48 protein-coding genes and 1 riboswitch (1 of these 49 running past the window's edge) are annotated in these 57,671 nt (G+C 36.1%); of the genes, 30 read left to right on the top strand and 18 right to left on the bottom strand.

The annotated features are described in order from the left end of the window. Window positions 1-23: 23 nt before the first annotated feature. On the bottom strand, window positions 24-1,691 hold the full coding sequence (gldJ, locus tag EXIGUO8A_RS03610) for a gliding motility lipoprotein GldJ (RefSeq protein ID WP_116772423.1): 1,668 nt from the start codon (window positions 1,689-1,691) through the stop codon (window positions 24-26). 440 nt (window positions 1,692-2,131) lie between these two features. On the opposite strand from gldJ, the gene porV reads away from it, so the two are divergent. The 9 genes from porV to EXIGUO8A_RS03565 all read left to right on the top strand — a co-directional run bounded on the left by porV (window position 2,132) and on the right by EXIGUO8A_RS03565 (window position 11,668). Then, a complete protein-coding gene (porV, locus tag EXIGUO8A_RS03605; protein WP_159301957.1) occupies window positions 2,132-3,280 on the top strand; it encodes a type IX secretion system outer membrane channel protein PorV in 1,149 nt (382 codons plus the stop codon). Window positions 3,281-3,384: 104 nt separating this feature from the next. Then, a complete protein-coding gene (gene cdd, locus EXIGUO8A_RS03600) occupies window positions 3,385-3,873 on the top strand; it encodes a cytidine deaminase (RefSeq protein ID WP_159301956.1) in 489 nt (162 codons plus the stop codon). A gap of 188 nt (window positions 3,874-4,061) precedes the next feature. Continuing rightward, the gene (gene pdhA / locus EXIGUO8A_RS03595; protein ID WP_159301955.1) at window positions 4,062-5,060 is read left to right on the top strand and encodes a pyruvate dehydrogenase (acetyl-transferring) E1 component subunit alpha; all 999 of its coding nucleotides are present in this window, start codon (window positions 4,062-4,064) and stop codon (window positions 5,058-5,060) included. Between the two features lie 4 nt (window positions 5,061-5,064). Continuing rightward, complete coding sequence (locus EXIGUO8A_RS03590) at window positions 5,065-6,696, top strand: pyruvate dehydrogenase complex dihydrolipoamide acetyltransferase (RefSeq protein ID WP_159301954.1); 1,632 nt, start codon at window positions 5,065-5,067, stop codon at window positions 6,694-6,696. Window positions 6,697-6,781: 85 nt separating this feature from the next. Further along, the gene (locus tag EXIGUO8A_RS03585; RefSeq protein WP_159301953.1) at window positions 6,782-7,831 is read left to right on the top strand and encodes a M28 family metallopeptidase; all 1,050 of its coding nucleotides are present in this window, start codon (window positions 6,782-6,784) and stop codon (window positions 7,829-7,831) included. Continuing rightward, on the top strand, window positions 7,831-8,511 hold the full coding sequence (locus EXIGUO8A_RS03580; protein ID WP_159301952.1) for an SDR family NAD(P)-dependent oxidoreductase: 681 nt from the start codon (window positions 7,831-7,833) through the stop codon (window positions 8,509-8,511). The genes EXIGUO8A_RS03585 and EXIGUO8A_RS03580 overlap by 1 nt, the downstream gene beginning before the upstream one ends. Window position 8,512: 1 nt before the next feature. Beyond that, on the top strand, window positions 8,513-9,115 hold the full coding sequence (locus EXIGUO8A_RS03575; protein WP_116772430.1) for a SprT-like domain-containing protein: 603 nt from the start codon (window positions 8,513-8,515) through the stop codon (window positions 9,113-9,115). 1 nt (window position 9,116) lies between these two features. Continuing rightward, window positions 9,117-10,196 (top strand): mannose-1-phosphate guanylyltransferase, encoded by a 1,080-nt coding sequence (locus EXIGUO8A_RS03570; RefSeq protein WP_159301951.1) that lies wholly within the window; start codon window positions 9,117-9,119, stop codon window positions 10,194-10,196. A 2-nt stretch (window positions 10,197-10,198) separates the two neighbouring features. After that, window positions 10,199-11,668 (top strand): DUF389 domain-containing protein, encoded by a 1,470-nt coding sequence (locus EXIGUO8A_RS03565; RefSeq protein ID WP_116772432.1) that lies wholly within the window; start codon window positions 10,199-10,201, stop codon window positions 11,666-11,668. Here the strand turns inward: EXIGUO8A_RS03565 and EXIGUO8A_RS03560 are convergent. Both EXIGUO8A_RS03560 and EXIGUO8A_RS03555 read right to left on the bottom strand, forming a co-directional pair. Further along, window positions 11,665-12,432 (bottom strand): ABC transporter ATP-binding protein, encoded by a 768-nt coding sequence (locus tag EXIGUO8A_RS03560; RefSeq protein ID WP_116772433.1) that lies wholly within the window; start codon window positions 12,430-12,432, stop codon window positions 11,665-11,667. The genes EXIGUO8A_RS03565 and EXIGUO8A_RS03560 overlap by 4 nt on opposite strands. Beyond that, window positions 12,432-13,169: an MlaE family ABC transporter permease gene (locus EXIGUO8A_RS03555; RefSeq protein WP_159301950.1), complete on the bottom strand. Its 738-nt coding sequence runs from the start codon at window positions 13,167-13,169 to the stop codon at window positions 12,432-12,434. The genes EXIGUO8A_RS03560 and EXIGUO8A_RS03555 overlap by 1 nt, the downstream gene beginning before the upstream one ends. Before the next feature lie 111 nt (window positions 13,170-13,280). Here EXIGUO8A_RS03555 and pafA point away from each other — a divergent pair, with 111 nt between their 5' ends. Together pafA and murI are read left to right on the top strand one after the other, a co-directional pair. Next, complete coding sequence (gene pafA / locus EXIGUO8A_RS03550; protein WP_407658171.1) at window positions 13,281-14,954, top strand: alkaline phosphatase PafA; 1,674 nt, start codon at window positions 13,281-13,283, stop codon at window positions 14,952-14,954. Between the two features lies 1 nt (window position 14,955). Continuing rightward, window positions 14,956-15,744, top strand: coding sequence for a glutamate racemase (gene murI / locus EXIGUO8A_RS03545; RefSeq protein WP_159301948.1), 789 nt, complete (start codon window positions 14,956-14,958; stop codon window positions 15,742-15,744). Here murI and EXIGUO8A_RS03540 read toward each other — a convergent pair. After that, a complete protein-coding gene (locus tag EXIGUO8A_RS03540; protein ID WP_159304389.1) occupies window positions 15,731-16,231 on the bottom strand; it encodes a dihydrofolate reductase in 501 nt (166 codons plus the stop codon). The two genes, murI and EXIGUO8A_RS03540, sit on opposite strands and share 14 nt — an antisense overlap. Before the next feature lie 11 nt (window positions 16,232-16,242). Continuing rightward, window positions 16,243-16,644, bottom strand: a complete 402-nt coding sequence (locus EXIGUO8A_RS03535) for a 2TM domain-containing protein (RefSeq protein ID WP_159301947.1) — start codon at window positions 16,642-16,644, stop codon at window positions 16,243-16,245. A 54-nt stretch (window positions 16,645-16,698) separates the two neighbouring features. Between EXIGUO8A_RS03535 and EXIGUO8A_RS03530 the strand changes: the two genes are divergently transcribed. Both EXIGUO8A_RS03530 and EXIGUO8A_RS03525 read left to right on the top strand, forming a co-directional pair. Next, entirely contained in the window at window positions 16,699-17,781 is a 1,083-nt protein-coding gene (locus tag EXIGUO8A_RS03530; RefSeq protein ID WP_159301946.1) for an aminotransferase class V-fold PLP-dependent enzyme, read from the top strand. A gap of 151 nt (window positions 17,782-17,932) precedes the next feature. Then, window positions 17,933-18,229 carry an isoamylase early set domain-containing protein gene (locus tag EXIGUO8A_RS03525; RefSeq protein WP_116772439.1) on the top strand — a complete coding sequence of 99 codons (297 nt, stop codon included), beginning with the start codon at window positions 17,933-17,935 and terminating at the stop codon, window positions 18,227-18,229. A gap of 77 nt (window positions 18,230-18,306) precedes the next feature. On the opposite strand, the gene egtD is transcribed toward EXIGUO8A_RS03525, so the two are convergent. From egtD to EXIGUO8A_RS03485, 8 genes are all read right to left on the bottom strand, one after another. Continuing rightward, entirely contained in the window at window positions 18,307-19,275 is a 969-nt protein-coding gene (egtD, locus tag EXIGUO8A_RS03520; protein WP_159301945.1) for an L-histidine N(alpha)-methyltransferase, read from the bottom strand. Between the two features lie 16 nt (window positions 19,276-19,291). Continuing rightward, complete coding sequence (gene egtB, locus EXIGUO8A_RS03515; RefSeq protein WP_159301944.1) at window positions 19,292-20,452, bottom strand: ergothioneine biosynthesis protein EgtB; 1,161 nt, start codon at window positions 20,450-20,452, stop codon at window positions 19,292-19,294. A 74-nt stretch (window positions 20,453-20,526) separates the two neighbouring features. Then, window positions 20,527-21,342, bottom strand: coding sequence for an energy transducer TonB (locus tag EXIGUO8A_RS03510; protein ID WP_159301943.1), 816 nt, complete (start codon window positions 21,340-21,342; stop codon window positions 20,527-20,529). A gap of 3 nt (window positions 21,343-21,345) precedes the next feature. Beyond that, window positions 21,346-22,170, bottom strand: coding sequence for a thymidylate synthase (locus tag EXIGUO8A_RS03505; protein WP_159301942.1), 825 nt, complete (start codon window positions 22,168-22,170; stop codon window positions 21,346-21,348). Between the two features lie 167 nt (window positions 22,171-22,337). Next, a complete protein-coding gene (locus tag EXIGUO8A_RS03500; protein ID WP_236564528.1) occupies window positions 22,338-23,654 on the bottom strand; it encodes a NupC/NupG family nucleoside CNT transporter in 1,317 nt (438 codons plus the stop codon). A 161-nt stretch (window positions 23,655-23,815) separates the two neighbouring features. Next, a complete protein-coding gene (locus EXIGUO8A_RS03495) occupies window positions 23,816-24,445 on the bottom strand; it encodes a bifunctional nuclease family protein (RefSeq protein WP_159301940.1) in 630 nt (209 codons plus the stop codon). An 84-nt stretch (window positions 24,446-24,529) separates the two neighbouring features. Further along, window positions 24,530-25,498 (bottom strand): electron transfer flavoprotein subunit alpha/FixB family protein, encoded by a 969-nt coding sequence (locus tag EXIGUO8A_RS03490; protein ID WP_159301939.1) that lies wholly within the window; start codon window positions 25,496-25,498, stop codon window positions 24,530-24,532. A 37-nt stretch (window positions 25,499-25,535) separates the two neighbouring features. Beyond that, on the bottom strand, window positions 25,536-26,276 hold the full coding sequence (locus EXIGUO8A_RS03485) for an electron transfer flavoprotein subunit beta/FixA family protein (protein ID WP_116770037.1): 741 nt from the start codon (window positions 26,274-26,276) through the stop codon (window positions 25,536-25,538). A 173-nt stretch (window positions 26,277-26,449) separates the two neighbouring features. Between EXIGUO8A_RS03485 and EXIGUO8A_RS03480 the strand changes: the two genes are divergently transcribed. From EXIGUO8A_RS03480 to EXIGUO8A_RS03465, 4 genes are all read left to right on the top strand, one after another. Beyond that, on the top strand, window positions 26,450-27,427 hold the full coding sequence (locus EXIGUO8A_RS03480; RefSeq protein ID WP_159301938.1) for a pyruvate dehydrogenase complex E1 component subunit beta: 978 nt from the start codon (window positions 26,450-26,452) through the stop codon (window positions 27,425-27,427). Between the two features lie 102 nt (window positions 27,428-27,529). Beyond that, entirely contained in the window at window positions 27,530-30,031 is a 2,502-nt protein-coding gene (locus tag EXIGUO8A_RS03475) for a DUF5686 and carboxypeptidase-like regulatory domain-containing protein (protein ID WP_159301937.1), read from the top strand. Between the two features lie 74 nt (window positions 30,032-30,105). Then, complete coding sequence (locus EXIGUO8A_RS03470) at window positions 30,106-30,633, top strand: inorganic diphosphatase (protein ID WP_116770034.1); 528 nt, start codon at window positions 30,106-30,108, stop codon at window positions 30,631-30,633. A 113-nt stretch (window positions 30,634-30,746) separates the two neighbouring features. Then, a complete protein-coding gene (locus EXIGUO8A_RS03465; protein WP_159301936.1) occupies window positions 30,747-33,170 on the top strand; it encodes a sodium-translocating pyrophosphatase in 2,424 nt (807 codons plus the stop codon). 57 nt (window positions 33,171-33,227) lie between these two features. Here EXIGUO8A_RS03465 and EXIGUO8A_RS03460 read toward each other — a convergent pair whose 3' ends face one another. After that, complete coding sequence (locus EXIGUO8A_RS03460) at window positions 33,228-33,932, bottom strand: energy transducer TonB (RefSeq protein ID WP_159301935.1); 705 nt, start codon at window positions 33,930-33,932, stop codon at window positions 33,228-33,230. 206 nt (window positions 33,933-34,138) lie between these two features. On the opposite strand from EXIGUO8A_RS03460, the gene EXIGUO8A_RS03455 reads away from it, so the two are divergent. Then, entirely contained in the window at window positions 34,139-35,167 is a 1,029-nt protein-coding gene (locus EXIGUO8A_RS03455; protein WP_317164567.1) for an App1 family protein, read from the top strand. A 2-nt stretch (window positions 35,168-35,169) separates the two neighbouring features. Here EXIGUO8A_RS03455 and EXIGUO8A_RS03450 read toward each other — a convergent pair whose 3' ends face one another. The 3 genes from EXIGUO8A_RS03450 to EXIGUO8A_RS03440 are packed head-to-tail and all read right to left on the bottom strand — an operon-like array spanning window position 35,170 to window position 37,368. Further along, complete coding sequence (locus EXIGUO8A_RS03450; protein WP_159301934.1) at window positions 35,170-35,769, bottom strand: aminotransferase class IV; 600 nt, start codon at window positions 35,767-35,769, stop codon at window positions 35,170-35,172. Beyond that, complete coding sequence (locus tag EXIGUO8A_RS03445) at window positions 35,753-36,727, bottom strand: aminodeoxychorismate synthase component I (RefSeq protein ID WP_159301933.1); 975 nt, start codon at window positions 36,725-36,727, stop codon at window positions 35,753-35,755. Before EXIGUO8A_RS03445 ends, EXIGUO8A_RS03450 begins: the two co-directional genes overlap by 17 nt. Before the next feature lie 26 nt (window positions 36,728-36,753). Further along, the gene (locus EXIGUO8A_RS03440; RefSeq protein WP_116770028.1) at window positions 36,754-37,368 is read right to left on the bottom strand and encodes a deoxynucleoside kinase; all 615 of its coding nucleotides are present in this window, start codon (window positions 37,366-37,368) and stop codon (window positions 36,754-36,756) included. 193 nt (window positions 37,369-37,561) lie between these two features. Here EXIGUO8A_RS03440 and EXIGUO8A_RS03435 point away from each other — a divergent pair, with 193 nt between their 5' ends. From EXIGUO8A_RS03435 to EXIGUO8A_RS03390, 10 genes are all read left to right on the top strand, one after another. Further along, window positions 37,562-38,416, top strand: a complete 855-nt coding sequence (locus EXIGUO8A_RS03435; protein ID WP_159301932.1) for a GLPGLI family protein — start codon at window positions 37,562-37,564, stop codon at window positions 38,414-38,416. Between the two features lie 38 nt (window positions 38,417-38,454). After that, on the top strand, window positions 38,455-41,136 hold the full coding sequence (locus EXIGUO8A_RS03430) for a TonB-dependent receptor (RefSeq protein ID WP_159301931.1): 2,682 nt from the start codon (window positions 38,455-38,457) through the stop codon (window positions 41,134-41,136). A gap of 263 nt (window positions 41,137-41,399) precedes the next feature. Continuing rightward, window positions 41,400-42,656: a methionine adenosyltransferase gene (gene metK / locus EXIGUO8A_RS03425; RefSeq protein WP_116770025.1), complete on the top strand. Its 1,257-nt coding sequence runs from the start codon at window positions 41,400-41,402 to the stop codon at window positions 42,654-42,656. Window positions 42,657-43,017: 361 nt separating this feature from the next. Beyond that, on the top strand, window positions 43,018-43,224 hold the full coding sequence (locus EXIGUO8A_RS03420) for a hypothetical protein (RefSeq protein WP_159301930.1): 207 nt from the start codon (window positions 43,018-43,020) through the stop codon (window positions 43,222-43,224). Between the two features lie 360 nt (window positions 43,225-43,584). Beyond that, on the top strand, window positions 43,585-45,528 hold the full coding sequence (locus EXIGUO8A_RS03415) for a CocE/NonD family hydrolase (protein ID WP_201304102.1): 1,944 nt from the start codon (window positions 43,585-43,587) through the stop codon (window positions 45,526-45,528). A gap of 81 nt (window positions 45,529-45,609) precedes the next feature. Next, window positions 45,610-47,556, top strand: a complete 1,947-nt coding sequence (locus tag EXIGUO8A_RS03410; protein WP_159301929.1) for an ATP-binding protein — start codon at window positions 45,610-45,612, stop codon at window positions 47,554-47,556. A gap of 90 nt (window positions 47,557-47,646) precedes the next feature. Then, entirely contained in the window at window positions 47,647-49,269 is a 1,623-nt protein-coding gene (locus EXIGUO8A_RS03405; protein WP_159301928.1) for a sulfatase family protein, read from the top strand. 716 nt (window positions 49,270-49,985) lie between these two features. Then, a riboswitch (SAM riboswitch) is annotated at window positions 49,986-50,089 on the top strand. Between the two features lie 136 nt (window positions 50,090-50,225). Beyond that, entirely contained in the window at window positions 50,226-51,500 is a 1,275-nt protein-coding gene (locus EXIGUO8A_RS03400) for an O-acetylhomoserine aminocarboxypropyltransferase/cysteine synthase family protein (protein ID WP_159301927.1), read from the top strand. 130 nt (window positions 51,501-51,630) lie between these two features. Beyond that, complete coding sequence (gene thrA / locus EXIGUO8A_RS03395; protein ID WP_159301926.1) at window positions 51,631-55,017, top strand: bifunctional aspartate kinase/homoserine dehydrogenase I; 3,387 nt, start codon at window positions 51,631-51,633, stop codon at window positions 55,015-55,017. Window positions 55,018-55,091: 74 nt separating this feature from the next. After that, on the top strand, window positions 55,092-56,264 hold the full coding sequence (locus EXIGUO8A_RS03390; protein ID WP_159301925.1) for a trans-sulfuration enzyme family protein: 1,173 nt from the start codon (window positions 55,092-55,094) through the stop codon (window positions 56,262-56,264). Between the two features lie 68 nt (window positions 56,265-56,332). Here the strand turns inward: EXIGUO8A_RS03390 and EXIGUO8A_RS03385 are convergent, their stop codons facing one another. Continuing rightward, window positions 56,333-56,860: a hypothetical protein gene (locus EXIGUO8A_RS03385; protein WP_159301924.1), complete on the bottom strand. Its 528-nt coding sequence runs from the start codon at window positions 56,858-56,860 to the stop codon at window positions 56,333-56,335. A gap of 89 nt (window positions 56,861-56,949) precedes the next feature. On the opposite strand from EXIGUO8A_RS03385, the gene EXIGUO8A_RS03380 reads away from it, so the two are divergent. Continuing rightward, on the top strand, window positions 56,950-57,360 hold the full coding sequence (locus EXIGUO8A_RS03380) for an RrF2 family transcriptional regulator (RefSeq protein WP_116772447.1): 411 nt from the start codon (window positions 56,950-56,952) through the stop codon (window positions 57,358-57,360). Between the two features lie 201 nt (window positions 57,361-57,561). Further along, a protein-coding gene (locus EXIGUO8A_RS03375; protein WP_116772448.1) for a DUF2061 domain-containing protein crosses the window boundary here: on the top strand, window positions 57,562-57,671 show its 5' portion. 154 nt of this gene lie beyond the right edge of the window; only the first 110 of its 264 coding nucleotides appear in the window; the start codon lies at window positions 57,562-57,564; its stop codon lies beyond the right edge, outside the window.

The raw sequence follows: 57,671 nt of genomic DNA, 5'->3' as shown, positions 1-57,671 counted from the left end.
TTTTTAGTTCGTATAGATAAAAATTATTTGGCTTTTTTACCTCTAACTGTTTTGTTTTTTGTTTTCGACTTAGAGCCAACTCTAGACATTGCACATCTAAACCCTATATAATCCGTAGCCATGTACTGCGGTAAATATCTTCTTTGTGCAGGATCTAACCAGTATGCTCTGTCTCTCCACGAGCCACCTTTGTAAACTCTAACTTCATCGTTGATCAAAGTGGTTCTGTTGTTAGATGAATCGTAACCTTTTATTAGATTTCCTAAAGAATCTCTTTCAACTGAGTGTTTTGGAGAGTTGTACATTTTGTCTTTAGTATCTTCTTCTTCATCGCTAAATCTATCGTAGAACCTTGAAGAGCCTGCATCACCATCTCTATAACCTCGGTTATCACTTGAAGAGAAATTAGTTCTTAAATAAGTTTCTTCTTCATCTACAGGAACCATTTTTATTTCTCCTGGCAAGTTTACGGCTACTACTTTTCCATTAGGTAAAGTATCATAGACAATTGAATCTCTTAAAATGTTGACTTTGCCATCTTCGCCTATGGCGCTCTTCATGTAAATATTTCCTCTATAATAGTTGAAATCACTTACTTCATCATCAACTATTGGACGATAAACATCAGCTACCCATTCGGCAACGTTACCTGCCATGTCGTAAAGACCTAAATCATTTGGCTTGTATGACATAACTTCGGCAGTAATATCGGCACCATCATCAGACCATCCAGCAATTCCGCCGTAATCACCTTTTCCTTGCTTAAAGTTGGCTAATTGATCTCCGCGACCTACACGTTGTCCGTTACGGGTATAATCACCTTCCCAAGGATATTTTTTTCTACCTCTGTAGTTGTTGTATTCTCTCTGTCCAACTTGAGCTTGAGCAGCATACTCCCATTCTGTTTCGGTAGGTAATCTATATTCTGGCATAATGATACCACTGCTTCTTTTTGCAAAAGTAGAAACACTATCTTTTTTCTTTTTACCCTGTAATGAATCTATTTGACCATTGTATACCGATTCAGGTCTGTTTAAGTAAGCCTCTGTACTAAAGGTACCTTGTACTTCGCCGGTAGCAGCTTGGTATTTTGCATCTTCAGACAAATAACCCTCTCTTTCTAACATAACTTCGTTTACACGATCTGTTCTCCATTCGGCAAATTGTGTAGCTTGAATCCAGTTTACTCCAACTACTGGGTATTCTGCATATGCAGGATGTCTAAGGTAGTTGTTTGTCATGGTTTCATTAAAACCTAATCTGTTTCTCCAAACCAAAGTATCTGGCAATGCACCTACGTAAATGTTGGTGTATTTAGGATTTTCAGGTGGGTATACACTTTTTAAATAGTCAAGGTATTCCAAGTACATTACATTGGTTACCTCTGTCTCGTCCATATAAAAAGACTGAACATGTTGAGAAGTAGGTGTATTGTTCCAGTCATGCATAACGTCATCTTGAACCTTACCTTTGGTAAACGTTCCTCCTTCAACAAATACTAATCCAGGAGCAGTTTCTTGCTCTTTAAAATCGGTATTATATTGAAAACCACCTTCCTTGGCATTTATTTTCCAACCTGTAGCTCTAGAGGTATTTTTAGAAGAAGATGAAGATTTTGAACAGCTGCTTACTGTAAAGCCTCCTACTATAACCGTGCATGAGAGTACAACTTTTACTAAATGTTTTTTCATAATTAGGACTTGAGTTCAATTGTCATATTAACCAGTAGTTTGGTTCCTAATTAATATGATACTGTAATTTCTTTTAATTTGTTTGTCACTTTCGCTCAATAGAACGGTGTTTTCATGAGATTATTTTATAATTAAAAATAATTTTGAAAATCTCAAAAAGAACAGCCTGCAAAATTAAGCTCGCTTTAAAGGTTAAACGCTTAATTTGGTCAAATAGTATGGTTTTAAATAAAACTTTTGGAAAGTGATGATAAGTACTGTAATTCAAATTGAATCAAATGCTAAGCTCAATAAAATATAGCATGGAAAATAAAATCTTATAAAAAACTTAACGTTCATGCAAGATAACGGGAAAATGTGCGTTTACATGTAAAATATTAGAGTAGGAAATAGGGTTATTCCTATATTTCAACTTTATAAATTAAAAGAACAATTCTAAGATGAGAAAAATTTCATTAGTTTTCTTTGTATTGATTATCGGTAAGGTGTTTGCACAAGATGACCAACGTGTAATAACTACGGCGGTACCATTTCTAACAATAGCTGCAGATGCTAGGTCTGCTGGTATGGGCGATATGGGTGTAGCAACTTCTACAGATGCTTTTTCTCAACAATGGAACCCGGCAAAGTTTGCCTTTGCTGAGCAAAAAATTGGTATTGGGGTAAGTTATACTCCTTATTTGGAGAGTATTATTACAGATATTTCCTTGCTGAATGCAAGTTTTTACAATAAAATAAACGAACAAAGTGCCTTTGCGGTCAGTTTGCGATATTTTACATTAGGTGAAATAGAATTACGACAGTTTGCAAATGATCCGGGAACTATAGCAAAGCCTAATGAACTTGCATTAGATGGTTCATATTCATTGAAATTAAGTCCTACTTTCTCTATGGCTGTTGGTGGTAGATACATAAGATCTAATTTAAAATTACCACAAAATGGGTCAGAGGATTCTCAAGCGGCAGGCTCCTTTGCTGTGGACGTAGCTGGTTTTTACAGGTCTAGAGAGATTGCTTATAATAATTTTGATGGTAGGTGGAGAGCAGGTTTTAACCTTTCTAATATTGGAGGTAAAATTCAATATGATGAAGGCGGTCAAGAAAACTTTTTACCTAGTAAATTAAGTGTTGGTGGTGGTTTTGATTTCATCTTGGATCAAGATAATGTAATAGGTATTACAACGGAGTTTACGAAATTGCTAGTGCCAACCCCACAAGATTTTGATGGTGATGGTGATGTTGATGCTGCGGATAACGACATTTATCAAAATGAAAGTGGATTTAGTGGAATATTTAATTCCTTTTCCGATGCTCCAGATGGTTTTAGCGAAGAGTTAAAAGAGTTTACTTGGGCATTAGGGGCTGAGTATGTTTACCAAGATGCGTTTATGATAAGAACCGGCTATTTCAATGAGAGTGAAGAAAAAGGTTCTAGAAAATTCTTCACACTTGGTGCGGGATTCAAATTTAAGGCGGCTCAAGTAGATCTATCTTATTTGTTTTCAACGTCTCAGGTACGTAACCCTTTAGAAAATACACTTCGTTTTTCTCTTACCTTTAATTTAGGTGAAGAGTATTATAATGATTAAGATTTAAAGAATGACTAATAAAAAAACCTGCAAATTTGCAGGTTTTTTTATGCGGTACATTTTTAAGTTGAATTAATATATGTAGATTCATAAATAAAAAAGAAATGGTAAACAAAAAGAAGATAAGCTTCGATATTACTATATATGACTCCTTTGACGATTTAAAAGAAGAAGATCAAAAGTTAATGAACGCCGCTGTAGAAGCTAGGCATAGGGCGTATGCGCCTTACTCAAGTTTTAATGTGGGAGCTTCTGTTTTGTTAGATAATGGGAAAGTCGTAGAAGGTAATAATCAAGAAAATGCTTCTTATCCTTCTGGGTTATGTGCTGAAAGGGTAGCGATTTTTTATGCCGGTGCTAATTATCCTGGGGCAAAAATAAAAGCCATAGCCATAACTGCTGCTTCTTTAAATCATGAGGTTAACGAACCCGCAGCGCCTTGTGGAAATTGTAGACAAGCGATATCGGAATATGAATTTAAGCAAGGGGCATCTATAAAAATTTTAATGATGGGTGAAACGGGTAGTATCATTGAATGTAATTCTTTGGCAGATTTACTACCATTAGGGTTCAATAGCTCGTTTCTTAATTGAAAAAACCTTAAAAAAGTATTGAAATTATACACGTTATATGCTTTATTTGTTAAGCATGTAATTTCTTAATGGAATTGCTTCTTTAATTTTTATCGATTCATTTATATGTGTATTTTTGCTTTTCTTGGATACATGTGTAGTGCTACAAATGTAATCTTTAAAGAAATTTAAACCTTTAGTTAAAATTGATGGAAAAAATCACCAAGGAAACGTATTTGAAATGGTATGAAGACATGCTGTTTTGGAGGAAATTTGAGGATAAATTGGCTGCTGTATACATACAGCAGAAGGTAAGAGGATTTTTGCATTTGTATAATGGGCAAGAGGCAGTTTTAGCTGGTGCTCTTCATGCAATGGATCTAACCAAAGACCGTATGATAACTGCATATAGAAACCATGTTCAGCCAATTGGTATGGGTGTAGACCCTAAAAAAGTTATGGCAGAACTTTATGGTAAAGTAACCGGTACTTCTAAAGGTATGGGTGGATCTATGCATATTTTCTCAAAGGAACATCGTTTTCACGGAGGTCATGGTATTGTTGGAGGTCAAATTCCATTAGGTGCAGGTATGGCTTTTGGTGATAAGTATGCCGGAAGAGATAATGTTACCTTATGTTATATGGGTGATGGTGCTGTTAGACAAGGTTCTTTGCATGAAACGTTTAACCTTGCTATGTTATGGCAATTACCGGTAGTTTTTATTTGCGAAAATAATGGGTACGCAATGGGTACTTCGGTTGCTAGAACTTCATTCTCTACCGAAATTTGGAAATTAGGTTTGGGTTATGAAATGCCTTGTGGGCCTGTTGATGGTATGAACCCAGTTACGGTTGCGCAAGAAATGAGTAAGGCTATTGAAAGAGCACGTAGTGGTGGCGGACCTACTTTTCTTGAAATGAAAACGTATAGGTATAGAGGTCACTCTATGTCAGATGCGCAACATTATAGAACTAAAGATGAGGTTGAAGAGTATAAAAAGATAGATCCGATTACTCAGGTATTGGATATTATTAAGGAAAATAAATACGCTACTGACGCAGAAATCAAAGAAATTGACAAAAAAGTAAAATCTTTGGTTAAGGAATGTGAGCAGTTTGCAGAAGAATCAGATTATCCACCAGTAAACCAATTATATGATATGGTTTACGAACAAGAGGATTTTCCATTTGTTCAACATAAAATATAATTAAATGGCAATAGTAGTAAATATGCCCCGTTTGAGCGATACCATGGAAGAGGGTACCGTTGCTAAGTGGTTAAAAAGCGTTGGAGATAAAATAGAAGAAGGAGATATATTAGCTGAAATTGAAACTGATAAGGCAACTATGGAGTTTGAATCCTTCAATGAAGGTACTCTATTACATATTGGTATTCAAGAAGGAGATACAGCTCCGGTAGATAGTCTTTTGGCAATTATTGGGGATGAAGGTGAAGATATTTCTTCTATATTAGGTGGAGATATTGCGTCAGAATCAGTTGAGGAACCAGCTAAAGAGGAAGTTTCATCTGAAGAAGAAGAAACTTCTGGAGAAACTGAAATACCTGAAGGTGTTGAAATAGTGAAAATGCCTCGTTTAAGTGACACCATGGAAGAAGGTACCGTGGCTAGTTGGTTGAAGAAGGTAGGTGATGACGTTGAGGAAGGAGATATTCTTGCTGAAATTGAAACGGATAAGGCTACAATGGAATTTGAGTCTTTCTATACCGGTAAATTGTTATATATAGGTATACAAGAAGGTGAGTCTTCTCCTGTAGATGCGGTTTTAGCTGTTATAGGTCCTGAAGGAACAGATGTTGATGCTGTTTTGAGTAACAAGTCAGGTGGAAGTAAAAAAAGTTCTAGTGCCGAGGCTAAGAAAGAAGAGTCTAAATCTTCTGAATCGACCGATAAAAAAGAAGCTGTTAAATCTGTTGCCGATGGTGAGCGTATTTTTGCTTCTCCTTTGGCTAAGAAAATTGCGGCGGATAAAGGTATAGATTTGGCCAAAGTTTCCGGTTCTGGAGATAATGGAAGAATCATCAAAAAGGATATAGAGAATTATACGCCTAGTGCAGCTGCAGCACCTGCTGCTTCGGCAAATGTACAAGCCGAGAATGCGGTAGCTTCTCAACCTGTATCTATGGCATTGCCATCTGGTGAAGAAGGTACTGAAGAGGTTAAGAATTCTAATATGCGTAAGGCGATAGCCAAAGCATTGGGCAATTCTAAATTCAACGCTCCACATTTCTATCTTACCATTGAGGTGGATATGGATAATGCAAAAGCATCAAGAGCACAGATCAATAGTTTGCCAGATACCAAGGTTTCATTCAATGATATGGTATTGAAGGCTTGTGCAATGGCACTTAAAAAGCATCCGCAGGTTAATACCTCATGGAATGGAGATACAACAAAGTATCATAAGCATATTCATATGGGTGTAGCTGTTGCTGTAGATGAAGGTTTGGTAGTACCAGTTGTAAAGCATGCAGATTTGTTAGGTTTAACTCAAATAGGTGGAGCTGTAAAAGAATTGGCTGGTAAAGCTAGAAACAAAAAGATTGCTCCATCAGAAATGGAAGGAAGTACATTTACCGTTTCTAATTTAGGGATGTTCGGGATTCTTGAATTTACTAGTATTATCAATCAACCAAATTCGGCAATTCTTTCAGTTGGTGCTATTGTTGAAAAACCAGTTGTTAAGAATGGAGAAATAGTAGTAGGTAACACTATGAAGTTGACCCTTGCCTGTGATCACAGAACGGTTGATGGTGCAGTAGGAGCACAATTCCTTCAGACATTAAGATATTATGTAGAAAATCCGGTAACTATGCTCGCGTAGTTAAACGATTTTAAAATTGTATATCAAAAGCATCCTTTCATCGGGATGCTTTTTTTTATCTTTAGATTTTAATCGAAAAATTGTTATGAAACAAATACTAATTGTATTTCTAGGTATTTTGATGCTCGCTTGCGGAGGCTCAAAAGTGGATCAATCAACAGTATTAAATCCTACCAACCCAAAAGGATTAAAAGGAGCTGTAGTGTCAGAATCTGAAGTAATAAAGGATAACGGTGGTGTAAGTGCTGTAACATCTACGGTGGTAGCGAATTCCACCCCCGAAGATATTGAACAATTGATGGTGTTTTTAACTTCAGATGATTTGCAAGGTAGAGATACCGGTAGTGAAGGTATTTCTAAAGCTGCCGACTTTATTCAAAATGTGTTCGAAAACAACAATATTAAACCATACTTTTCGACATACAAGGATACTTTAGAAAACTATAGTGGAGGTGCAGCTTATAATATAGTAGGCTTTTTGCCTGGATCAGATTCAGATTTAAAAAATGAGTTTGTTATTATAGGTGCACATTATGATCATATAGGAATGATTAGTGGAGATAATAGTGATACTATTGCCAATGGCGCAAATGATAATGCTTCAGGTACTACAGCAGTTTTGGAATTTGCAAAATATTTCGGAAAGTTAAGAAACAATAAGCGTAGTATTATTTTTGCATTATTTTCTGCCGAAGAAAAGGGCTTGCTAGGGTCAAAACATTTAGCGAGTAAATTAAAATCGAAGAATATTGATTTATATACCATGCTAAATTTTGAAATGATCGGTGTGCCCATGGTGGGTAAAGACCATAATCTATATTTAACAGGGCATGAACTGTCTAATCTTGCTGAAATCAGCAATGAATATGCGCAAAAGAATTTAGTGGGGTTCTTGCCAAAAGCCAAAGAATTTAATCTATTTAGACGTTCTGATAATGCTCCTTTTCATGATGAGTTCAATGTACCTTCTCAGACATATAGTTCGTTTGACTTTACTAATTTTGGAGAATATCATAAAGTAGGCGATGAAGTATCATTGATCAATTTTAATTTTATGTCAGAAATTATAAATGAGGTTAAGCCTGTGTTGAAAGGTATAATTAATGCTCCTTCAAAAGAAATTAAATATAACTAATGAAATTTATTGTTGTTACAGGTACAAGTAGGGGTATTGGCTTTGAATTAAGCAAATTATTGGCAGACGCTGGTTATAACGTGTTGGCACTTTCAAGAAATGAAGAGCCTATAAAAAGTATTGCACATAAAAACATTACAGCATTTCCATTTGATGTTTCCTCTTCAGAAGATAGAGAAAAGGTTTCCAAGTATTTAAAGGATAAAAATGGAAAAGTTATAGCCCTCATAAACAATGCGGGTATATTAATAAACAAGCCATTTTTGGAAATTACGGAAGATGAGTTTAAATCGGTTTATGATGTAAATGTATTTGGAGTAGCTTCAATGACGAAGTTGATTGTACCGTTTATGGATGAATACGGTCATGTACTTACTATCAGTTCTATGGGAGGTATCCAAGGAAGCGCTAAATTCCCAGGGCTTTCGGCATACAGTTCTAGTAAAGGGGCCGTGTTGACTTTAACCGAGTTGTTAGCTGAAGAATTTAAGGAGTCTGGTCCCTCATTTAATGCACTCGCCTTAGGAGCGGTTCAAACAGAAATGTTGGAAGAGGCTTTTCCGGGATACAAAGCACCGGTCAGTGCAAAAGAAATGGCGGAATATATAATGGATTTTGCTCTAAAAGGGCAAAAAATGTATAATGGTAAAATTTTGCAGGTAAGCAGTAGTACTCCTTAAAATGCAGCAAACGTTAGCTAAATATCTTCCAGAATTGGCGGTTAGTCCATGTTTTGAACTAATTAAGGATAGTCAGGTGCATTTAAAAATTGTAAACGAGCGTGTAACAAGGCATGGAGACTATAGAAGAAGAAAAGATGGTAAACATCAGATTACGGTTAATGCTTCATTAAATAAATATCGGTTCTTAATTACTTTAATACACGAGATTGCCCACTTAATTGCTTTTGAGAAGTATGGTAGAAATATAAAGCCACATGGTGTTGAATGGAAAAAAACATTTCAATATTTGATGCTTCCATTTATCCGTCCAGAGATTTTTCCTTCTCAATTATTGCCGTTGTTGGCAAATCACTTTAAGAACCCTAAAGCTAGTAGTAGTACAGACGCACGCTTATCAATAGCTTTAAAACAGTTCGACGAACAACAATCAGATAAATCTTACGTTTACGAATTACCAATAGGATGTGTTTTTCGCATTTATAATGGTAAACTTTTTAAGAAAGGTAATAAGCGAACCAAGCGTTACGAGTGTATTGAGGTATCTTCGGGAAGAGTATTTCTTTTTCAACCTAATGCAGAAGTAGAATTAATAAAAAGCTGACATGAATAAAAATTATTACGCCGTTTTAATGGCTGGAGGAGTAGGATCTAGATTTTGGCCAATTAGTACAAGTGAAAACCCAAAACAATTTCATGATATGTTGGGTACAGGTGATACGCTTATACAGAAAACCTTTCAAAGGTTGAATAAATTTGTACCTACGGAAAATATTTTGATTCTTACCAATGAGCGTTATAATGATTTAGTTTTAGAGCAGTTGCCAATGGTAAAACAAGAACAAGTTGTTCTTGAGCCTGCAATGAGAAATACGGCACCATGTATTTTATATGCGGCATTGAAAATTCTGAAAATGAATGAAGATGCGGTAATGATCGTTGCTCCAAGTGACCACTGGATCGAAGATGAAGAGGCTTTTGCCAAAGATGTAACGGCATGTTTTAAAAAATGTGAAAACGAAGATGTATTATGTACCTTGGGTATAAAACCATCTTTTCCAAACACAGGTTTTGGTTATATAGAATACAACAAGAAAGATACGGCTCCTATAAAAAAAGTAAATCAGTTTAGGGAGAAGCCAGATTATGAAACGGCAAAAGATTTTTTGGCACAAGGCAATTTTCTATGGAATGCCGGTATATTCATGTGGAGTGCCAAAACTATAGTGAACGCATTTCAAAATTTTCAACCTAAGCAATATGCATTGTTTAGAGACGGCTTAGTGTGCTATAATACTGATGACGAGAAGAAGTTTATATCTGAGAACTATCCTAAGGCAGAGAATATTTCTATTGATTATGCAATTTTAGAAAACTCTGAAGCAATTTATGTAAAAGAAGCTACATTTGATTGGAATGATTTAGGTACTTGGGGTTCTTTATATGATAAGTTGGATAAAGACGAAAACAATAATGCGGTTGTCAACTCGAAAGTACTGGTAGAAGATGCTAGCGGAAATATGATCAGGTCAAAAGCCGGAAAGGTTGTCGTTGTTGACGGACTAAATGATTATATTATAGTTGATAAAGATGAAGTTCTATTAATTTATCCTAAGACAAAAGAACAAGATATCAAACAGGTTTTAAATAAGGTAAAAGATACCTTCGGTGATGAATTCGCTTAAATATGGAGAACAATCTTAATCAAGATAATATTACCCCAACCAGTAACGAAGGTGGTGGAGGTGATGAAGTGAAAAAAGACTTTCAAGGTCTTTTAGGTAGTGTAAAAAAGTTCCTTTCTGAGTTGTTGGATATTAGAACCAACACCGATCAGCAGGCAACAAAGGAAGCTATTATTGCCGATATACCATTTAAGGGGCACACATCTTGGATTTTGATCTGTTCTATATTTATTGCATCTATAGGTTTAAATGCCAACTCTACTGCCGTTGTCATCGGTGCCATGTTAATATCACCACTTATGGGTCCTATTTTAGGAATAGGAATGTCCGTTGCAATTAATGATATCGATACCTTAAAAAGATCATTAAAGAACTTTGCCGTAATGGTGGTTCTGAGTGTTATAACAGCTTATTTATTTTATCGTTTTTTCCCTTTAAGGGATGAGTCTTCAGAACTTTTAGCGAGAACTGAACCAGATATTAGAGATGTGTTGATCGCTTTCTTTGGTGGTTTGGCACTGGTGATCGCACGTGCAAAAAAAGGTACTATTGCGAGTGTAATTTTTGGTGTGGCTATTGCCACGGCCTTAATGCCGCCATTATGTACGGTTGGTTTTGGTTTGGCTATTGGTAATTGGGGTTATGCATCTGGTGCAATGTACCTCTTTATTATCAATACAATTTTTATAGCATTGGCAACCTTTTTGGTCATAAAACTTTTACGTTTTCCCATGGTGCGCTATGTTAACTCGCAGCGAAGAAAATTAATAGCTAGGTTAGCCTCCTTATTGGCAATATTGGTGATGATACCTGCAGGTTTTACGTTTTATAATGTATTTAAAAAGTCATTGTTCAATAGGGATGCAGAAGCCTTCATCACTGAAAAAATTGAGCCTTATCAGTTTGCTGGCGAAGGTAAATTCTTAAAAGATTTTAGTGAGGTAGTCTATAATGATGAGGGTAACTCAAAAATCGAGTTATTTTTTATGGGGAATGATGGGATACCTGATAATGTAATCGCTACTTGGCGAAATCAGATGTCTGAATATAAACAACTTTCAGATGTTGAGCTTGCTGTAGTGCAAGGTTCTAGAAGTGAAGAAGCGAATGAACTTAAGTATGTAAACGAGTTGTACGAGTCTCAGAAAAGTATTTTAACCAGTAAGGATGAGAAAATACAGCTTTTAGAAAATGAACTGATGCGTTTAAATCAGATATCTTCTAATCAAATTCCTTTCAAGGAAATTAGTCTTGAGGCTAAGACAAATTACGAGAATTTAGAGCGATTGGGTTATGCTTATTTAATTTCGACAGATTTCACGAAAACGGATAGTATTCCTTTGTTCGAAGTTACTTGGAAAAAAGAAGCTAAAAGAGCAGAAACGGTTAAGGATATGTCTAAACTTCAAGAATGGTTAAGACTTAGGTTGAATAATAAGAATATTCAGATAAAGGAAATGCCCAAAGATTAGTTTTGTTCTTGAATGTACATTTGACGTACCTTTTTAAAGAGGTCAGATGAGTATACAAAATTGGTAACAGATTCATTATCAGTCTTAAAAATTTCATTTTTAGTGCCTTCCCATTCTAGAAGTCCGTCTTTTAAGAAAATAATCTTCTCGCCAATTTGCATAACCGAATTCATATCATGCGTATTGATTACGGTTGTGATATTATATTCTTCGGTAATTTCTTTAATTAAGTTATCTATAAGAATAGCAGTTTTGGGATCAAGACCAGAATTAGGTTCGTCACAAAAAAGATATTTCGGATTCATTACAATTGCACGGGCTATAGCTACACGCTTTTGCATACCACCAGATATTTCTGAGGGGAATTTGTGATGTGCATCTACCAGGTTTACTCTTTTTAAAACCGTATTTACCCTTTCTTGCATTTCAGACTTCGACTGATTCGTAAACATCTCTAAAGGAAACATTACATTACCTTCAACCGTCATACTATCAAATAGAGCACTGCCTTGAAAAACCATACCCATTTCTTGACGTAAATCGCGCTTTTCGTCATCGGTATGATCTGCATATAATTTTCCATCGTAAGCTATACCACCTTCTTCGGGCTCGAAAAGACCTAAGAGACATTTTAAAAATACCGTTTTACCAGAACCACTCTGACCAATGATCAAATTGGTTTTTCCTTTCTCAAAAGTGGTAGAAATACCTTTAAGGATATGAGCATCGCCAAAAGATTTGTGTATGTTTTGTACGTCTATCATTATCCTAATAAAAGTTGGGTTAATATGTAGTTTAAAATGATGATTACAACACTCGTCCATACGAACGATGTAGTACTTGCTTTACCTACTTCCAATGCTCCACCCTTCATATAAAAACCATGAAATGAAGGTACGGTGGCAATAACAAAAGCAAAAATTAAGGTTTTGACAAATGCATATGCTATGTGAAATGGAACAAAGTCCGATTGTAATCCCGTATTAAAATCTTCGCTAGTTAAGAATCCACCAAAAACACCTGCCATCCATCCACCGAAAATTCCAACGTACATTGAAATTGCAATGGCAAAAGGGTAAAATAACATTGCAATTATTTTTGGAAAAACTAAGTAGTTCAAAGAATTAACACCCATAACTTCTAAAGCATCTATCTGCTCTGTTACCCGCATTGTACCAATACTTGAGGTAATATATGATCCCACCTTACCGGCCATAATTATGGAAACAAAAGTTGGGGCAAATTCTAAAATAACCGATTGCCTTGTAGCGAAACCAATTAAATTTCGTGGTATTAATGGGTTGGTAAGATTAAGTGCTGTTTGTATGGCTACAACGGCACCAATAAAAAAGGAAATAAATATGATGATACCTAAAGAGCTAAAAATTAGTTCATCTATTTCCTTGAATATAAGAGACCTCATTATTCTCCATTTCGTAGGCTTTTTAAAAACCTCACGGATCATAATGGCATAGCTTCCTACAGATGCTAAATAGTTCATTTATTAAAAATAAAAATCTTACCGTAAAAATAACAATAAAGGACCTGATTTAACCTCGGTTTAATCTTTAAAGAGGTAAATTATTTACATTTGTGCTTCAATCTAACACGAATGAAAATGAAAAAATATTTTATTACTTCCTTATTTGTCGGAACCTTATTGGTAGCGAGCGGCTTAACCGCACAAAAGAAGAATAAAGACAATGTAAGTGATGATTTGTTAAGGGTGAAACCTAAATTAGTTGTAGGCGTAGTGGTGGATCAAATGCGATATGATTACCTAACACGCTTTTATGATCAATTTAGCGATGACGGATTTAAAAGATTGGTTGAAGAAGGTTTCAATTGCAAAAACAATCATTTTAATTATGCACCTACAAGTACAGGTCCTGGGCACACCTCTGTATATACCGGTACATCACCATCTGTACATGGTATAATTGGAAATAATTGGTATGATAAAGAAACCGATACAAGCGTATATTGTGCTAGTGATGATACATACTCATCTGTAGGGACAACTGCAAATGCGGGTAAAATGTCTCCACATAGAATGACGGTGACCACCATAACGGATGAATTACGATTACATACGCAAATGCAAGGGAAAACAATAGCTATTGCATTAAAAGATAGGGGTGCGGTATTACCTGGTGGACATACTGCCAACGCAGCATATTGGTTTCATGGAGCCGATGAAGGTAAATGGATAACAAGCACATTTTATATGGATCAATTGCCTAAATGGGTAAGTGATTTTAATGCATCTGGTAAGGCACAATCATATAAAAGAGAATGGAATACCTTAAGGGATATTAGTGAGTATAAGGAAAGCGGAACCGATAACAACCTATTTGAAGGTAAATTTGATGGAGAAAACGCTACTTCATTTCCTCACAAACCGGCTGAGCTGTTAGATAAGACCAAAAGTTTTGATATTATCAAAGCAACACCATTTGGAAATTCATTGACTACAGATTTTGCTATTGAGGCATTAAAACAAGAAAGATTGGGCACAGATGATATCACCGATTTTTTAGCTGTAAGTTTTTCAAGCACCGATTATGTTGGACATATGTTTGGTGTTAATTCTAAAGAAATTCAAGACACCTACTTAAGGCTAGATGAAGATATTGCTAGATTGTTCAAAGCCTTGGATAAAAATGTGGGAGAAGGGGAGTACACACTGTTCTTAACTGCGGATCATGGTGCTGTTGAGGTACCTACTTATTTAAAAAGTGAAAAAATACCATCTGGTTATGTTGATACAGCTGCGAACAAAAAGAGGTTAAACGAATTTTTGCAGTATAAATATGGCACAGTAGATATAGTTAAAAATTACTCTAATGATCAAATATTTTTAGATCATAAAATTGTAAAGAATCTAGATCTTAGCTTGGCAGAGGTGCAAGTTGAAATTGCTCAAGAGGTATTGGGTTATGATGCTATTGATAGAGTGTATACTGCGAATCAAATGTGGAGTAATAACTATACATCTGGTATACCGTATATTTTACAAAATGGTTACAATCAAAAAAGATCCGGTGACGTATTGATAGTTTTAAAGCCAGGATATATTTCTTATAGCTCAACGGGGTCTACACATGGGTCGCCTCAAATTTATGATACACATGCCCCATTATTGTTTTATGGTAAGGGGGTAAAAGCAGGTTCAACGATTAATAGAACAGAAATTCCTGATATTGCTCCTACAATATCGGCATTGTTAGGTATTTCTTTTCCAAATGGAACTACTGGAAAGCCTATAACTGAGGTATTAAAATAATATGGATGATAGGCGTATAGGTATTTTTGACTCGGGAATCGGAGGAACATCTATTTGGGGTGAAATTCAAGAACTTTTGCCACATGAAAGTTGTATTTATTTGGCAGATAGCAAGAATGCTCCATACGGCGAGAAATCTGAGGAGCGTATTTTAGAGCTTAGCATCAAAAATACAGAATACTTATTGAACAAAGATAGTAAGCTAATTGTCGTTGCCTGTAATACGGCAACGACAAATGCCATATCCTATTTAAGAACAAACTACCATGTACCATTTATTGGCATCGAACCTGCGATAAAACCAGCAGCCATTAATACCAAGTCTAATATTATTGGAATCTTGGCCACTAAAGGAACTTTGTCTAGCAGTTTATTTCATAGCACCTCAAAAAACCATGCAGCGGGCATTACCGTTATTGAACAAAGAGGCACGGGGTTAGTTGAAATGATCGAAAATGGCCATTTGGAAAGTACAGAGCTTTATCTTCTTTTAGAAAGTTATATTAAGCCAATGCTGGATCAAGGTATGGATTACCTTGTCTTGGGCTGTACGCATTACCCGTATCTAATTCCTCTTTTGAGAAAAATGTTGCCAGAACACGTTACTGTTATAGATTCTGGTGAAGCTGTTGCTAGGCAAACCAAATCTGTTTTAGAAAATAATGACTTGCGAACAACAGCTACAAAAAAAGGTTCTCATCAATTTTATACTAATGGAGATGAAGAGGTACTTTCAAAAATTTTAAAAAAATCAGACGCAGTATATTCTGTACTCTCTAGAGATTTTTAAGGGCGTCATCCTTTTTTACATAGGTTAAATATGTAAAAGAAAGGTCGTGTTTTTCGTCTACAGGGTGAAATTCCTGTGTGGTCAACATCCAGTAATCTTCATCAATTTCTGGAAAGAATGTATCTGCATCTTCAAAAACACCATGTACACGTGTTAGCTCTATTTTATCAGATTTCTTTTCGCCCTGTTTATAGATTTCTCCGCCACCAATGATAAAGGCAATTTCATTTTTTACAAGATCAATAGCCTCATCTAAGGAATGAACTACAATACATTCGTTATATTCAGTGCAGTACTCTTTGTCTCTTGTTATAATGATGTGGGTTCTATTGGGTAATGGTTTAGGGAAACTTTCATACGTTTTTCTACCCATAATTATTTTGTGGCCAGAAGTTAATTTTTTAAAACGTTTAAAGTCGTCTGGCAAATGCCAAAGTAAATCATTGTCTTTGCCCAAGGCATTGTTTTCTGCTGCTGCAGCAATCATTATAAGTGTTCTCAATGCAATTTTTTTTTAGGTTCAATTTCCAAAGCTGTAGGAAGTGGCATTTCTTCTTCAATTTCCTTTTCCATTTTAGAGATACGTTGTTTTTGTTTTTCCACTAGTTTTTCACGTTGAGAACGTTCCCAATCCTTACCCATAAATTTATTGGTGATAAATACATTGAAAACATGTAAGACAAATAAAAAGCCCCAAAAAGTAATTGCCCAAACAAACCAGTTATATTCTTGCCCGTATTTTAGTATTTTATTTATCAGTACCAAAAAGACACTACCTACCAAAAAGATTACGAAATGAGTATAAAGTCGCTTTTTTTGACGTACTCTTTTTTGAGCATGTTCTAAAAGCTCATGTTGCTCTAAATCTAATTTGGAGGTGTTTTTATTTCTAGAAAACATACTCTTCCTATCTTTGATATAAAGATACATGAATTGTATTATACCCTATAACCCATGGAAAAAATTAGAAAAGAATTTCCCGTTTTAAGAAAAGGAATTTATGCGAATACAGCAGTGTACGGACCATTATATGATTCTTTGTTAGATTGGCGACAAGAACATGATTTAGATTTTTTGCTGTATGGTAGTGATATGCGTGAGAAATCTTTAAAGGTCATTTCAGAAACACGTTCTGCGGTTGGCAGTTTTTTTAATTGTAAACGAGAAAACGTAGCCTTGGTCAGTAATTTTTCTTCGGGAATCAATGTTTTTTTAGAAGGCTTAGAAATTGAGAACAAAGTGTTGCTTATAGAAAATGATTACCCTTCCCTAAATTGGAGTTTTGAAAAAAGGGGATTTAACATAACTTATGTTCCAACGTCCGTAAAGTTAGAACAGCAAATTCTTGAAGTGGTCAAGAGTTCAAAGATTGATGTTTTGGCATTTAGTCTTGTACAGTGGCTAGATGGTTTTGCTATAGAACTTGATTTTCTAAAAGATTTAAAAAAGCAATTTCCAGAACTTGTAATTATAGCCGATGGCACTCAGTTCTGTGGTAGTACTAATTTTGATTTTGATAATTCGGGTATCGATGTATTGGGTGCTAGTGCCTATAAGTGGCTATTGGCAGGCTATGGAAATGGTTTTATGTTGTTCTCTGATGAAATTAAGGATAAAATCAGTTTGAATTCTATTGGTTTCAACGCCGCTGATGGAAATTATGAAAAAAAGGACGCAATTAGGTTCGCAAAACAATTTGAGCCTGGTCATCTGCCCTCATTGAATTTTGGTAGTTTAAAGTTTTCCATTGAATTTTTTCAGAGAATTGGTATGGATAAAATTACCGAGCATAATAAAAAGCTATCGGTAAAGGCCAAGGCTGAATTTGAAAAATTAGGTCTATTGTCCGATCAGATAGTAGGGAGAAAAAAGCATAGTACTATTTTTAATATCAAGGCAAACGAAGCTACTTTTCAAAAATTAAAAGACAATGATGTATTCTGTGCACAGCGAGGTGATGGTGTGCGTTTAAGCTTTCATTTTTATAATACAATTGCTGAAATAGATGCGATAGTAAAAATCTTAAAAGCAGAATAATATAGATTATTAATAAAGTAATTTTGTAGGATTTTTTTTCATTCTTGGTTTCTAAAAGGTGTAAATAATAAGGATTTGACAAAAATATCTTACTCATTGGAAATGAGTAGTTTATTATGCTAGTTTTGCTTTAAATATTAAATTTATTATCATGGCAATTGCAAAAAAATATTTAAAAACAAAACCAGTCTGTAAGGTTACTTTTACAGTACCTGCAGACAATGCAAAAAAGGTAGCTGTCGTAGGCGATTTCAATAATTGGAATGCTAAAAAGAGTGCGTTGAAGAAACAAAAGAATGGTTTGTTTAAGGGTACTTTTGATCTGCCAAAAGAGAGTTCATATGAATTCAAATACATTGTTGATGGAGAATATATAAACGAAAGTGAAGCTGATCGTTACCAATGGAACGATTATGCAGGTTCTGAAAATGCAGTTTTAGAATTGTAGAGAAAAAATTCTAGTAAAAAAAAACCTGTTATTTATAATAGCAGGCTTTTTATATGCTGTTTAATGATTATGTAGTTTTATGCTTTTTTGAAAACACAATTTTTGTATCCATATTCTGTAGATTGATAGTCAGTGGTCATTTTTAAACCTGATTCTTTGGCGAGCCAGTTGATAATTTGGTCGTCATATTTTTGGGATATTTCTGTGTGTATGGTTTCCCATTGCTTAAATTTAATCGTTAGGTCTAGGGCTTCAATTCTGATGTTTTGCTCAATTTTAGAAACCAAATAGCTTTTTGCCGATCCGGTTTCTGGATTATAAACTTCCCAGTGTAAAAACTGACTTAAATCAAAATTACCATCTAATTCTGTATTTATTCTAGCAAGAATATTTTTGTTGAATGCTGCGGTTACACCTTCTTGATCGTTATAAGCGTCTAGTATGGTTTTTGGATTTTTCTTTTGGTCGAAGCCTATTAGGAGCAAGTCATTCGGTTGCATGAGCTGTTGAATTTTTTTCATGAAACCTACGGCTTGATCGTGTTCAAGATTACCAATGTTTGAACCTAAGAATAAAATAACTTTTCTGTTCTTTCTATGTTTTATTTCTTTTAAAGCCTCAAAATAAGTTCCTTGAATGGGTAGAACGTTTACTTTGGGTAATTCTTTTTTACAAGAATTGTGAAGTTGATTAAGGGCGTTTTCACTGATGTCAATAGGTACGTATGTAAAATCAATATTTTTATCACTAAATTCTTTCAGCAATATTTTTGTTTTTTTACCGTCACCCGCACCTAACTCTATTAAATCGAATGTACCTGAATTAGCGAACAATTCTGTAATTTTCTCTTTGTTGTTTTTAAGAATTTCATATTCACAATCGGTTAGGTAATATGTTGGCATTGCCATAATATCTTGAAAAAGTTTATCACCCTTTTTATCGTAAAAATATTTTGATGATAAATGTTTCGGGTAGTCGGTTAAACCAGCGTGCACCTCTTTTTCAAATTCAGTTGTAACAACTGGTGCTATGTTAGTGTTTTGCATAATAAGTATGTCGTTATTATTTGGCTAACCTTATCCCGGTAAACTGCCATTTTAAATCTGTCTGAAAGAAATTGCGATATGTGTGTCTCGCATGCCTGTTTGGTGTTGCTACAGAGCTACCTCTAAGTACTTTTTGATTCACCATAAATTTGCCATTGTATTCGCCCAAGGCTCCGTCAACTTTTTTATAATTGGGGTAGGGTAAATAGGCGCTTTCTGTCCATTCCCAACGTTGTCCCCAGTTAAATGAATTCTGTGCTGCTTCCCATTCAAATTCAGTGGGTAGCCTACAATTTTTAAATTGTGCAAAAGCAAAGGCTTCAAAGTACGAAATGTGGGTTACTGGAGCATCTACATCGATTTTTGTTAACCCATTAAGGCTGTAGTAATGCCAGGTGTCATCTATTAGGTGCCAATATAAAGGCGAGTTTATGTTTTTTTGCTGCACCCAATCCCATCCAGCGGCGTGCCAAAGGTCAAATCGTTTATAGCCATCTGCTTTTATAAATTCCAAATATTCTCCATTGGTAACAAGTTTATTGGATATTTGATAGTCGTGTAAGTACACCTTGTGTCTGCCTAATTCATTGTCAAAACAAAAGTCTGTAGAATTATGGCCTATTTCATATATGCCTTCGCTCATCGATATCCACTGTTGGGCGCCTTTCTCAACGGTGAATTCTTTAAAAGTATCGGAATACTTGGGTAAAAGCGGATTATTGCCTAAAATATATTTAATGTCCGTAAGTAATAATTCTTGATGCTGTTTTTCGTGATGAATTCCTATTTCAAGAACTTCTAATAGCTTTTGATCATTATTTGATTCTAGCAATTTGTTCATTGCTTGGGTCACGTAGGTACGGTATTCGTAAACCTTTTTTACGGAAGGTCTAGAAAGGTTGCCTCGGTCAGCGCGAACAACACGTTTACCTACGGTTTCATAGTAACTGTTGAATACGAACGAGAAGTCTTCATCGAATATTTGATAAGAAGCATCATAAGATTTAAGTATGAATTCTTCAAAGAACCAAGTGGTATGGCCTAAGTGCCATTTTGGTGGAGATACATCAATTATTGGTTGTACCACATAATCTTCAATTTCTAGGGGCTCGCAAATAGCCTCGGTATGCTCTCTAGTTTCTATAAAGAAATCTAAGAGCGTATCAGTACTAACCATGGTAACAATTTTATTGTAAGTTAAATAAAATTGACCAATGCGTATTGATCTGATAAATTAAGAAATTGATACGTTTACAATTTGAAGTTTATAGGAATGGAATATGGAACCTTTACGGGAGAGCCATTTTGTAAACCTGGTTGAAGTTTAGGAAGTAAAGAAATTATTCTAATAGCTTCGTTCTCTAATATTGGAGAAGGTCCTCTAGTTCTTATATTTCCGACGTTTCCTTCCTTGTCCACATAAAATATAATGCTGACCCTTCCGCTAATATTTTGGGCAATAGCTTTCTTAGGGTAATTAAAATGTGAGCCAATATGTAGCTGAATAAGCGAATTAAAAGTTCTTCTGTCGGTTAAATTGTTTACTCTAGCTTGATTTTGAAATAGAGGGGGTTCTTCGATAATACCTCCTTTAAATGCGCAATTGCTGTCTATGGGAATTTTATTCAATTGATTGTCGCTAATCAGGTAATCGAAATTTAAAAAGTATTTTGGTCTATAAGTAGCAGGCTTTTTATTGTCAACCCTCAAAACATGTAAGTTGGCAATTCTTTTATTAAGATTTTTGTAGAATTTTTTATTGATTTTTTTATCATTTATTGAAGTATAGATCCTCTCTTCGTTGATTTGATTTAAATCATTTAATTCAAAAGTGATACCTGTTTTTAGGGTGTCAATTTCTTGATTTCTCTTTTTAAATAAATCTTTTAGTACATTAAGAACTTCATCTTCAATTTTGCGACTTAAGCAGTCATTTTTATCTAAAGCATCAGCACATTCGTCTATTATTATTTCTTCTTGTGGAAAGTAGGTAGAATCGTCTTGAGCAAAACAATTCGTAGAAATGATAGTACAAACGATAAGTAAAATAGATACTTTTATTTTCATGGTTTAAACGGCTACTATCCCTTTTATATGAGGATGCGGATTATAACCTTCTAATGTGAAGTCCTCGAATTTGAAATCGAAAATATCTTTCACATCAGGATTTATTTTCATTTTAGGCAAAGGTCTGGGCTCTCTGCTTAATTGTAATTCAACCTGCTCCATATGGTTATTATATATATGGGCGTCGCCAAAAGTATGGATAAAATCCCCAGCTTCATATCCGCAAACTTGCGCCATCATCATGGTAAACAAGGCATAAGATGCAATATTAAAAGGTACTCCTAAAAAAATATCTGCACTACGTTGGTATAACTGGCAAGATAATTTTCCGTCCGCAACATAAAATTGAAAGAATGCATGACAAGGTGGTAAAGCTGCTTTGCCGTTAGCTACATTCTCAGAGAAAGACTTAGAGGTATCTGGTAAAACACTAGGGTTCCAAGCGGAAACTAACATTCTTCTGCTATTTGGGTTTGTTTTTAAAGAATGTACAACTTCTTTGATTTGGTCAATTTCATCATCGTTCCAATTACGCCATTGGTGACCATAAACCGGACCAAGATCTCCATTTTCATCTGCCCATTCGTTCCAAATACGAACTCCGTTCTCCTGTAAATACTTAATATTTGTATCGCCTTTTAAAAACCAAAGTAGTTCATATACTATAGATTTTAAATGTAATTTTTTGGTGGTTACCATGGGGAAACCTTCGGTGAGGTCAAAACGCATTTGATAGCCAAAAACACTTTTGGTTCCTGTTCCTGTTCGGTCACCTTTTTGGTTTCCTGTAGCTAATACGTGATTGAGTAAGTCGTGGTATTGTTTCATAAGAATAGAGCTCCTTGAGTTCTGTGCATAGAACTTTTGCGGAGTAATGATTTTTGTTGTATCAAAAATAAAGAAAGAAGATATGTAAAACAGAGGAATAACTTCTCAGTTATCAATAATTATCAACGAAATAATAAGTGCTCCCCTTTTGGGGGCTAGGGGTCTTTTTATCCTAAAATCATACCAGCGATAGTGGCAGAAAGTAACGAAGCTAAAGAACCACCTAAAACAGCCTTCATTCCGAATTCGGATAACGTTTTTCTTTGTCCAGGTGCCAGTGAGCCAATACCGCCAATTTGAATTCCTATAGACGCAAAGTTGGCGAAACCACATAGCATATAAGTAGCCATTATTACAGACTTATTGTACGTTAAGTTAGCGCCTGTAGAAAGGTCTTTCAGTTCTGCTAATTGAATGTATCCAACAAATTCACTAGCGACCAATTTAATGCCCAATAATTGACCCATAAGCATAATGTCTTCGTTGGCAACTCCGATAAGCCACATCAAAGGGGCGAATATTGTACCTAATATAGCTTCTAAAGAAAATTTTGAATAAGAAGTATTATCAGCTATCCAGCCATTTAGGTGTGTTAAATCACCTGTCCATTCTAAAATACCGTTCACCATGGCTATGATGGCGACGAACACTAGCAACATTGCCCCTACGTTTACGGCAAGCTTTAATCCTTCGGTTGTACCATTGGCAATAGCATCCAATACATTGGCTCCTATTTTTTCGGAGGAAACGTGTACGTCACTGTTAACCTCTTCGGTTTGTGGATAAAGCATTTTTGAGATTACAATGGCACCGGGAGCAGCCATTACGGATGCTGCCAATAAATGTTTTGCAAATACCAATTGAAGTACCTCGTCCTCACCACCTAAAAACCCTATATACGCAGCTAATACAGCGCCTGCAACAGTAGCCATACCACCGATCATGACCAACAGAATTTCTGAACGTGTCATCTTTTCTAGGTAAGCTTTTATTAATAAAGGTGCTTCGGTTTGTCCTAAAAAGATGTTTCCGGCTACAGATAAACTTTCAGGTCCCGATATTCCTAAAGTTTTGGAAAGTGCCCAGGCCAACCATTTTACCACCTTTTGTATCAGTCCTAAGTAAAACAATAACGAAGTAAGTGCTGAGAAAAATATAATGGTAGGCAATACCTGAAAGGCGAAAATATAGCCAAAAGTACCTGTATCTACAACAAGACCTTCAAAAAGGAATTTACTTCCTGCGCGTGTAAATTCTAAAATACTAACGAATACTTTACCTATTTGCTCGAAAACCAATTGAACGAAAGGTACTTTTAATACGCCAATAGCAATTACCAATTGAAGCGCCAAACCTATACCAACTGTTTTCCAGTTTATAGCTCTTCTATTAGAGCTGAATAAGAATGCTAAAAGTAGTAGCACCGCCATACCTAAAACGCCTCTGCCCAGGCTGTTGATCGAAAACCCCTCGTTTATGGACATATTTATTTCGCCGGCATTTGCTACATCTTCAACTAAAGTAGTGTCTGTAGTGTTTTCTAATGGTACGGTTACGTCTACGTCTTGAGCAAATGTAATTGTGGTAAGAATTAGTGCAAAAAATAGCAGCCATTTGCCCTTTTTCATAAACTATAATTTAATATTTAATTGCGTTTAGAGATTTCATCTCTCAATTTTGCCGCCTTTTCGTAGTCTTCGTTGGTGACTGCCTTTTTTAATTCTGTTTCAAGCTCTTCAATGGTAAGTTCAGTGTAACCATCTGTAGCACCAGAATCTATTTCTACTGTTTCGCCTTCCTGTAAAATTTCATCGACCATTATACTATCATCGCTTTCTTTCTGATCTTTCTCTTTAGAGGAGAATTTTAAGAATATTCCAGCTTTGTCCAATATAGTCTTATATGTGAAAATGGGGGCGTTAAAGCGTAATGCCAAGGCAATGGCATCACTTGTTCTTGCATCGATAATTTCTTCTATGCCATCTCTTTCGCAAATAATGCTAGAATAAAATACGCCGTCTACCAATTTGTGAATAATAACCTGCTTAATAACGATGTCAAACCTATCTGAAAAGTTTTTGAACAGATCATGGGTAAGCGGTCTTGGTGGCTTTATTTCTTTTTCTAGGGCAATAGCGATAGATTGGGCTTCAAAAGCACCAATAACAATGGGTAACTTTCTGTCGCCCTCAACCTCGTTCAAAATAAGTGCATAGGCACCATTCTGAGTTTGGCTGTAAGAGATTCCTTTTATTTTTAATCGTACTAGACTCATAGATTTTAAACTAAAAAAGGCTGTTCGAATACTTGGGCTCCAACTATCCGAACAGCCCTTTAAGGGGCACAAAATAACAAAAATTTAGCCGTTTTGTGCTTTAAAATCCTTTAATTTTTCAATCAATTTAGGAACAACTTCAAAGGCATCGCCAACAATTCCGTAATCAGCAGCTTTGAAGAAAGGTGCTTCGGGGTCATTATTGATGACAACTTTGGTTTTAGAGGCACTTACACCTGCTAAATGTTGAATGGCTCCAGATATACCAATGGCAATGTAAAGGTTACTTGCAACTGGCTTTCCGGTTTGTCCTACGTGTTCACCGTGTGGTCTCCAGCCTAAATCTGAAACTGGTTTGGAGCAAGCGGTAGCAGCGCCTAATACATCGGCAAGCTCTTCGATCATTCCCCAGTTTTCAGGACCTTTTAATCCTCTACCTGCAGAAACGACTATATCTGCATCTGCTATAGTTGCTTTACCGACTACTTTATCAACTTCAACAGATTTTGTGTTGTTGGTAACACCATCTGTGGCAGCAGCTATTTCTTCAACAGATACATCTGTCTTATTTTCATGTGCTCCAAATGCATTGTTTGATACCCCTACAATTTTAATATCGGTATCTATTTGCGTGTGGGCAAAACCTTTATTACTGAAAGCAGATCTTTTAACCATAAAAGGCGAAGTGCTTTCAGGAGCTTGTACAACATTAGGTGCGTAACCTGCAGATAATTTGGCAGATAATAATGGTGCTAAATATTTGGTGTCTGTGCTAGAACTTAAAATAACCACTTTGGCATCTGTGCTTTTTACGGCTTCGGCAATGGTTGTAGCGTAAGCCCCTGCATTGAAAGTTGAAAGCGCATCATCTTTAACGTTAAGAACTTTTGATACACCGTAATCTCCTAGGGTATCGTTTTCGTCACTGTTAAAAGAAATTGCGGTAACTGTAGTGCCCATCATTTTGGCAACTTCCGCAGCATAAGAAGCAACTTCGAACGCGTTCTTTTTAAATTTTCCTTTTTCTGATTCTGTATATACTAAAACTGACATCTTTTTTGTTTTTAATGTTTACCTAATTAATAGGTTATTAAATGACTTTTGCTTCGTTGTGCAATAAATCTACCAACTGATCAACGCTGTCGGCTAATTTAACCGGACCTTTTGGAGCTGGTTTGTCGAATTTTTTATCCTCTGTAGCTTTAAGGGCATCAACAGGTTCAACTACCGTAAGGGTCTTTTTTCTGGCCATCATAATACCTCTCATGTTAGGTATGCGTAGGTCGCTCTCCTCAACAAGTCCTTTTTGACCACCAACAACTAAAGGTAAGCTGCTTGTCAATTTTTCTTTTCCGCCGTCAATTTCTCTTACTGCGGTAACATCGTTACCTTCAATTTCAAGACTTATACAAGAATTGATGAAATTCATATTGGTCAACGAGGCCAAAATTCCTGGTACCATACCACCATTATAGTCTATAGATTCTCTACCGCCAATAACAAGGTCATAACCACCGTTCTTAACAACTTCGGCTAATTGCTGTGCAACCGAAAAACCATCGGTAGGTTCTGTGTTTATTCTAAAAGCCTCGTCTGCGCCTATGGCTAAAGCTTTGCGCATTGTAGGTTCAACCGTTGGTCCGCCTACTGTGGCAATATGAACTGAAGCGCCTTGTTTTTCTTTGAACCACATGGCTCTTGTTAATCCAAATTCGTCGTTAGGGTTAATTACGAACTGTACACCATTGGTGTCAAATTTAGTGTCGCCATCTGTAAAATTAATTTTAGATGTCGTATCTGGAACGTTACTTATGCAAACTAATATCTTCATGTGTAAAAAACTTTATATCAATGGTGACGAAGATAGCTAATAAAATCCAAATTTACTATGCATGCATAGTAAATTTTATAACTTTTTTTAAATCTGGCATTCTATTTTTTGATATTATATTTCCTATTTTTGCTTGCTTTCTAGCATATAACTAAGAATAATTTTAACCATACATGAAAACACTACAATTTAGGCAAGCAATCGCCGAGGCCATGTCCGAAGAAATGAGGAGGGATGAATCTATCTATTTGATGGGTGAAGAAGTAGCGGAATATAATGGCGCATATAAGGCTTCCAAAGGTATGTTGGATGAGTTTGGCCCTAAAAGGGTTATTGATACTCCAATTTCCGAGCTTGGTTTTGCAGGTATAGGGGTTGGTTCTACCATGACGGGGAACAGACCTATTATAGAGTTCATGACCTTCAATTTTGCATTGGTAGGTATTGACCAGATAATCAACAATGCTGCTAAGATCAGACAAATGTCAGGTGGGCAATTTCCTTGTCCTATCGTATTTAGAGGTCCTACTGCTTCTGCAGGGCAATTGGCGGCAACGCATTCACAGGCTTTTGAGAGTTGGTATGCCAACTGTCCGGGGTTAAAGGTGGTAGTGCCATCTAACCCGGCCGATGCTAAAGGGTTGTTAAAAGCTGCAATTAGAGACGACGATCCGGTTATTTTTATGGAGTCTGAGCAAATGTACGGTGATAAGGGAGAGGTTCCGGAAGGAGAATATACCATTCCATTAGGTGTTGCTGACATTCGTAGAGAAGGAAAAGATGTGACCATAGTTTCATTTGGTAAGATCATTAAAGAAGCCGATAAAGCTGCAGATGAATTGGAAAAAGATGGTGTTAGCTGTGAAATTATAGATTTACGTACCGTTAAGCCATTGGATTATGAAGCTATCTTAAAATCTGTAAAGAAGACCAATAGATTGGTGATTTTAGAAGAGGCTTGGCCATTTGGTAATGTAGCTACAGAGGTTACTTATCATGTACAGGCACATGCATTTGATTATTTAGATGCTCCTATCGTTAAGATAAACACCGCAGATACACCTGCACCTTATTCTCCTGTATTGTTAGAGGAGTGGTTGCCAAACCATAAAGATGTAGTCAACGCTGTTAAAAAAGTTTTATACAAATAAGATACAGATATTGTAAAGTACCTTAGCTTCTCCGACCAAGTCTGGAGAAGCTTTTTTTATTGGTATGCTATTTGCTGAAAAAATAATTGAACGACCTATTTAATGAGAGGGATATTTTTTATAATCTTAAGTCTATGCTTTTTCCTAGTTCAGGGCCAGACCAAAATTGGTGGTATGGTTATAGACGAACAAGGTGAGCCTGTATCCTTTGCCAACGTATTCTTTAAAAATTCAACAGAAGGTACCATTACCAATGATGATGGTAGGTTTTACCTTGAGTCTGATAATGACTATAGTACGGTAATTGTTTCCTTTATCGGTTATATGGAATATGAACTTCAATTAGATTCTAAAGTTGTTTACGATCTAAAAATCACCATGATGGAGGCTGCTGAGCAGTTGAATGAGGTGGTACTAATTTCGGGGAAACAATCTAAAAAGAATAATCCGGCAGTAGATATCTTAAGAAAAATTTGGGCTAAAAAGCGCGAAAATGGAGTTAGACAGTTTGATCAATATGCTTTTGATAAATATGAAAAGGTAGAGTTCGACCTAAATACCATTGATAGCTCCTTAATAAAAAGCAAAGTATTTAAGGGACTAGAATTCGTTTTTCAAGACTTAGATACATCACGTATAACCGGTAAAACCTATTTGCCTATTTTCTTGAACGAAACATTTTCAAAAGTTTATGGAGATAATATAATCAATGAAGAAAAAGAAGATGTTTTAGGAAACAAGAACTCAGGTTTTGAGAACAATCAGGCAATTATTGCTTTTGTAAAAGATTTGTACCAAGAATATGATGTCTATAATAATTACTTAAAATTCTTTGATAAAAGTTTCACTAGTCCATTATCTCGAACAGGGGTAGATGTTTATAATTATGCGTTGCGCGATAGCGCATTTATAGATAATAAGTGGTGCTATAATATTGTTTATTACCCTCGTCGTAAAAATGAATTGACATTTAAGGGAGACTTTTGGGTTAATGATTCTACATGGGCGGTTAAAAATATCAACTTACAGGTTACTAAAAGTGCCAATATTAATTGGGTCAAGGAAATCTATATAGAACAAGATTTCGATGTGGTCAATGATTCTGTTTTTCTTTTGAAAAGAGATTATATGTTGAGCGATTTTAGTTTCAACAAAAAAGAAGAATCTAGAGGTCTTTATGGCAAAAGAACCACGGTTTATGATAACTATGAGTTCGATAAGCCAAGGCCTAGGGAGGTCTACAGAAAAGATAGAAATCCGTTAGATGTAACCCAAATTATCAAAGATGATGAGTTCTGGCAAAAAAATAGACTAGAGAGCTTGAACAAAGATGAGCAGGGAATTTACAAATTGCTCGATACTTTAAAGACCGTACCAAAGTTTAAGTCTTACTATAACGTGATCAGTATATTGGGTTCAGGTTATGTTGAAGTCGATAAATGGAATTTGGATCTTGGTTCGGTATACGATTTCTTTGGGTATAATAATGCCGAAGGCGCAAGAATTAGATTAGGTGCCAGAACCTATTTTGGTCAAAATGACTTATGGCGTATAGAAGGGTATACGGCATACGGATTCAAGGATAATAAGTTTAAACATGGGTTGGCGGGGAAAATGCTGTTGGATAAAAATAGCCGACTTATTGTTTCTGGTGGCAATAGGCGAGATATTGAACAATTAGGAGTGAGTTTAACGGCAACTAATGATGTTTTAGGGCGTAGCATAGCTTCGTCATCATTGTTAACGGTAGGGGCTAATAATAGGTTGACCAATATTAATCTTAGTGCATTAAGTTTTGAAATAGAACCTTTGACAAATTTAAAGTTTTCTGTAGGTGGTACATTTAGAACCCTAAGTTCTGCTTTGCCAAATGATTTTAGTTTAGATTATGTTGATCCAGGGTCACCAACTGGGGTCTCATCCGAGATTCGTCAGTTCGATTTTAATGCACTTTTGTTATATACCCCTGGCAAAAAGACCATTGGTTTTGGTGTAGAACGTAGAGATGTTAATGATACCTATAGTACTATCCTGTTAAATTACACCAAAGGATCAAAAGGTATTATGGATAGTGATTTTGACTACAGTAAACTTCAGTTTTCATACAGTCAGCCATGGCAATTGGGCGGGTTCGGTAGGTTGCTAAGTACCGTAGAGCTAGGTAAAACTTTTGGAGAAGTACCTTTAGGTCTGTTGAGCGTGGTGCCGGGTAACCAAACTTTTTTCTCAAATTACGGTACATTTCCAAATTTAGATTTCTATGAATTTGTGACCGATACCTATGCTGCAGTACATTTGCAACATAATTTTAATGGTAGGTTCTTTTCAAGGATTCCATTTCTAAGAAAATTTAATTTAAGGGAATTAATTGCGGTACGTGGAGTTTGGGGAGATTTGTCTGATGAGAATATAGCATTGAGTGCACCGGCTACGATGAATACACCGTTAAGGGCGCCTTCAGAAAAAATATATTATGAGTATTCCTTTGGAATTGGAAACATTTTCAAAGTATTTAGATTAGATTTCAATTTTAGGGGAAACTATTTAGAAAATCCAGATGCTAGAAAGTTTGGGGTAACAGGAACTTTTGGATTTGTCTTTTAATTCGATTAATTTTTACAATTATAACAACTAAGCAGCGTTTCAATACAAACAAATAAATTAAACAACTTTTAAATATGGCTACAGAAAAAGGACTAACCTTTGATGTTTTAATAGAAATTCCGAAAGGAAGTAGAAATAAATACGAATACGATTTTGATTTACATAAAATTCGTTTTGATCGTATGTTATTTTCTTCAATGATGTATCCTGGAGATTATGGTTTTATACCAGAAACCTTGGCATTAGATAAAGATCCGTTAGATGTTTTGGTGATGGGTACAGAGCCTGTTTACCCAATGACGGTTATGGAGGTAAAACCAATAGGTGTTTTCCATATGACAGATGAAAAAGGACCGGATGAAAAAATTATTTGTGTGCCGGTTTCTGATCCAATTTGGAGTAACAATAACGATATCAGTGACTTAAATCCACATAGATTAAAAGAAATAGAGCATTTCTTTCAGGTTTATAAAGATTTAGAGGAGAAAAAAGTGGACACTGGTGGATGGAGTAATGCTGAAAAAGCAATTGAAATTTACCACGAATGTGTTGAACGATATGATAAAAGCGAGCACAAGGCAAAGCGAACTTTTATGATATAAATAAAAATTCACTCCGTTTAAGCCACTTTTCTTAAAGAAAAGTGGCTTTTTTTATTCTATTCTAATTTACTACATTAGTCGGATAAATTTTCTAACAACTAACAACAGATTAAATGGAGTCAACAATGATTTACATGCCAATTCTTATGGCAGTATTAGGCCTAATTTACATGGGCATTAAAAGATCTTGGGTATTGAAACAACATGCCGGAGATGGAAAAATGAAAGAAATATCAGATTATATCTATGAAGGCGCTCTTGCTTTTTTAAGTGCAGAGTATAAGCTTTTGTCAATATTCGTAGTCGTAGTAAGTATTTTACTTGCTATCGTTTCTTTTATAGTGCCTACCACACATTGGCTAATTGTGATTTCCTTTATTTTTGGAGCAATATTTTCTGCTTATGCAGGAAATATCGGAATGAAAATAGCAACAAAAACCAATGTACGAACAACTCAAGCAGCGCGTACAAGTTTACCTAATGCCTTAAAAATATCTTTTGGCGGTGGTACGGTTATGGGTCTTGGTGTTGCAGGTTTGGCCGTATTGGGGCTCACAATTTTCTTTATCGCATTTTTTCAGTTTTTTATGGAAGGCGTCTGGACGTCAACAATGGATATGACCATTGTATTGGAGACATTGGCAGGCTTTTCATTAGGTGCGGAATCTATCGCTCTTTTTGCCCGTGTAGGCGGTGGTATTTATACCAAGGCTGCTGACGTAGGTGCAGATTTGGTAGGTAAGGTAGAAGCCGGTATACCTGAAGATGATCCTCGTAATCCTGCTACAATTGCAGATAATGTGGGTGATAATGTAGGTGATGTTGCAGGTATGGGAGCCGATTTGTTTGGGTCTTATGTTGCTACCGTTCTAGCGGCAATGGTTCTGGGTAATTATGTGATTAAAGATATGGGCGGAAGTATTTCTGATGCCTTTGGTGGTATTGGACCAATTCTGTTGCCAATGGCAATCGCTGGTGCAGGTATAATTATATCTATTATAGGTACAATGCTTGTTAAAATTAAAAATAACGAAGCAAAAGAAGCCCAAGTAATGGGGGCTTTGAATATTGGAAATTGGACATCCATTGTGCTAGTTGCCATTTCTTGTTTTGTTTTGGTTACATGGATGTTGCCCGAAACTATGAAAATGGAATTCTTTGGTGAAGGGTTAATGGAAATATCATCAATGCGCGTATTCTATGCTACCTTGGTAGGTTTGGTTGTAGGTGCGGTAATTTCATCGGTAACGGAGTATTACACAGGTTTAGGTAAATCACCGATCTTAAAAATAGTACAACAGTCAAGTACCGGTGCCGGTACGAATATTATTGCTGGTTTGGCTACCGGAATGATATCTACTTTTCCGTCTGTTCTATTGTTTGCAGGTGCCATTTGGGCATCTTATGCCTTTGCGGGATTTTACGGTGTAGCTTTGGCCGCCTCGGCTATGATGGCTACTACAGCTATGCAGTTGGCAATTGATGCTTTTGGACCAATATCCGATAATGCAGGTGGTATTGCTGAAATGAGTGAGCAGGAACCTATTGTAAGGGAAAGAACCGATATTTTAGATTCAGTGGGTAATACTACTGCGGCAACAGGTAAAGGTTTTGCTATTGCATCTGCAGCATTGACATCTTTGGCTCTTTTTGCGGCTTATGTGACCTTTACTGGAATTGATGGGATAAATATCTTTAAAGCACCGGTATTGGCAATGCTTTTTGTTGGTGGTATGGTACCAGTAGTATTCTCTGCCTTGGCTATGAATGCTGTGGGTAAAGCGGCTATGGAAATGGTTCATGAGGTTAGAAGGCAGTTTAAGGCTATTCCAGGTATTATGGAAGGTACGGGTAAACCAGAGTATGATAAATGTGTAGCGATTTCTACACAAGCCTCACTTAAAGAAATGATGTTGCCAGGTTTATTGACCATTGGTTTTCCTTTGGTTATAGCTTTCGCTCCATTATTGTTCGGTATGAATAAATTGGCTATTGCAGAAATGTTAGGTGGTTATATGGCCGGTGTAACAGTATCTGGTGTGTTATGGGCAATTTTTCAGAACAATGCCGGTGGCGCTTGGGATAATGCCAAAAAATCATTTGAAGCGGGCGTGGAAATTAATGGTGAAATGACCTATAAAGGTTCAGAGGCACACAAAGCTGCTGTAACCGGTGATACTGTTGGAGATCCATTTAAGGATACTTCAGGACCTTCGATGAATATTCTTATTAAACTGACTTGTTTGATCGGCTTGGTAATTGCACCAATTTTAGGTGGTCATGCTGAAGAAGGTGTTACATCATTGAATGATACAAAAGAAGTTACCATAGAAATGAATATGGAAAACGAAGATATGGCGGAAGCTATTGTTACCTATTCTACTATTGTCAACGGAGCGTCTGTGACGGAAGAGAAGATTTATAAAGGAACAAAGACAGAGGTTGAAGCGCAGCTGAAAGAGTTTGAAAAAGCTACCATTGAAAAGAATGGTACCGCTTCTGAAATTACGATAGAAAAAGTGGAGATTAATAAATAAATTGATAATTCTTAGAATAAAACCATCAGCCAAGCTGATGGTTTTATCGTTTAATACTTATTGTAATTTAAATGTAATAGGTATTGCGAAAGATACTTTTACCGGCGTACCTCTTTGTTTGCCAGGAGTCATTTTTGGCAGTTTAGATAAGATTCTTACTGCTTCTTTTTCTAGTACATCGTGCGGACCTCTTTTTTGAATGGTGCCGATGCTACCATCGTTGTTAATCATGAACTGAGTATTTACTCTACCTTGAATGTTCATTTCTTGAGCTAATTCTGGGTAACGAAAGTTTTTACGAATGTGCTTTTGCATCATTTCGTTAAAGCAGGTACGTTTGTCTTCTGCATTTTCACAACCAGGAAATATAGGAACCTCTTCAATGCTTATCCAATTTACTTTAACTTCTACGGGCTCTTCTATAACTTCAAAATCATCGGGATCTACTATTTCGGTTTCATAATCTACTTCACTGGTAATAACTTCTGTTTCATCTATTAGAATTTCGTCTTCAACTATTTCTATTTCTACAGGTAAAACTTGTGGTTTTGGTGGTGGGGTAGCTTCCAACTCAAAAATAGGAGCATCTTCATCAATAGAATCGTCAACCTTGTTTAAAGCTACATCTATAGTGTTGATAGGATCAAGTGTTCTCCATTCTAAGGCGGTGTATACCATGGCTAGCACTAATAAGAGTCCTATTACGAAGAATGTTCCGCTTTTTTTGTTCAGGTCTTTCTGTGGATTTTTTTTTGGTGTCATACTGTTTTAATTTAGACTTGCATACACAAGTTGGGTTATTATTTTTTTGTCTATCTAAATCTATGGTAAGAGCGACAGGTATAAAAAGAGTAATGAGTCAACCCTGGTTTTGAGTGAGTAAAGTGCACTTGAGTTTGTAATACAAACAGAGAATTGTAGTTTATAATTCGTGCATATGATAATTCTTTAAATAAATATTTTAAAGATTGTTGAAAGACCGTAATTTTAACGACATGGGTATTTTTAAGAAAGATAAACTTCAAATCATCAATTTTCAGTCGTACGGTAGTGCTACACGGTTGTATGTAAGGGGTAGGGCAATTGAAGATGAAAATATCGATTTGGACCAAAAAGGTATTTTTAATTTAATGAAGAATACCTGGAAACGTTTTGAGACCGATGAAATTAAAAATGCTCCTATAAAAATCACTTTTTCTAATGGTGAAACCGTAGAAGGTGTAACCGATAATGACGGATATTATTTAATAGACGAAAACATAGCCGGACTCCAAAATTTGGCAAACGAAGAGGGTTGGGTCAAGTTTGAGCTATCTTTTGGCAATACAAAATTAAAAAGGGAAATTCTTTTGCAGAACAGATTTCCGGGTGAAATGCTGATACCCGGTGATAATGCTAAGTTCGGAGTAATCAGTGATATAGATGATACAATTTTGCATACAGGTGTGGTTTCCTCTTTAAAGTGGAAGGTTATTATAAACACCATGTTTAAAAGGGCTACAAAGCGTTCTCAATTAGAAGGGGCATCAGATTTTTATACAAAGCTTCATATGGGTAAATCTGGTGATGAGGCCAATCCTATATTTTATGTTAGTCATAGCCCTTGGAACTTGTACAGGTATTTGGAGCTCTTTTTAAAAACCAACAATTTTCCTAAAGGTCCAGTATTGTTACGAAGCATGGCGAGTTTTAAAATGCGAAAAAAGAGTGATGAAAAACCGCAGAAACAGAAAGAGATAAGTAATTTATTAACGGCTTATCCAGAGTTGCCGTTTATTTTAATTGGCGATAGCGGTGAAAAAGACGGCGATATCTATCAAGAAATTTCGACTTTGTTTCCAGGAAGAATAAAGGCAATTTATTTACGAAGTGTAAATCACTCCAAACGTATGGCTCGTATAGAAAACCTTTTTGCCGATTTTAAGGATATACCTTTTTTAATGGTCAATAAAACAGAGGAAGCTATAGAGCACGCCAAGAAAAACGGATTTATATAACCCTAGCGATGTATATTCTTAATTGAAATCCACCTGGTATCGTCAAAATCATTTAAGGCGTTAATCAATTGAAAGCTTTCGAATTGTTGCAGGTCGGCTTCGGTTATTCTTTTTTCGGTAACCTTATTTTCATCTAATAATCTAGCTCTGCACGTACCTTCTAGTAATGGGGTGGAAGGTGTTACAATATGCTTGCCATCAGTAAGCAGTATGTTAGAATAAGTGGCGTCGGTTATAAATCCGTTCTTAACGATCAAAACATCATCGCAATGACCGCGTTGTTTAAAGAGGTTGTTTAATTTTTTGCGATTGTTTCTCTTAACCGCATACGAAATGGTATCGTCGTTAACCAATTGCAGTGAGGTCGGTATACTATTTTCGTATTCAGAAATAGAGAAACGGGTACCATGTTGTTTGTACCCAATTCGCAATTTGTATTTTAATGCCTTGTCTAGATTGGTAAGGTGTATGCCGTCAAATAAGGAATAGGTAGGATGGGTTTTATATTGTTGCATGTAAGAAGCTCTAAATCTAGCCTCGTGATATTGTTCGTTTTTAATTTGACTATTTTCTATACAAACAGATTCAAATAATGGGTACATATATTTTTTCTAAAAGTTCTTGATATTCCTCTTCCATCTCGCTGAGGTGGGTAATGCCACCGCCACTTTTGTAAAAAAGCGTATCGTTAATTTTTTCAATAAACCGAATGCTAACTGCACTGTCTATTTGTTGTCCATCAAAAACACCAAAAATACCTGTGTAAAAACCACGTGGTGCAATTTCTGCCTTTGAAATAATTTCCAAAGTTTTCTTTTTAGGAGCTCCGCTTATGGATCCTGCGGGTAATGTTTTTAATAGTAATGAGGCAAATTCGTTCTTCCAGTTTTCTGGAAGTTCTCCTTGTATTTCAGTACTGGTCTGTAGTAATTCTTGATCTCCTTTTTTAATTTTATCTACGTATCTAAATTTATTAACTCTAACCTTTTTTGCAATCATAGAAAGATCATTTCGAATAAGGTCTACAATGGTATTATGTTCATACAATTCTTTTTTATTGGAAAGTAATAACTCCTCCGCATTGGGTACATTACTATTGATCGTACCCTTCATTGGGTAAGAAAAAATGTTTCCGTCCTTTATCTTAAGATAGCATTCCGGTGAAAAAATAACAAATTTATCTTTATATAAAAGCTTGTATGGGGCATATGCTTTTTTGTAAATCTCATCTAATTTCACGGTTGTATCTAGTGCCGTAGGAAATGTAAGGTTTAACAAAAAACTATTACCTGTGTTTAGTTCATGCTTTACTGTTGAAAACGCTTGCTTGTAAATTTCTTTGGAAACCAACGTTGGTCTCAGGTCAAAATCTGAGTTTTCAAATGATGCCGAAGGTAGTTCTTTATCATTGCCATTACCCTTTATATTGAAAAAGATATTTTCTCTTGCGGCTTCATCAAATGTAAAAACCTGTTTTGTTGTGGCATCAAAATCTATAATAAACAAAAAGGGAACTCCATCTTGAAGAAAGCGTGTAACTTTATTTTCAAAATCTTCCAATGGTTTCGGGTTTTGCAAAAGTGAACCTAAAATAAACCGTTAATTTGGGCGTCAATTTTATTGAGAATAGTACCAAGGTCTTCGGGGTTGTCCACAAAATCTAAATCGTCAACATCAATAATCAACAAGTTGCCTTTATTGTAACCATGTATCCAAGCTTCATAACGTTCGTTCAATCTGCTTAAATAATCTATTGAAATTGTGTTTTCATATTCCCTACCTCTTTTATGAATTTGTTTCACTAAGTTAGGTATAGAGCTACGTAAGTAAATAAGTAGGTCTGGCGGGTCGACCAAGCTCTCCATCAAATCAAATAAACTAGTGTAGTTTTGAAAATCCCTATTCGTCATAAGACCCATGGCATGTAGGTTGGGAGCGAATATATGAGCATCTTCATAAATAGTTCTATCCTGTATAATTTCTTTCCCGCTTTCTTTTATCTGAAGAATTTGGCGGTACCTGCTATTTAAAAAGTAAATCTGAAGATTAAAACTCCAGCGTTCCATCTGATTGTAAAAGTCATCTAAATATGGGTTCTCCACTACATCTTCAAAATGCGCTTCCCAATTATAATGTTTTGCAAGTAATCTGGTTAGGGTCGTTTTTCCTGCACCGATATTTCCGGCAACTGCTATGTGCATAGAATTAAATTGATTAATGGTTGTGTTCTTGTTTCCAAGAAGAATTCGATGGTACAAGATACGAGATAACAACAGGAAGTAAAAACATATTTGTTGTATGGCGTAAAAAAAATACAAGCAATGTATTTATTAACATTTTTCAATTAAACCAAAAGCGAATAATGATGTCATACAAACATTCTAATACGTACACATGAAGATATATAAGTGGTTTTTAAGTTTTATAGTCGTTTGCACGGTCGCTAATCTGCAAGCACAAGATTTTCAAGGTAAGGCAACATACCAGAGTAAAACTCAGGTCAATTTCGATTTTGGCAATAGAAATATTCCCGAAGATCGAAAAAAGCAAATGATGGAACGTATTAAAAAAGCAAACGAAAAGACGTTCGTTCTTAATTTCAATCAAACCGCATCTTTATATAAAGAGGAAGAAAAGTTAGAACAGCCAGGTGAAAGAGGAGGTGGTCGTGGTCCAAGATTTGGAACTATGACGGGTACAGATGGCGATTTGTATAAAAATATAAAAGACCAGAGATATTTGGTGAAAACCGAGCTTTTAGGCAAAATTTTCTTGATCGATGATGCGTTGGAAACCTTAGAGTGGAAAATGGGTAGCGAGTCTAAACAAATAGGAAATTATACTGCATTTAAGGCGACGGCAACAAAGACTATTAAGAGACCGAACATGAGTGCTGTTTTCAGAAGACCTGGTAGAGGGGAAGAAAATAAAGAAGAGGAAAAAGCAGAAGAATTCACTGTTAAAGAGGTAGAGATTGTGGCATGGTACACACCTGAAATCCCTATAAATCAAGGTCCTGGTCTGTATTGGGGTTTGCCAGGTTTAATTTTGGCGGTAAACGATGATGTTACCACAATTGTGTGTTCTGAAATAACGATGAATCCTTCCGAGAAAATGGAAATTAAAGCACCAAGTAAAGGCAAGAAGGTAACACAAGCGGAGTATGATGAGATCTCTCAAGAGAAGATGAAAGAAATGAGAGAGAATTTTAGGAATAGAGGTGGCCGTGGAGGCGGTAGACCAAATTAAAAAAGTGCTTTTAATACATTACTATTTACAGCTATTACATGAGAAATAAAGTGCTTTTAACATTATTGTGTGTGGTAACTACTACAGTTGTCTTTGCACAGGAAATTACATTATCTGGTACAGTGAAGGACAGTTTAGGGGTCGGTGTAGACATGGCTAACGTAATTGCCATTAACACTACTACACAAGGTTTGGAATCTTACGGGATTACGAACCATGCCGGTCTATTTAAATTGAAGTTGAAAACAGGTGAGCAATACACGGTAAAAGTTAGCTATCTGGGCTTTAAGCCAGAGTCTTTTACTTTTACGGCGGGTGAGAATAATGCGGTGAAAGATATTGTAATGCATGAGCAGGCGGCACAATTAGATGAGGTGGATGTTACGTACGAAATGCCGGTTTCTGTAAAGGGGGATACTATAGTGTACGATACCGATGCCTTTGTGTCGGGTACCGAAAAAAAGTTAAAAGATGTGTTGGAAAATCTTCCTGGAATTGAAATTAACGATGACGGACAAATAGAGGTCGAAGGTAAAACGGTTACCAAGGTTATGGTCGAGGGAAAAGATTTTTTCGATGGCGATAGTAAGCTGGCGGTAGAAAATATACCGGCAAATGCATTAAGTAAAGTGGAGGTGTTGCGAAATTTCAATGAGGTGTCGCAAATGAAAGGACTTACCAATGATGAAGATAACGTGGCTTTGAATATTAAGCTGAAAGAAGGAAAAAAGAATTTTTGGTTTGGAGAGTTAACGGCAGGTTATGGACCTGATGATAGATATTTGGCACACCCAAAACTATTTTATTACAGTCCTAAGTACAGCATAAATATCATTACCGACCTAAATAACATAGGTGAAGTGCCCTTTACCCGTAATGATTACAGAAATTTCACAGGTGGTTTTAGAAACTTAAATTCTAGGGGAGGCAGTTCTATTTCTACGGGAGCAGATGGTTTAGGGCTATCCTCTTCGCAGAATAATAGGGCAAACGATATCGACACCAAGTTTGCCGCGGCTAATTTTAGTTATGCCCCTATGGAAGGGTTGGATCTAAGTGGCTTTGGTATTTATTCATATACCGGAACAATTTTAAAATCTGAAGGCACAACATCTTACATTGCCAGTAACGATGTAGAAAGTACTACCTCGAATACAGACCAAACAATACATTTAGGTCTCGCTAAATTAAGTGCCAAATACCAACCTAACGATAATTTTCAATTAGATTATGATGCCCTTTTAAAGCAATCTGACGATAATGAAGAAGTGAACGTACTTTCTATTTCTTCTATTACAGATGAGATAGCAGAGGTTAAAAAACAGAAACCATTATCCGTAAATCAAAACCTGAACATATATTATACGTTAAATGATAAGAATATTTTTGCGGTTGAGGCACAATACTTATATCAAGATGAAGATCCATTTTATGAAGCGATAAGAAATGAGTTTGCCTTTATCGATATTTTTCCGGTAGATGAGGATCAAGATTTGTACAATATTAACCAGGCAAAGAAAGTAGTGACCAATAAGGTAGATGCAAAAGTGGATTATTACAGGGTACTTGGTGATAAAAGTAATATAAACTTGACTTTGGGTACAACACAGAGTAACCAAAACTTCAATTCTAATATATTTCAGATTTTAGATAATGAAGATGTTTTAAATATGAGTGGAGATGAATTTGGTAACGACGTTCCCTTTCATGTTTCAGATGTTTATGCAGGGCTGCATTATAAAGTTATATCTGGAATTTTTACATTTAATCCTGGGGTAACCTTACATCAGTTCAATGTTAAGAATGAGCAATTGGGTTCGGTAGTTGAAGATAATTTAACATCGTTGTTGCCAGATGTCTATATAAATGCACAGCTTAAAAAATCTGAAAACCTTCGCTTTAACTATCAGGTAACGCGTTCTTTTACAGATGTCAGCAATTTTGCACAGGGTTATGTACTTAATAATTATAACTCGCTTTACAATGGAAACCGTGATTTAGAAAGTGCCTTGAATCATAATGTATCTTTGAATTTTTTCAGCTTTAACATGTTCAATTTCACCAATATTTTTGCGAACGTGGCGTATACAAAAAGAATAGATGCATTAAAAAGTGGTGTAAATATTGTTGGTATCAATAGGGTGAGTAGTACCATCAATTCTAATTTTGATGATGAGTCTTTAACGGCAAACGGAAAATACGAGCGTACTTTCGGTAAGATCAAGGCATCGGTACAAGGTAATTTAAGCTGGTCTACGACCAATAACCTAGTAGATGATGAGCAAAGCACATCGAATTCATTAACGCAAAATTACACGGGGGCACTTTCCACGAATTTTAAAAATGCACCTAATTTAGAATTGGGGTATAGGTATACGGTGAACAATTATGAAAATGGAGGTTTAGAAACTACATTTTACACCAGCAGACCTTACGCTCGTTTTGATGCGAGTTTTTTAAAGAACTTTATTTTTACGGTAGATTATGATTATTATAATTACACTGATAAGGAAGATACCATAACCAATACCTATAGTTTTTTGGAATCTAATTTAACCTACCAAAAGAAAGATAGTCGGTGGGAATATGGTATAAAGGGAACGAATTTATTGAATACGACGACCTTAAATAGAGATAGTACCAACGAACTCTATTTTAGTACCCAAGCCTATTTTGTGCAACCACGTTATGTGCTGTTCTCCGTAAAATATGATATCTAATTATCTGGCTATCATTCTTGGTGACTTATAATAATTTTAAATGGGTCAATAAATAACATCATATTAAGATACGGAACAGAACATTTTTTCTATTTTTGCAGCTGAATTAAAATAAAGAGGAGGGATTTGACTGATTGCAACCTCTGTTTTAACCTTTAGGTATAAAACGAAAAAAATGCTAAAGCAGTTGATGTTGGTACCATATCGCATCACACTTCTTTTCGGCATTCATTCAAATCCTTCTACAGAATAAAAAGTTTGTTATGCCATATTTATTTACATCAGAATCTGTTAGTGAAGGACATCCGGATAAAGTTGCCGATCAGATCAGTGATGCCCTTTTAGATCATTTTCTAGCCTTTGACCCAGAAAGTAAAGTTGCTTGTGAGACCTTGGTCACTACAGGTCAGGTTGTTTTAGCGGGAGAAGTAAAAAGTGATACCTATTTAGACGTACAGAACATTGCCCGTGAAGTCATCAATAAAATAGGATATACCAAAGGAGAATATCAGTTCAGTGGAGATTCTTGTGGAGTTATCTCGTTGATTCACGAGCAGTCTCAAGATATTAACCAAGGTGTAGACCGTGGTGCCAAAGAAGAGCAAGGTGCAGGTGATCAAGGTATGATGTTCGGTTATGCGACCAGCGAGACCGAGAACTACATGCCGTTGGCTTTAGATATATCGCACAAAATTTTGCATACTTTGGCAGAGCTGCGTCGCGAAGGAAAAGAAATTTCTTATTTAAGACCAGATGCCAAAGCACAGGTGACTTTAGAATATTCAGATGCCAATGAGCCACAGCGTATAGATACGATAGTAGTTTCTACACAGCATGATGCTTTTGACGAAGATGATGATAAAATGTTGGCAAAGATCAAGTCGGACATTATTTCAATTCTAATCCCTAGGGTAAAGGCACAATTGCCTGCTGAGACCCAAAAATTGTTCGATGATCAAATCAAGTACCATATCAATCCAACGGGAAAATTCGTTATTGGAGGACCTCATGGAGATACCGGATTAACGGGGCGAAAAATAATAGTTGATACTTACGGAGGTAAAGGTGCCCACGGTGGAGGTGCTTTTAGTGGTAAAGATCCAAGTAAGGTAGACCGTAGTGCTGCATATGCGGCACGTCACGCGGCAAAAAATTTAGTGGCTGCAGGTGTAGCAGATGAAATTTTGGTGCAAGTAAGTTACGCGATCGGTGTAGTGGAGCCAACTTCAATTTATGTAGATACTTACGGTACCTCTAAAGTAGGGTTGAGTGATGGCGAAATTGCCAGAAAAGTGGCTGAGCTTTTCGATATGAGACCTTTTGCAATAGAAGATAGGCTTAAGTTAAGAAACCCAATTTATTTGGAAACCGCTGCATATGGCCATATGGGTAAACAGCCTAAAACAATTACCAAAGTTTTTGAATCTCCGTACAATGGCCGTATCGAAAAAGAAGTGGAATTATTTACTTGGGAAAAGTTAGATAAAGTAGCAGAAATAAAGTCGGCCTTTAATTTATAAGGATACGCTGAGCGCATTGCGCTATAATTAATATTTAAAAATGCTCCGTGTTACGCGGAGCATTTTTTTTTAGTGAAAAATCACCTCACAAACCAATTAACACACATTCACAACAACTTATAGTGTGTTGACCACAAAAACTATTTTGTAGGAAAAGTATTACATATATTTGAAGTGTAATTATTGGTGAACCCCCAAATTTTACCAAGAAAAAAGATGAAGGTCATGCTAGTACTGTAACAAATAAATATACAATGTAAACATTGGTCGAAGTCCCAAAAGTCGGCTTATGTTCCACATTGTTTAAAGTGTCTTTGTCTTTTAAAAACCTATTTAATAATAAACTTAACCTACGAATGCCATGCTTAAAATCCCCCGATTTCTCTTAGCTATTTTATTATGCGCATTGTTTCAATCGTGTGCAAAAGATACAGACCTTATTTCTGAATTTGTAGTTTTAGATACTTCAAAATACGAATATCGTTCCGTAGAAATGAATCCGGAATTCAAAATTGAAAAATCTATAGAAAATATTGAAACAGTTGTTTTAATTCCTTTTTCTAATTAAATTTAGAACCACTAAACACTATATTGATGAAAGACCAACTACTAAAAGAGACCACTATTGAAGAATACAAAAGCGATTTTTTCTCGGGCGTAATCATGCTCATGAGAAAATTGTTTATGATCTAAATGCGATTGCTTCTCTCTTTTCACCATAGAAAGAAGTAAACGGCCAATCACCTATCAAAACTTATTTTTAATATACGTTACCACCTTTTTTAATTATTGTGGTTCATCTCTTCATGCATTGTTTCAACCTGAAATATGCCAGTTAAGGTCAACAGTTAAATTAACATATTTCGGTTCAATTTTATTCCGTACACAGGTAAACTTTCTTAGTTTTAAGACTTCAAACCTTTAAGACATGCCAAAGTTTACGATCAAACAATTATTCACGCTTATTTTATTAGCTACAGTTTTAATTTCCTGTAGAAAAACTACTCCTAAAACAGCCAATGCAGAAGTCTCTGATACTTATGTAGAAGATAACTACAACAAAAAGGAAGTAGATATCACCATGCGAGATGGTATTAAACTGCATACTACCATTTATTCGCCAAAAGATACCTCAAAAGAATATCCTATTATCATGCAAAGAACCCCGTATAGTTCTAAACCTTACGGCGAGGGTAATTACAAAACAAAGATTGGTCCTAATATCCATATGATGCAAGATGGTTATATAGTTGTCTATCAAGATGTGCGTGGTCGTTGGTTAAGCGAGGGTCACTATGAGAATATGCGTGCCTATATTCCCAATAAAAAAACCGATCAAGATATTGATGAAAGTTCAGATACTTACGATACTATAGAGTGGTTGGTAAATAATATAGAAAACAATAATGGTAATGTGGGTATTTGGGGAATTTCCTACCCTGGTTTTTACTCCACCTATGCTGTGGTCGATGCTCACCCAGCATTAAAAGCAGCCTCACCACAGGCAAGTATTGCCGATTTCTTTTTTGATGATTTTCACCATAACGGAGCGTATTTGTTGAGCTATTTTAGGGCAACATCATTATTTGGTACGCCAAGACCGGACGGAGATAAACCTATAGACACGGCATGGTATACACTGCCCGATTTACCAACTGAAGATCAGTATCAATTCTTTTTAGATGAAGGTCCGCTAAAAAATTTAGATCGTTTTTTTGAATACGAAACTGCCGATACGCCGCGTATGGCAAAAGAAGGGGTTACCGATGATTATTTCTGGAACGAGCTTAAAGAACACCCTAATTATGATGAAATGTGGCAAAGCCGTGGGTTGATTCAGCATTTAAAAGATGTAAAGCCAAGCGTAGCAACTATGGTGGTGGCTGGCGAGTTCGATGCCGAAGATTTGTACGGACCTTTAGAAACTTATAAGAACATTGAAAAATACAATGCCGAAAATTACAACACCTTGGTTTTTGGACCCTGGGATCACGGTGGATGGGCGCGAAGAAAAGGGCAGAATACCGTGGGTAATTATTACTTTGGTGACGGTATTTCCGAGTTTTTCCAAGAAAATATAGAAACCAAGTTTTTCGATCATTTTTTAAAAGGAGATGGGGATAAAAACAGCGGACTACCGGAAGCTTATGTTTTTGATACCGGTAGAAAAGATTGGAAGACCTATGACACATGGCCACCGGCGGGTTTAGTGAAAAAAGATATGTATTTGTCTCCCGATCAAGAATTGACCGCTGAACCCAAAGGAATAGAGGAAGTAAAATTTATTAGTGATATTAAAAAACCGGTACCTTATTCTGAAGATATTAAAACGGTGTTTACTCCAAGAAAATATATGACAGACGATCAGCGTTTTGCAGCACGCCGTGGTGATGTTTTGGTATTTGAGACAGAGGTTATGGAAGAAGATATGACTTTGGCGGGTGATATTTTGGCGAAGTTGAAAGTAGCGACTACAGGTTCTGCTGCAGATTGGATCGTAAAAATCATAGATGTGCACCCTGCTGATGAACCAAACTACGAAGGCATGCAAGACCATTTGAAAATGAGCAATTATCATTTAATGGTACGTAGTGAAGTGTTAAGAGGTCGTTTTAGAAACAGTTTTGCCGAGCCAGAACCGTTTGTGCCTAATGAAAAGACCGATGTTACCATAAAGTTACAAGACGTTTTCCACACCATTAAAAAAGGGCATAAGTTACAGGTACAAGTACAGAGTACGTGGTTTCCCTTAATAGATTTAAATCCGCAGACCTATGTGGACAATATCTTTGAAGCTGATGAGCAAGACTTTAAAACGCAGACGCATACCGTATTCACAGATTCGAGTATTGAGTTTTCTGTGTTGGAGTAAGGAGAAAAGAAATCAGCATTATATTAAACCATTTTTTTAAAGAATTTTAAAACTATCAATAAACGATAAACATAAGAGTCCATGAGCGAGCTGAAAATTAATGAGCAATCAATAAGAACAGAGCTGAAGTCTTTTGAAGATAAACCTTATAAATGTCTATTTGAATATGTTTGGAATTCTTTTGATGCTGGTGCTTCAATTGTTAGAATAGATTATGATATTCCATTGGAAGGTATAGGCTTCGTGGATAATTTAAGAATTTGTGATAATGGTAAAGGTTGGGATTTTACTAATCAAAATGCGGAGACATTTTTGTCGTCCTCCAAATCAAAAATTAATGCTCATTACAAAACCTTGCCTAAAGGGAAATTTGGTAGAGGAAGATATGTGTTTATTTGGGTTGCTGAAGAAATAGAAATTTTAAGTCAAAATAAGCAAATTATACTTAATCATTCAACCCATATACATAATGGTTTAACAACAAATGAAATATCTGGTACAGAAATTCATTTTAGGAATATTTATCAAAACCTTTCAGATAGTTTGCTATTTGTAGAGGCTCTATTTAAAGAATTTTTATTTGAATTTAGTTGGTTTTTGGAGTCCAATACTAATTTTGAAATTATTATAAATGGAATTAAGCTTGATTCACAAGGTAATGTGAAATATGAAAGAGTAATTACTAAGAATGATATACCAGAAGAGTTGGTAAAGGACGTTGATTCAGATATTGAGATTAGAATTATTCTTTGGGATGAGAAACCCTCGGAATTTTCTAAATTTTATTTTTTAGACAATAATCAAAGTGAAATCTTTAAACTTAATACAGGATTTAATAAAAAAAGAGATGATTTTTGGCATTCAGTTTATATAAGGTCTCCACTTTTTAATAAGATGATTATAAATGATGAAAATCATAATGGTCAATTTTCATTTGAATTTGGTAATCCAAAGATTAAAAGGCTTCAAAAGAAACTTATTGAATATATTAAAGAATTGTTAGCTTCAGTAAGAAAGCCCTATTTGGTTCAGCAATCGGAAGAGTTATTAGATGAATTAAAGGAGGATAATATTTTACCTAAATTACACGACTTTGGAATCTATGATGCAGATTCTTATGGTGATTTAATTAAAACTATATATACCATTACTCCGTCATTATTTACTGGAAAAGGGGTTTCCGAAAAAAAGTTTATTTGTGCAACTTTTGCAGGATTACTATCTACCCAAGATGATATTCTTATAAAAACAATTCTTGAGCAACTCCAAGAATTGACAGAAGATGAGAAAAGTGAATTGTTGGATATTCTTAATCGTACATCTCTCTCAAGTGTGGTAAAGACTATCAAAGAAATTGACCATAGATTGGATGTTATAAGTAAATTAAAATTTTTAATAACCGATCTCGAAAAAGAAACTCTGGAAGTAAAACATCTACAAAAAATAATTGATCAGAATTTTTGGTTGTTTGGTGAGCAATTTCGCCTTTTTAGCTCTACGGAGGGAGCGTTGAAAAAGGTATTGTTTCAATATGCCAATGAAATTTTAGGTATAGAAGAACCGGAGTTAAATACAGCGCCAAATGGCGAAGTGGATTTGTTTCTAACTAAAACGGAAATGGTAGGTGAGAATATTCAAAAGAATGTTATAGTTGAATTAAAGAGAGCTTCAAAAAAATTATCTCATAAGAATGAATATCAGCAGATAGATGATTACAGAACAAAAATTTTAGAACAGAATATATGTAATGGAGAAAATCAATATTGGGAGTTCTATTTAATTGGTAAAAATTTTGACGACAGAATTCAAGAATTGATAGAAACAAATAAGCATCACGGTGAAGCCCATAAAGGTTTAACAATGAATGTTAAAAATGGAAAAGTAAAGATGTATGTAAGAAAGTGGTCTGACATTCTTGAAGTTGAATGGGGGACGAAAATGAGATACCTAAAAGAGAAACTAGAGATTCAATCATCCGAATTTGATAAATCTTCTACTGACGATATAGTTGATGGGATTTTAAAATAAATTTTATAAGAATTTGAATTGTGATTCTTAAGATTGATGTTTAAAATTCTCCTTTAATTAAAAAGAATAAACTAACCAACAACAACCAAAATGAAAAATCTAATTCTAGTCCTCACAGGCGTACTTTTCCTGCTACCTTCTAAGTCCGAAGCCCAAAAAAGCAAAAAGAAAAAACCCAATATCATTTTCATCATGTCAGATGATCATGCCTACCAAGCCATTAGTGCGTATGATGACAAATTGCTAAAGACCCCAAATATTGACCGTTTGGCAAAAGAAGGGATGTTGTTTACCAATGCGAGCGTTACCAACTCCATTTGTGCACCATCAAGAGCTACTATTCTAACGGGTAAGCACACACATATTAATGGAAAAGTAGATAATTACTTTCCGTTCGATACTACACAGGTGACATTTCCGCAAATATTTAAAAAGAACGGATATAAGACAGCCATGTTTGGAAAGCTACATTTTGGGAACAACCCAAAAGGGGTAGATGAGTTTATGATTTTGCCGGGTCAGGGGCATTATATTAATCCTGATTTTATAGTCACTAATGGTGATACCATTACCAAACAAGGGTATGTAACCGATATTATTACAGATGTGTCGTTAGACTGGCTAAAAGAAGAAGCGTCAAATGAAGAACCGTTTATGATGATGTACTTGCATAAGGCACCTCATAGACCATGGTGGCCACGTGCGGATAAGTTCAAGGAGTTTACACAAAAAACTTTCCCTGAGCCGGAAACCTTATTTGATGATTACAGCAATAGGGGTACGGCAGCAAAAACAGCAGAAATGAATTTGTTGACACACATGATGTATAGTCATGATAGTAAAATTAGACCAGAGACCTTGGCAAAAATGGAGGGGAAGGTTTTTCCTGTAGTAGAAGAATTTCCAAATAGCTTTTATGGTCCGTATAACCGTGCCACTGCAGAACAAAAAGCATTGTACGATCCGGTGTTAGATTCCATCAATGACTTCTTCTACAACAATTGGCCAAAGATGAACGATACCGAAAAAATGAAATGGAAGTACCAAAGGTATATGCAAGACTATTTGGGTAGTATTTCTTCGGTAGATGATAATGTAGGTCGATTATTGGACTATTTGGATGAAAGCGGTTTGGCGGAAAATACCATTGTAATTTACACCTCTGACCAAGGATTTTACTTAGGGGAACACGGTTGGTTCGATAAACGATTTATATATGACGAGTCATTCAAGACTCCGTTATTGGTACGTTGGCCAAATGTGGTAGCACCTGGTTCTGTAGAAAATGAAATGGTGCAGAATTTAGACTTTGCACAAACGATGTTGGAAGCTGTAGGCATCACTCCGCCAAGTGATATGCAAGGGGAAAGTTTGATTCCGTTATTGAAAGGGGAAAAAGACAAGTGGACACGTGATGCGGTGTATTATCAATATTACGAATACCCGTCGGTTCATATGGTAAAACGTCACTACGGTATTGTGAACAAAGAATTTAAATTGGTGCATTTCTACTATGACGTAGATGAATGGGAGTTGTATGACAGGTTAAAAGACCCTAAGGAGATGAACAACGTTTATAATGACCCAGCATATGCCGATACCATTAAAAAGCTGAAGAAAGATTTGGTGGCACTTCGCAAAAAATACAAAGACTCTCCAGAGCAAGATCAACAATATATTGAGAAGTACAAGAGTGCTGGGATGATTAAGTAAGATTGGTAGCTGGTTGCTGGTTGCTGGTTTTCGGTTGTTGGGTACGCTCAGTAAGAATGTCAGTTCGAGTGCTTTCGACCTCATTTTCATGAGGTCGAAAGTGTATCGAGAACCTTTTATATTATTCAGGTTGTAAATATTGTACGTTAAAAAAATAACTTATAGCAAGCAAGCTTCTCGATACAATTTTTCCTCCCTAAGGGGTCGTAAAAACCACTCGAAGTAACATTCGTTTTAAGTTGTAAAGGGGTTGAATTAATGGAACGCTTTGTCAGTTCGAGTGTTTTTGGGCGCAGAGTATCGGAGTTCGAAAATGTATCGAGAGCAGGTTTGGAAGACATGTGCCTTTGGATATTTTTTTACCATTAAATACACAGCTAAAGTTTCAATTTAAAACTACTAGAAGTAACATTCGTTTTAAGTCGTAAAGGGCTTGAATTAATGGAGCGCTTTGTCAGTTCGAGTCTTTTTGGGCGCAGAGTATCGGAGTCCGAAAATGTATCGAGAACAGGTTTGGAACACCTTTGCCTCTTTTTTTTACTTAAAAAACTCATCTGTAGTGATATTGTAGCATATTTTGAACCACACTTGTTTTAATTTTAAAGACCTTGGAAAACTAACAACAAGACCCAGAATTATATATTTTTCATAAAATACTAGGTTTTTACATTTTTCTGCCTTTATATTTGTAGCTCAAAGTTCACACACGTATTGAATAGTTATCAAGAAAGGTGGAGGGATTAGACCCTTTGAAACCTTAGCAACCCTTTGTTCCACACAAAGAAGGTGCTACATTCTACCCTTAGGGGAAGGATAACAGTAATCGAATTTCTCGAAATACTTTCTTATAACTTTTTGATTTTACCTACTCACACTTTAAGTGTGGTTAGGATGGGCTTTTTATTTTTTGCATCCTAAGGGTAGCCTAAGGATTAATTTTTAAAAACAACAAAATCATGAGTAATCACAAATTAGCAACAAACGCTTTACACGCAGGTCACGACACAACTACCAATGGTGGTACAAGGGCAGTGCCAATCTATCAAACATCATCATACGTATTTAATGATACAGATCATGCGGCAAACTTATTTTCCCTTAAGGAACTAGGTTTTATATACACACGCTTAAACAACCCTACAAACCAAATATTACAAGATAGATTGGCTGCCGTAGAAGGTGGTATCGGTGCGGTTGTTTTTGCGTCGGGTACAGCGGCAATTTCTACAGGATTATTGACCTTGTTAAAAGCAGGTGATCACATTGTGGCGTCGAGCAGTTTGTATGGGGGTACTTTTAATTTATTGAACGTTACCTTGCCAAGATTTGGTATTACTACAACTTTTGTAGATGCTTCTGATCCTGAAAATTTTGGAAAAGCGGTTCAAGATAATACAAGGGCATTTTTCGTAGAATCCCTAGGGAATCCAAAGTTAGATGTGTTGGATCTGAAAGCGATCTCAAAAGAATCTAAAGCAGCTGGTGTTCCATTTATAGTAGATAATACCGTAGCTACTCCATCATTGTTAAACCCAATTGAACATGGGGCAAACTTGGTGATACATTCATTGACAAAATATATTGGCGGACAAGGAACCTCGTTAGGTGGCGCTATTATCGATGCCGGTACCTTTGATTGGACCAACGGGAAATTCCCTGAATTTACGGAGCCTTCTGCAGGTTACCATGGTTTGGTATATAGCGAAGCATTAGGCGCAGCAGCATTTACGTTTAAACTGATATTGGAAGGATTGCGTGATTTTGGTGGAGCTTTGAGTCCGTTCAACGCATTCCAAATCATACAAGGACTGGAGACTTTACCGGTACGTATCAAGCAACACAGTGCAAATGCATTAGAATTAGCAACATGGTTAGAAGGCAGGTCGGAAGTGGAATGGGTAAATTACCCAGGATTGAAGAGCAATAAGTACAACGATTTGGCAAAAGAATACTTGCCAAAAGGACAAAGTGGTTTGGTTACTTTTGGTGTAAAAGGCGGATTCGAAGCTGCTAAGAAAGTAACCGATGCTACACAGATTTTTTCTTTGTTGGCTAATATCGGTGATACAAAATCACTGATCATTCACCCAGCAAGTACCACGCATCAACAATTGACTGCAGAGCAGCAAGAAGGAGCAGGCGTAGGTCAAGATTTAATTCGTTTGTCAGTTGGTTTAGAAGATATAGAAGATTTAAAAGCTGATCTAGAACAGGCATTTGCCAGCCTTTAATTTAGATACGGTAAAAGCCTAAACCACCGGTCACTGAGCGGAGACTAAGTGATCGGTGGTTTAAGAAAAAATGAATATTGGTGGCGGCTGAGCCCAGCCGAAGCCCTGACACAAATTGATTTGAAATTAGATGCTACATCAACTACAGATTAAAAATTACAAGACCTTAAGCGGTATCACTCAAGATATACAACTGTCATACCAGGTATTTGGTAAAAAGCTACATACAGCACCTATTATTTTGGTGAACCATGCATTGACCGGTAACTCAAATGTAACCGGTGAAAATGGTTGGTGGTCTTCCTTGATCGGGGAGGAAAAGTGTATCGATACAAATAAGTATACCATTTTGGCATTCAATATTCCCGGTAACGGACATGATAAGTTCGTGATTGAAAACTATAAGGATTTTGTAGCTGGTGATGTGGCTAGAATGTTCTTGTTGGGCTTAGAGCAATTAAAAATAGAACGTTTATTTGCTTTGATCGGTGGGTCTTTAGGTGGAGGTATTGCGTGGGAAATGGCAGCCTTGCACCCAACCTTAACTGAGCATTTGATACCTGTAGCATCAGATTGGAAATCTACCGATTGGTTAATTGCCAATTGCCAAATTCAAGAACAGTTTTTGGTTAACTCAAAGCAGCCCGTACATGATGCACGCATGCATGCCATGTTGTGTTATAGAACTCCGGCTTCCTTTAAAGAACGCTTTAAGCGAAGTACCAATGAAGAATTGCAGGTGTTTAATGTAGAGAGTTGGTTAATGCATCATGGCGATAAACTGCAGGAACGTTTTCAGTTATCTGCCTATAAATTGATGAATCAATTATTAAAGACCATTGATGTTACTAGAGATGGTGATGAGAATTTCATTAAACTACAAAATAGCGATACCAATATCCATATTATTGGGGTAGATTCTGATATGTTCTTTACCGCCCAAGAAAACAAAGACACGTTTAAGCAGCTGGCACAGGCAAAAAGTAATGTTACCTATGGTGAAGTACAATCATTACACGGGCATGATGCATTTTTAATCGAATTTGACCAAATGGAGAAATTGCTGACGGGTATTTTTAATACCAATGGTAATATCCAGAAAATCAAGATTTTGAAGTTTGGTGGTAAGTCACTGAGCAATGGCGAAGGTTTAGAACGTGTACTTGATATAGTTACACAAAAGGTCAAGAACAATGAGAATGTTGCCATGGTAGTATCCGCTAGGGAAAAGGCAACCGATCAGTTGGAAGATATGCTGGAGAAAGCCGCCCAAGGAAAGGATTATAAAGCAGATTTTGAAGCCTTGGAAAAATATCAGAACCAAGCTTATAAAAATGTGAGTTTGTCTACTGAATTTAAAGGGTTGGCAAAGTTATATGAAGGCGTTTCCTTATTGGGCGATTATAGTTCGAAAATTAAAGATGAGGTACTTGCCTACGGTGAGTTGATTTCCGCGAAATTGGTAACGAAGTTGTTGATAGGTAAAGGCATCAATGCGAAGCTGGTAGATACACGTGAGCTCATAAAGACCGATGATACTTTTGGCGATGCCAAGGTGTTGGAGGCGGAATCGAAAGAACGTGTATTGTTGAAATTTGCTGAAATCCCTAAGGATACCGTTGCCGTGGTAACCGGTTTTATAGCATCGACCCTGGAAGGTGAAACAACGACCTTGGGAAGAAACGGAAGTAATTATTCCGCAGCATTGATAGCAAATTTCTTAGATGCCGAAGAGTTGCAGAACTATACACATGTAGATGGTATCTATACCGCAAATCCTGACTATGTGCCAGAAGCGAAAAGATTGGCAAACCTGTCTTATGAGGAAGCCAATGAGCTCGCAAATTTTGGGGCTACTATTTTACATGCCAAAACCATAATACCGCTAATTGAGAAGAATATTCCTTTACGTATTTTAAATACGTATAATGATGATAATGAAGGTACGTTGATCAGTGCAAAATCTAGTAAAGAAGGTATTAAATCGCTTTCTGTTATAGAAGATGTTGCCATGATCAATATTGAAGGTCGTGGACTGTTAGGTAAAGTAGGTGTGGATGCCAGAATATTTAAGGCATTGCAGGCTAGTAATATTAGTGTAAGTATTATTTCTCAAGGTTCTTCGGAAAGAGGTATCGGGCTGGTAGTAAAGAAAGACAAGGCAAAAAGAGCAAAACTGGCGCTAGAAAATGAGTTCAGCAACGATTTTGAGTCTAAAGATGTGAATAGGATTACGGTGATGGACGATGTTTCGATCATTTCTATTGTTGGTCAAGATTTAAGTACATTTCATAATCCGTTCAATGCATTGATCAAAAACCAAATAGTGCCGTTGTTGTTCAATAATACGGTGTCTGGTAATAACGTGAGTTTGGTGGTTAAAAAGTCCGATTTGCACAAGGCTGTGAACGTAATGCACGGTCAGGTATTCGGTATTAGTAAGAAGATAAATATTCTCATTTTTGGGCATGGAAATGTAGGAGGCACCTTAATAGACCAGATATTGGAATCTGCAGAAACCATTAAAACCCGTAAGCGCTTGGATCTTCGTGTTTTTGGTATAGCGAACTCCAAAAATATACTGCTTAATGAGAAAGGCATTGCAAAAAATTGGAAAACACAATTAAAACAAAAAGGGAAATCATATAAAATTGATGATGTCTTTGACTTTGCGAAACGTCACCATTTAGAGAATTTAATCGTTATCGATAATACGGCGAGCAAAGACTTTGTAGCCAATTACTTTGAATTTGTTGAACACGGTTTTGATATTGTTTCATCCAATAAAATTGCCAATACCTTACGTTACGATTTTTATCAATTGTTGCGTGAAGAGTTGCAAAAAAATCAGAAACAGTATTTGTACGAGACAAATGTGGGAGCGGGCTTACCGTTAATAGATACCATTAAGTTATTGCATTTGTCCGGTGAAAATATTACGCGAATTAAAGGGGTGTTCTCGGGTTCTTTAAGTTATATATTCAATACCTTCTCAGAAGTTGATGTGCCGTTTTCGTCTATTCTAAAAGATGCGATGCAGAAAGGATTTACAGAGCCCGATCCAAGAGAAGATTTATCGGGCAATGACGTAGGGCGTAAATTATTGATATTGGCGCGCGAGTTAGATTTACATAATGAGTTTGCCGATATTAACATAGAGAACTTAATACCTAAAAAATTACAAGAAGGAGATGTTGATTTCTTCTTGGAACATTTAGATGTATTGGATACGAAGTTCAATGAAATTAAAAAGAACCAAAAACCTGATCATGTACTTAGGTATGTAGGGGATTTACATGGTAACCTTCAAAAAGAAAAAGGAGTGTTAGATGTAAAACTGATTTCCGTACCAAAAGAAAGTGCTTTGGGGCAGGTAAAAGGATCAGATTCCATCATTGAAATTTATACGGAATCTTACGGAGAAAATCCGTTAGTGATTCAAGGCGCAGGTGCTGGAGCGGCAGTTACCGCAAGAGGGGTTTTTGGAGATATATTGAGGATTGCGGAGAAAGGGTAGGACAAGTACAAAGTACAAAGGCAAAAGTGCGAAGTACATGAAAGAAGAAATTCGAATAGAAAAGAATTAGTACAATGAACAAGAACAACAATAAATTTGAAACGAACGCCATACGTACGCAATTGAAACGTACAGAGAATTTGGAGCATTCAGTTCCGTTATACTTAACGTCTAGTTTTGTATTTGAAGATGCGGAAGATATGCGTGCGTCGTTTGCGGAAGAGAAAGAGCGTAATATATACTCAAGATATTCGAATCCGAATTCATCTGAGTTTATAGAAAAAATATGTCAGATGGAAGGTGCAGAAAGCGGATTCGCATTTGCATCGGGTATGGCGGCTGTGTTTTCTACTTTGGCAGCTTTGTTAGATAGTGGTGATCATGTATTGTCTGCAAGAAGTATATTTGGCTCAACACACTCGTTGTTCACAAATTTCTTCCCAAAATGGAATATTGATCATACTTATTTTAAGATTGATGAATTGGACAAATTAGAAAGTCTGATCACACCGAAAACCAAAATAATCTATGCGGAGACACCCACTAATCCTGGTGTTGATGTGTTAGATTTAGAAGAATTGGGTAAGATAGCAAAGAAGCATAATTTGATCTTGGTAATCGATAATTGTTTTGCATCACCTTATTTGCAACAGCCTATTAAGTTCGGTGCGGATTTGGTTATTCACTCAGGTACAAAGTTGATGGATGGTCAAGGCAGGGTTTTGGCGGGCATTACTGTAGGTAGTGCAGCTTTGATGGATAAAGTTTACCGCTTTTCACGAATTACGGGTCCGGCGTTATCTCCTTTCAATGCCTGGGTACTTTCTAAAAGTTTGGAAACACTTGCTATACGTGTAGACCGACACTGTGATAATGCCTTGAAATTAGCGGAATTCTTAGAGGGGAATGATAAAGTGAATTGGGTAAAATATCCATTCTTAAAATCGCATCCTAAATACGAGATTGCTAAAAAGCAAATGAAAGCTGGTGGTTGTGTAGTTGCTTTTGAGGTTAAAGGCGGTTTAGAAGCAGGCAGGGAATTTTTCGATTCCATTAAATTATTGTCCCTTTCTGCAAACTTAGGCGATTCAAGAACTATAGTAACGCATCCTGCATCAACAACACATAGTAAATTGAGCGTAGAGGAACGTGCTGCCGTGGGTATCTCAGATGGTACGGTAAGAATTTCGGTGGGTCTGGAGCATATAGATGATATTATTGCAGATATCGCTCAAGCTTTAGGATAATCCGTAAAGTATTAGAAACAAAAAAAGCCCGGTTTTTACCGGGCTTTTTTTATGTATTAGAGAGAATATTATTTACTTAATGTCATATTGTAAGTTGCGCTAACACTAGTAGTGGCGCCAAAGAAATCAACTGTTTCATCAATTTCATAGCGAAGGGACATTTTAGAATCTGTTAGTTCCGTAATGGTGAATCCTACTTCTTCTTCACCAGAACCGAAATATAATGTACTACCATCTAGTCGCCATTCATCACTTTCAAAAAAGTCTTCACCGGTTTCTTCATCTGTAGAAGTTTCTCCCATAACCGTCGTCGTTACCACTGTAGTGTAAGAACCTTCACTGGTTACTATGTTAGGGTTTTCAGAAAAGGTAACAACGGTATCAAAATCTTTGCCAACGGCTGTAAATGTGGTTGGTATAGAAGTGCCATCAAAATTGGTGTCTGATCTACCGTCCTTTGTTTCAAGAGCGGTAAGGTTCCATGTACCTACAATTTCAGCCTCACTGGCATTTGTAACGGCATCTTCATCGTTTGAACATGATATGAACGCCAAAGCAAATACACTCAATAGCGTAGAAAAGAAAATTTTTTTCATGATTTGTTTTTAAGGTTGCCCACTATTAACGTTAAAATTGTGGTCTTAAGTATTTCATACATATTTTATTATTTGGCTATCTTAGCATCATGCTCTCGAAAAAGACAAAATATGGTTTAAAAGCGCTTTCTTACCTAGCGGCGCAACCAGACAAGAAGCCTATTCAAATCTCTGAAATTGCAGAGAAGGAAAATATCTCTCAAAAATTCTTGGAAAGCATTTTGCTGAGTTTAAGAAAAACAGGTTTCTTAGGTTCAAAAAAAGGTAAAGGTGGTGGTTATTATCTACTAAGGTCTCCCGAAGATATTTCTATGACCGATGTAATGAGAGTGTTAGAAGGTCCTATTGCAATGGTGCCTTGTGTTAGCCTTAATTTTTATGAAACATGTGATGATTGTCCCGATGAAAATACATGTTCCGTTCATAAACTAATGCTTCAGGTGCGTGATAGTGCCTTAGATGTTTATAGAAATAATACATTGAAAGATATTATCTCTTAAGGCACATAAAATTATTCTATTTCTTTTTTATTGATAATCAATCTGTTGCGAAATATGAATTTTTCTCATCCATTTGTTAATAATCTACTAAATCTATAGGGTAATGGAAATTTATCTAGATTTTTGGCGACTACTTTGAAAATATATACTATTTTTGAAAACTCTATTAAATTAGTAGGGTAATAAAAATTACGTAAAAAGATGATTGCAGATCAACTTGTTTTGAATAAGAAAGAGTCTAAAACGACCTATAAGGAAGATAAAACGTCAGAGAAACCGCTACGTAGTATTGCTAAAGCATTTAGTTGGAG

The organism is Maribacter litoralis (assembly GCF_902506355.1).
GTDB lineage: Bacteria > Bacteroidota > Bacteroidia > Flavobacteriales > Flavobacteriaceae > Maribacter > Maribacter litoralis.
The sequence above is the reverse complement of the archived record's forward strand: the minus strand, read 5'-3'. Positions and strand labels throughout refer to the sequence as shown.

Excerpts from the sequence above, each read along its gene's own strand:
- gldJ (WP_116772423.1), bottom strand. The coding sequence starts at position 1,691 with ATGAAAAAACATTTAGTAAAAGTTGTACTCTCATGCACGGTTATAGTA.
- porV (WP_159301957.1), top strand. The coding sequence starts at position 2,132 with ATGAGAAAAATTTCATTAGTTTTCTTTGTATTGATTATCGGTAAGGTG.
- cdd (WP_159301956.1), top strand. The coding sequence starts at position 3,385 with ATGGTAAACAAAAAGAAGATAAGCTTCGATATTACTATATATGACTCC.
- pdhA (WP_159301955.1), top strand. The coding sequence starts at position 4,062 with ATGGAAAAAATCACCAAGGAAACGTATTTGAAATGGTATGAAGACATG.
- EXIGUO8A_RS03590 (WP_159301954.1), top strand. The coding sequence starts at position 5,065 with ATGGCAATAGTAGTAAATATGCCCCGTTTGAGCGATACCATGGAAGAG.
- EXIGUO8A_RS03585 (WP_159301953.1), top strand. The coding sequence starts at position 6,782 with ATGAAACAAATACTAATTGTATTTCTAGGTATTTTGATGCTCGCTTGC.
- EXIGUO8A_RS03580 (WP_159301952.1), top strand. The coding sequence starts at position 7,831 with ATGAAATTTATTGTTGTTACAGGTACAAGTAGGGGTATTGGCTTTGAA.
- EXIGUO8A_RS03575 (WP_116772430.1), top strand. The coding sequence starts at position 8,513 with ATGCAGCAAACGTTAGCTAAATATCTTCCAGAATTGGCGGTTAGTCCA.
- EXIGUO8A_RS03570 (WP_159301951.1), top strand. The coding sequence starts at position 9,117 with ATGAATAAAAATTATTACGCCGTTTTAATGGCTGGAGGAGTAGGATCT.
- EXIGUO8A_RS03565 (WP_116772432.1), top strand. The coding sequence starts at position 10,199 with ATGGAGAACAATCTTAATCAAGATAATATTACCCCAACCAGTAACGAA.
- EXIGUO8A_RS03560 (WP_116772433.1), bottom strand. The coding sequence starts at position 12,432 with ATGATAGACGTACAAAACATACACAAATCTTTTGGCGATGCTCATATC.
- EXIGUO8A_RS03555 (WP_159301950.1), bottom strand. The coding sequence starts at position 13,169 with ATGAACTATTTAGCATCTGTAGGAAGCTATGCCATTATGATCCGTGAG.
- pafA (WP_407658171.1), top strand. The coding sequence starts at position 13,281 with ATGAAAATGAAAAAATATTTTATTACTTCCTTATTTGTCGGAACCTTA.
- murI (WP_159301948.1), top strand. The coding sequence starts at position 14,956 with ATGGATGATAGGCGTATAGGTATTTTTGACTCGGGAATCGGAGGAACA.
- EXIGUO8A_RS03540 (WP_159304389.1), bottom strand. The coding sequence starts at position 16,231 with ATGATTGCTGCAGCAGCAGAAAACAATGCCTTGGGCAAAGACAATGAT.
- EXIGUO8A_RS03535 (WP_159301947.1), bottom strand. The coding sequence starts at position 16,644 with ATGTTTTCTAGAAATAAAAACACCTCCAAATTAGATTTAGAGCAACAT.
- EXIGUO8A_RS03530 (WP_159301946.1), top strand. The coding sequence starts at position 16,699 with ATGGAAAAAATTAGAAAAGAATTTCCCGTTTTAAGAAAAGGAATTTAT.
- EXIGUO8A_RS03525 (WP_116772439.1), top strand. The coding sequence starts at position 17,933 with ATGGCAATTGCAAAAAAATATTTAAAAACAAAACCAGTCTGTAAGGTT.
- egtD (WP_159301945.1), bottom strand. The coding sequence starts at position 19,275 with ATGCAAAACACTAACATAGCACCAGTTGTTACAACTGAATTTGAAAAA.
- egtB (WP_159301944.1), bottom strand. The coding sequence starts at position 20,452 with ATGGTTAGTACTGATACGCTCTTAGATTTCTTTATAGAAACTAGAGAG.
- EXIGUO8A_RS03510 (WP_159301943.1), bottom strand. The coding sequence starts at position 21,342 with ATGAAAATAAAAGTATCTATTTTACTTATCGTTTGTACTATCATTTCT.
- EXIGUO8A_RS03505 (WP_159301942.1), bottom strand. The coding sequence starts at position 22,170 with ATGAAACAATACCACGACTTACTCAATCACGTATTAGCTACAGGAAAC.
- EXIGUO8A_RS03500 (WP_236564528.1), bottom strand. The coding sequence starts at position 23,654 with ATGTCCATAAACGAGGGGTTTTCGATCAACAGCCTGGGCAGAGGCGTT.
- EXIGUO8A_RS03495 (WP_159301940.1), bottom strand. The coding sequence starts at position 24,445 with ATGAGTCTAGTACGATTAAAAATAAAAGGAATCTCTTACAGCCAAACT.
- EXIGUO8A_RS03490 (WP_159301939.1), bottom strand. The coding sequence starts at position 25,498 with ATGTCAGTTTTAGTATATACAGAATCAGAAAAAGGAAAATTTAAAAAG.
- EXIGUO8A_RS03485 (WP_116770037.1), bottom strand. The coding sequence starts at position 26,276 with ATGAAGATATTAGTTTGCATAAGTAACGTTCCAGATACGACATCTAAA.
- EXIGUO8A_RS03480 (WP_159301938.1), top strand. The coding sequence starts at position 26,450 with ATGAAAACACTACAATTTAGGCAAGCAATCGCCGAGGCCATGTCCGAA.
- EXIGUO8A_RS03475 (WP_159301937.1), top strand. The coding sequence starts at position 27,530 with ATGAGAGGGATATTTTTTATAATCTTAAGTCTATGCTTTTTCCTAGTT.
- EXIGUO8A_RS03470 (WP_116770034.1), top strand. The coding sequence starts at position 30,106 with ATGGCTACAGAAAAAGGACTAACCTTTGATGTTTTAATAGAAATTCCG.
- EXIGUO8A_RS03465 (WP_159301936.1), top strand. The coding sequence starts at position 30,747 with ATGGAGTCAACAATGATTTACATGCCAATTCTTATGGCAGTATTAGGC.
- EXIGUO8A_RS03460 (WP_159301935.1), bottom strand. The coding sequence starts at position 33,932 with ATGACACCAAAAAAAAATCCACAGAAAGACCTGAACAAAAAAAGCGGA.
- EXIGUO8A_RS03450 (WP_159301934.1), bottom strand. The coding sequence starts at position 35,769 with ATGTACCCATTATTTGAATCTGTTTGTATAGAAAATAGTCAAATTAAA.
- EXIGUO8A_RS03440 (WP_116770028.1), bottom strand. The coding sequence starts at position 37,368 with ATGCACATAGCAGTTGCCGGAAATATCGGTGCAGGAAAAACGACCCTA.
- EXIGUO8A_RS03435 (WP_159301932.1), top strand. The coding sequence starts at position 37,562 with ATGAAGATATATAAGTGGTTTTTAAGTTTTATAGTCGTTTGCACGGTC.
- EXIGUO8A_RS03430 (WP_159301931.1), top strand. The coding sequence starts at position 38,455 with ATGAGAAATAAAGTGCTTTTAACATTATTGTGTGTGGTAACTACTACA.
- metK (WP_116770025.1), top strand. The coding sequence starts at position 41,400 with ATGCCATATTTATTTACATCAGAATCTGTTAGTGAAGGACATCCGGAT.
- EXIGUO8A_RS03420 (WP_159301930.1), top strand. The coding sequence starts at position 43,018 with ATGCTTAAAATCCCCCGATTTCTCTTAGCTATTTTATTATGCGCATTG.
- EXIGUO8A_RS03415 (WP_201304102.1), top strand. The coding sequence starts at position 43,585 with ATGCCAAAGTTTACGATCAAACAATTATTCACGCTTATTTTATTAGCT.
- EXIGUO8A_RS03410 (WP_159301929.1), top strand. The coding sequence starts at position 45,610 with ATGAGCGAGCTGAAAATTAATGAGCAATCAATAAGAACAGAGCTGAAG.
- EXIGUO8A_RS03405 (WP_159301928.1), top strand. The coding sequence starts at position 47,647 with ATGAAAAATCTAATTCTAGTCCTCACAGGCGTACTTTTCCTGCTACCT.
- EXIGUO8A_RS03400 (WP_159301927.1), top strand. The coding sequence starts at position 50,226 with ATGAGTAATCACAAATTAGCAACAAACGCTTTACACGCAGGTCACGAC.
- thrA (WP_159301926.1), top strand. The coding sequence starts at position 51,631 with ATGCTACATCAACTACAGATTAAAAATTACAAGACCTTAAGCGGTATC.
- EXIGUO8A_RS03390 (WP_159301925.1), top strand. The coding sequence starts at position 55,092 with ATGAACAAGAACAACAATAAATTTGAAACGAACGCCATACGTACGCAA.
- EXIGUO8A_RS03385 (WP_159301924.1), bottom strand. The coding sequence starts at position 56,860 with ATGAAAAAAATTTTCTTTTCTACGCTATTGAGTGTATTTGCTTTGGCG.
- EXIGUO8A_RS03380 (WP_116772447.1), top strand. The coding sequence starts at position 56,950 with ATGCTCTCGAAAAAGACAAAATATGGTTTAAAAGCGCTTTCTTACCTA.